We start from the raw sequence: 55668 nt of genomic DNA on the forward strand, positions 1-55668 counted from the left end.
CGCCATCGCCTTCATGTCGCAGTATGCGGCGGCCCTGGCGCACAACATCGCCAAATGCTCACCGGGCGATCTCGACATGGTGTTCCTGGGCTCGTCAGGCTCAGAGGCGATGGAAGCGGCGGTCAAGCTCGCCGAGCGCGCCGCAGGCCCGAAGCGGCCAAAAATCGCCTATGCCGAGAATTCCTTTCACGGCAAGACCAAGGGCGTGCTGGGCATCACCGACGGCCAGCTTTATCGCGCCGACTTCAAGATGGCGGAGAATACGGTCCGCATCCCCTTTGCCGACATTGAAGCGGTCGAGCGCCTGTTCCGCTCCGACCCGGAGGTCGGCGTCATCGTGCTCGAAACCATCCAGGGCGGCGGCGGCATCATCCAGGCTCCCGCCGAATACTGGCAGAAGCTGCGCGCGTTGTGCGACCAATATGGGGTGCTGTGGGTCGCCGACGAAGTGCAGTGCGGCTATGGCCGCTCGGGCCGCTTCTATGCCTTCGAGCATTACGGCGTGGTTCCTGACGTGACGGCGCTGGCCAAGTCGCTTGGTGCCGGCAAGGCGGCGGTTGGCGCGATGATTGCCCGGCGCGAGGTCTACATGAAGGCCTATGGCACGCCGAAGACGGCGATGATCCATGCTATGGCGACCTTCGGCGGCATGGGCGAGGCCTGCGTCACCTCGATCGAGGGGCTCAACGTGCTCTATGACGAGGGGCTGATCGACAACGCTGCGGTCACCGGCGATTACCTGCTGCAGCGGCTGCAGGCGCTTAAGGACAAATATCCCAAGATCATCAAGGACGTCCGCGGCAAGGGCTTCATGGTCGGCCTGGAGTTCCACGACTTCTCGCAGACCTTGCCGATGGTGCTGCGGCCGATCGTCAGCGTGCTCGACGACAAGCTGAAAGGCTCGCTGTCGGGCTTCATCGGCGCGCTCTTGCTGCGTGACTACGATGTGCTCGTCGCCTTCACCGAATACAATCGCAACGTCATCCGGCTCGAGCCGCCGCTGATCTGCCAGCGCGAGCATGTCGACCGTTTCGTCGATGCCTTCGACAGCCTGCTGTCGCGCGGCATCGTGTCGATCGTCAAGGATTTCGTCAAAAGCCAAGTCCGGTAAAGCGAAGGTCGCTGGGCAAAATCATGCTGACCAAGTCTCCCGCTGAGAAAAACCGACTCGACCGGCTCACCGAGGCCGGCCTGACGTGGGGCGAGGGGACCTATGCGCGGTTGGCCGCACCTATCGGCGCGGCGGCTTTCGCGCTCTACATCCTACTGACGGCGTTCACGGCATGGGTGATGCCGGACGCCAACTGGGACATGCTGCCCTATCTCGCCATCGCCGAGGAAGGCACCTATCCCGATGCGCAGGCGCTGCACGACTATGCCTACAGCACCATCAAGGCCGGCGTGTCGGCGGGCGACTACAAGACGCTGACCGACGATGGCGGCGGCTTCCGCAGCCATATGGCGGAGAATGCCGCCGACTTCCATTCGCTGCTCGGCATGTATCGGATCAAGTTCCTCTATGCCGAGATCCTGTCGACGATGAGTTCGGCGATGTCGCCGGTGGAGGCTATGCGGCTGGTCTCGGTGTTGTCCGTGCTGTTGTTCGGCGCGATCGCGCTGCTCTGGCTGCGCTCGGAGCATGCACTGGCGCTGGCGCCTGTGGTCGGCGCGGTGCTGATCATGGCCGACTTCGGCGGCGCGGCGCGTGCCTCGACGCCTGACCTGTTGTGCTCGGCGCTGTTCCTCGGCGGGCTTTACGCCTATGTCCGCGGCCGCGAGGCGGCAACGGCGATCCTGCTCTTCCTCGCCTTCATGGCGCGGCCGGACAATATTGTTTTCCTTGCCATTTTCGCTGTGTTGCTGGTCGTTTTCCGGCAGAAGGCATGGGGCGCGCTGGCCGGCTTCGCCGTGTCCTTCGTCGCCTATTTCGCCATTACGCACTGGGCCCATCACCCCGGCTGGTGGCCACATCTGTGGTTCTCCAGCATCCAGCAGCACTACAATATGGACGGGTTCGAGCCGCCATTTTCGATCGCGGCTTATCTGCGGGCGTTCGCCACGTCGCTGCTGCGTGCCGTCAGCCTCAACAGCTGGGTCGGCGTCTCGGTGCTGGCTTTGGCCGGCTGGTACACGGCCGGCCGCGCCGGCTTCCGCCTCGAGCGTCGCGCCGGCATACTGTTTGCGGCGCTGGTGCTCGGTGTGCTGGCGAAATTCGCCGTGTTCCCGATCCACGACACTCGCATCTATTTCCCCAATCTGATCCCGCCGTTCCTGCTGCTGGCGACGCCGCTGATGGCGCTGTGGGCAACAGTGGCCCGTGGCCAGCATCGCGCCGCCCTGCACGTCTTTCCCGGAGACAAGTCATGAGTTCCGTATCCAGCCTGGCGCGCGTCGCCCTGTCGCTCGGTCTTCCCAGTGGGCTTCTCGATCGCGGGCCGTCGCTGCGTGGCACAAAATTCCTGGCCAAGGCGGCGCTGAAGGCGCGCTTCGGCGGATCAGGGCGCCCGTTCCAGATGGTCAATGTCGGCGCCTGCGACGGCGCGTTGTTCGATGACGTCACGCCGTGGCTGCACCGCATAGCTGGTGCCCGCGCCATGCTGGTCGAGCCGATCCCGTACAATCAGAAGCGGTTGCGCGCCAACTATCCCGACACGAGCCGGTTCATCATCGAGCCGGTGGCTGTCACCAAGACGAAGGGCACGATCACCGTCCACACCTTCGATGCCGCCGCACTCGAGGCCGGCACGTTGCCGATCGAGTTCATCGGCTGCTCGTCGGTGACCGACACCAATCTGATGTCGGGCAAGAATGCCTGGGGCGAGGCCGATGCCAACTTCAACAAGTTTGCGCCGCATCTGAGAGATATCGAGGTGCCGTCGGAAACGCTGCAGACCCTGCTCGACCGCAACGGTATCAGCTATATCGATGCCTTCCTCGTCGATTGCGAGGGCGCCGACTGGGTCGTCTTCGAACAACTCGACCTCAAGCGCTATCGCCCAGGCATGATCAAGGTTGAGGTCGGCGCGCTGCCGGCCGCCGAGATCGGCCAGGTCGTGGTCAAGCTGAAGACGTCAGGCTATCAGGTCGGCTTCCAGGCCGAGGATGTGTGGGCCTTCGCCTAAGTTGGCCTCCTTCGGCTGAAAAAGAACCGGCCGATGCTTCCCACGTGGACCATTCGGTCGTCTGGTCGCTCGGCTTTTTGCCAATGTCGCAAACAGGCTTCATCAGTGCCACCGCTCCGCCCTATAGTCCGCCCGCTTTATCACTTTGGAGTCGCGGGCAATGGCAGAGTTTCCGAAAAAGGCGAAGGTCGTCATCGTTGGCCTGGGCGGCATTGTCGGTGCATCGATCGCCCATCACCTGATCGAACGCGGCTGGGACGATATTGTCGGCATCGACAAGTCCGGCATCCCGACCGACATCGGCTCGACCGCGCATGCCTCCGACTTCTGCTACACGACCAGCCATGATTTCCTGTCGTGCTGGACGACGCTGTACTCCATCGATTTCTACGAGAAGATGGGCCATTACGCGCGCATCGGCGGGCTCGAAGTGGCTCGCGTTGGCGACGACAGTCGCATGGACGAGATCAAGCGCAAGATCGCCTCGGCCAAGGCATTTGGCACGCGCGCGCGCCTGATCGAACCGGCCGAGATCAAGGAAAAATTTCCGCTGATCGAAGAAGGCATGGTGCAGGGCGGCCTGTGGGATCCCGATGCCGGCCTCGTCATCCCGCGCTCGCAGACCGTCGCCGGCAAGCTTGTCGACCAGGCGGAAGCCTCCGGCAAGCTCAAATCCTTCGCCAACACGCCGGCAAAGTCGCTCATCGTCAAGGACGGCCGCATCACCGGCGTGGTGACCGATCGCGGCACCATCGAGGCCGATTATGTCGTGGTCTGCGCCGGCATCTGGGGCCGGGTGATCGCGGAGATGGTCGGCGAGGATCTGCCGGTCATGCCGATCGACCATCCGTTGACCTTCTTCGGCCCGTACAACGAGTTCGCCGGCACCGGCAAGGAGATCGGCTGGCCGCTGCTGCGCGACCAGGGCAATTCGGCCTATATGCGTGACACAGGCGATCCCAAGACCGCCGAGGGCGGGCAGATCGAATGGGGCTATTACGAAGAGACCAATCCGCGCCTTTGCCATCCGCGCGACCTCTTGGAGAAGGACCAGGCCCGGCTTTCCCCGTCGCAGCGCGATCTCGACATGGAGCAAATCCTGGGGCCGCTCGAACGCGCCATGGAGTTGACGCCGATCCTGGGCGAACTCGGCTACAACGAGAGCCATTCCTTCAACGGTCTCTTGCAGGTGACGGCGGATGGCGGCCCGTCGATGGGCGAAAGCCAGAAGGTGAGGGGGCTGTGGTATGCCGTCGCCATCTGGGTCAAGGACGGCCCAGGCATGGGCAAGCTGATCGCCGACTGGATGACCGACGGCCGCACGGCGATCGACCATCACGCCATCGACTATGCGCGTTTCTATCCGCACCAGACGAAGGAGCAGTTCATCTGGGACCGCTGCACCGAGACGGCGATGAAGGTCTACAATCCGGCGGTGCATCCGCGCGAACCCTTCTCCAAGGCCCGCAACATCAGGCGCTCGCCGTTCTGGGAGCGCGAGAAAGAGCTCGGCGGCTATTTCATGGAACTGGGCGGCTGGGAGCGGGCGCATGGCTACGCCGCCAACGAGCATCTTCTGGAGAAATACGGGAACCGGGTGCCGGTGCGCGAGAACGAGTGGGACAACCGCCATTTCTGGCGCGTCTCCAATGCCGAACATCTCGCCATGAGCGAGGATTGCGGCATCGTCAACCTGTCGCACTTCTCGATGTATGACATCGAAGGGCCAGACCATGTCGCGTTGCTGGAATGGTTGTGCGCAGCCAAGATCGGCGGCGACAACAACATCGGCAAGGGCATCTACACCCACTTCCTCGACGAGGAAGGGATGGTGCGCGCCGACTTCACCGTCATCCGCATGGCCGACCGCTGTCGTTTGATCGACGGGGCGGACGCCGGCCCGCGCGACTTCCAGTACATGCGCCGCACCGCGCAGGACAAAGGTTTCGACGTCACCATCACCGACGTGACCGAGAAATACGTCACCATCGGCATCTGGGGTCCGAATGCCCGGGCGACCTTGCAGAAGGTGGTCGAGAATCCGGACGGGCTCTCGCTTGAAAACTTCCCGTTCGCGGCGATCAAGCCGGTCCGGATCGGCGGCAAGGACGTCACCGCCTTCCGCATCTCCTATGTCGGCGAGCAGGGCTGGGAATTGCATATGCGCTACGAGGATGGCCTCGCGGTCTGGGACGCGCTGCGTTCGACCGGTGTGATGCCCTTTGGCGTCGAAACCTATGCCAACACGCGCCGCATGGAAAAGAGCCTGCGCCTGCAGAATGCCGACCTACTGACCGAGTACAATCTGCTGGAAGCCGATCTAGCCCGTCCGAAGGTCAAGGAGAACGATTTCTGCGGCAAGGCCAGGCATGTCGAGTACCGCGCCCGCGAGCACCAGCCGGCCACGCTGTGCACGCTGGTGATGACCGAGAATGTCGATTCGAAAGGCGTTGCCCGCTATCCCGTCGGCACGATGCCGGTGATGGACCCGAAGACGGGCGAAACGCTGGTCGACGATCTCGGCCGCCGGTCGTTCACGACGTCGATGGCCTATGGTCCGACCATCGGCAAGAACATCGGCCTCGCCTATCTGCCGTGGGCGTTTGCCCAGGAAGGCCGCAAGCTCGCCATCGAGTATTTCGGTGAGACCTATCCGGTTGAAGTCGCGGCGGTCGGCTACAAGCCGCTCTATGACCCGGAAAACCTCAAGCCGCGCAGCTGAGCGCCGGCAAGCGCGAAACAGCGTGAACGCGAAGCCCGGCTCTTGGCCGGGCTTTTCACTTTTTAAACGGACGATTCTCGCTTACCCTTGCGGCATGTCTGCTTTTTCATGCGCGAGACATGTCTTGTCGGGCGGCGCCGCGATCGCAATGATGCTCTGGCTGACGCCGGTGTCCCTCGCGGATGAACCGGTCGACGTCGAGCTGGTGCTGGCCGTCGATGTTTCCCTGTCGATGTCGCCCGATGAACTTGAGATCCAGCGGCACGGCTACGCGGCGGCGCTGACGCACGACAACGTGCTGCAGGCGATCGCCGACGGCGCTCATGGCAAGATCGCCGTCACCTATTTCGAGTGGGCCGGCACCACCTGGCAGCGCGTCATCGTGCCGTGGACGGTGATCGCCAATCGCGCCGACGCGGATCGTGTGGTTGCGCAATTGTCGGCCCAGCCGCCCGGCAGCGCGCGGCGCACCTCGATCTCCGGCGCGCTGGAGTTCGGCAGCGATCTTTTTGCTGAAAGCGGCTACCAGGGAGACAAGCGGGTCATCGACATTTCGGGTGACGGCCCCAACAACCAGGGCGCGCCCGTCAACCTCACCCGCGACGGGCTGGTCAAGCAAGGCATCGTCATCAACGGACTGCCGCTGATGACCCGAGGCGGCTTTTCCGGCGCCTACGACGTCAACAATCTCGATCGCTACTACAGCGACTGTGTCATCGGCGGTCCTGGGGCCTTCATGATCCCGGTCAACGACTGGACGCAATTTCCCGAAGCCATACGCCGCAAGCTGGTGCTGGAACTTGCCGGCCCAGCCTCACCGCAATGGGCGGCGGAAGAAGCCGCGCATCCGCCTGTCGTATTGGCGCACGACGCGCCCGTCAGCGATTGTCTGGTCGGCGAGAAAATGTGGCGCAACCGCAGCTGGATGTTCGACAGCCGCTAGGCTTGCCTCTCCAACGGAAGCAATGGCAAACTGGCGAGGCCGCGCGATCGGGCGGCGGGGGCCGCGGTCAGAACTAGGAAAACACCAGATGAAACGTCTTGCCATCCTGACTGCTGTCGCATCCGTGCTGTTTGCTGACGGCGCCAGCGCCCAATACAATGATGAGCCCGCCTGCATCATGTTCGAGCACGCAAATTTTCGCGGGCGGTCTATCGGCATGGGGTCCGACGATTCCGTGAATTTTCGCGGCGGTCAGTTCTGGAACGACCGCGTGTCGTCGGTGATCGTCCGCCGTGGCTGCACGCTCGTTGCCTATGAGGACTCGCGGATGGGCGGCCGTTCGATCGAGATCAGGCGCAGGGTCCGTAATTTCGGCGGCAGCGAATGGAACGACCGCATCTCTTCGGCGGAGTGTTATTGCAACGACTACTGAAGGCATGCCGGATTTCTGGCGGCTGATGCCGTTTCGGCGGCGGGCGGGCGATCCAGTGGGGCTATCGGCGCCGGCCCGCGTTGCACCTCACCATCCTGTTCATTGACAAGCCGATTGGCCTCTGTGACACAATTTCCGCAGAGAAAACAAAAGGGGAACTGACATGACCAGGATCGCCGTTCTTGCCGCAACATTGACACTTGCCGCCGGCTTGTCCGCACCGGCGATGGCTGCCACATCTGTCACCATCGGCATCAGCGGCTGGACCGGCTTCGCGCCGCTGACGCTTGCCAAGCAGGCAGGCCTGTTCGAGAAGCATGGCCTCGACGTGACCTTGAAGAAGGTGCCGCAAGCGAGCCGGCCGCTCGCCATCGCCAGCGGCGACCTGCAATGCGCCGCCACCACGGTCGAGACCTGGCTGGTCTGGAATGCCAGCGGCGTCACCACCAAGCAGATCTTCCAGCTCGACAAGTCCTATGGCGCCGACGGCATCGTCGTCCGCAACGACATCAAGACCGTCGCCGATCTCAAGGGCAAGAATGTCGCGTCCTCGGCACCCGGCACGTCACCCTATTTCATGCTCGCCTGGGTGCTGAACAAGAACGGCATGTCGACCAAGGATGTGACCGTCGTCAATCTGGAGCCGGACGCGGCGGCGCAGGCCTTCCTCGCCGGCCAGAACGACGCCGCGGTCACCTATGAGCCGTTCATCTCGGCGGTGCGCGGCAAATCCGACCAGGGCCATATCCTGGCAACGACGCTCGACTACCCGATGGTGCTCGACACGGTCGGCTGCACGCCCGAATTCCTCAAGGCCAATCCCGATGCCGCCAAGGCACTTGCCGACAGCTATTTCGAAGCGCTCGACCTGATCAAGAGCGATCCGCAGAAATCCTACGAGATCATGGGCGCCGACGTGAAGCAGTCGGCCAAGGAGTTCGAGGATTCGGCGAAGTACCTGAAATGGGCCGACAAGGCCGAGAACAAGCAGTTCTTCACCAAGGAATTCCAGGACTTTTCCAAGACCGCCGGCGATCTTTTGCTGCAGATGGGGCTGATCAAGGAAGCGCCCGACGTCACCACGCTGGCCGACACCAGCGCGGTGTCGAACTGACAGTCCGGCCTTTAACCATTCTCGCGGCGGCGCTTGCGCCGCCGTTTTCTCCTGGACAAGTGACGATTTGAAGATGGGGACGATTTGAAGATGCGCCCCTTGCATCCAGTCTCGCCGGGCATCCGAACCGTGCTCGGCATTTCCTTCTTCGTGCTGTTCGTCGCCTTCTGGGCTTGGATCACGCTTGGCGGCCACGTCAATCGCATCTTCCTCGCCGATCCGCTGTCGATGCTGCGGGATGGCTGGCGGCTGCTGGTCGAGGATCGTTTCTGGCTCGACATATTGATCACCATCTGGCGGGTCTTCGGCGGCTTCCTGCTGGCCTCGGTCGTCGCGGTGCCGCTCGGTATTGCCATGGGCGCCTGGAAGCCGGTGGAGGCGTTTCTTGAGCCATTCGTCTCGTTTGCCCGTTACCTGCCGGCCTCGGCCTTCATTCCGCTGCTCATCCTGTGGGCCGGCATTGGCGAACTGGAAAAACTGCTCGTCATCTTCGTCGGCTCGGTGTTCCAGATCATCCTGATCATCGCGGTCAAGGTCGGCAGCACGCGGCGCGACCTGGTCGAGGCTGCCTATACGCTGGGCTCCACCAACAACGGCATCGTCAGCCGTGTAATCATGCCGGCCAATGCGCCGGAGATCGCCGAGACGTTGCGGCTGGTGCTCGGCTGGGCCTGGACCTATGTCATCGTCGCCGAGCTGATCGGCTCGTCCTCCGGCATCGGCTACATGATCATCAACAGCCAGTCGCGGCTGGCGACGGGGCAGATCATCTTCGGCATCATCGTCATCGGGCTGATCGGACTGTTGTCCGATTTCGCCTTCAAGGCCTTCAACCGCTGGCTCTTTCCGTGGAGCCTGGCGTGAGCAAGCTTCTCATCGAAGGCGTTTCGCGCACGTTCGCGGGCGTGCGCGGCGGGGAGCCGGTCAAGGCGCTGATGCCGGTCGACCTTGCGGTCGCCGCCAACGACTTCATCACCATCCTCGGTCCATCGGGCTGCGGAAAGTCGACATTGCTCAGAATTGTCGCCGGCCTGGAAGCGCCAAGCGAAGGCCGGGTGCTGCTCGACGGCAAGGCGGTGACCCGGCCTGGGCCGGATCGCGGCATGGTCTTCCAGTCCTACACGCTGTTTCCCTGGCTGACGGTGGCCGAGAACATCGCCTTCGGCCTGCGCGAACGCGGCATGCCCGAAAGGGAGCGTGACGGGATCGTTGCTTCCTATGTCGATCTCGTCGGTCTGAAAGGGTTCGAGAACCATTGGCCGAAGCAGCTTTCCGGCGGCATGCAGCAGCGCACGGCGATCGCCCGCGCTTTGGCCAACGATCCCGAGATCCTGTTGCTCGACGAGCCGTTCGGCGCGCTCGACAACCAGACGCGCGGGTTGATGCAGGAGTTGCTGCTCGGCATCTGGGAACGCCGCAAGAAAACGGTGCTGTTCGTCACCCACGACATCGAGGAGGCGATCTTCATGGCGTCGCGCGTGATCGTGATGACGGCGCGGCCCGGCCGCATCAAGTCGGATGTCGCCATCGACCTGCCGCATCCGCGCCACTACACGCTGAAGACCAGCCCGGAATTCTCGGCGCTGAAGGCACGGCTGACCGAGGATATCCGCGTCGAAGCGATGCGCACGGCGCAGACGCAGAGCGCCTAGGCAACCTTGATGTGCCGGCTCAAGCCGCCAGCAACTGCTTGCGGTCCACGCGCTCCTGCTGCGGTGATCGGGCATAGAGCTCGCGGTAGCATTTGGAGAAATGCGAGGCCGAGACGAAGCCGCAGGCGACCGCCACCTCGACCACCGGCATCGACGACTGGATCAGCAGATGCCTGGCGCGGTCGAGCCGGATTTCCAGATAGTAGCGGGCAGGGGACCGTCCCATCTCGGTGCGGAACAGCCGCTCGATCTGCCGGCGCGACAGGTCGACATGATCAGCGATCTCGATGAGCGACAACGGTTCGGACAGGTTCGCCTCCATCAGTTCGATGATGGTCAGCACCTTCGAGTTCTGCACGCCGAGCCGGGCGCGCAGCGGCAGGCGCTGGCGGTCGGTCGGGCTGCGCACGCGGTCGGTCAGCACCTGCTCGCAGACGCGGTTGACGAGGTTCTCGTCGAAATCGTCGCCGATCAGCTTCAGCATCATGTCGAGTGCCGCGGTACCGCCGGCGCAGGTGTAGATGTTCTGGTCGATCTCGAAGAGGTCGGCAAAGACATTGGCCTTCGGGAACGCCTCGGAAAAGCCCGGCAGGTTCTCCCAGTGGATGGCGCAGCGCTTGTTGGACAGCAGGCCCGCGGCGGCGAGGATATGCGCGCCCGTACAGAGGCCGCCGACGGCGACGCCGCGATTGTACTCCTCGCGCAGCCAGGCGAAGGCCGACTTGTTCTGATAGCGCTCGACATTGACGCCGCTGCAGACGATGGCCATGTTCGGCCGGTCAGGGCCCGCCATCTTCTTGCGCTCTTCCTCCAGCGACGTGTTGACCGCGCATTCGACCCCGTTCGAGGCGCGCACCGGCTTGCCGTCGATGCTGGCGAGGCGCCAGCGATAGGCCTCATAGCCAAGCATGCGGTTGGCCGAGCGCAACGGGTCGAGCGCGGTCGCAAACGCGATCATGGTGAAATCGGGAATAAGAAAGAATACAAACGATCGCTTGATCGGATGCTTTACGGCGTTCAAGGGAACCTCACGCAGCCATGACGCGAACAGGATGTCGCGATTAGCATAGCGACATCAGGAAAAACCATGTCTGTCAATCGGCTACGCGGCCAGGACACGATTAAATTTGCGACATGGGTCGCAAATGGGCAATCGGGTGTTCAGCGAGGCCTGCACGCGACGCCCAACTGTTCAGGAACAGGCAGATCACGCCTTGCGGGGGGAAACAAAAACGCCGCCTTGGGAGGAACCAGGCGGCGTTGCAGTTTTAAAGCAGCGGCAGGGAAGCGCTGCCTGCAAGAAAAGTTCAGGCGACGAAGCCGAGGCGCGCCGCAGCCATCGCGCCGGTCTGGCCGGGCATGGTGTTGGCAAGGCGCTGACGCTCGAGAGCGGTGGTCAGGTTCATTTCGCGGCGGGCGAAGAGGCGGGCAAAAAGCTTCATGATGATCTCCATTCTGTTGCTCAGACGGGTCGCCTTCGCTTGATGGAGTGGGGCAGCTCGTTTGCTGACGCTGATATAGGCTTGTGCTGCGTAAAACTAAATCGCAAAAGCGAAGCGCTTGTTATGAAATGCGACACCGATTGCGACAATTTTGGGCAGCATGCTCGAAATTTACGATTGTTTACAAGGGACTAATTGGGAAACCGGGTCGCTATGCGGCTTGCTCATATGCGTCATGCGCTGGCGACATGGCTCCAAAACTCATTTGAATACAAATAAAACAAAGAAGGCCTGCCGGGCGGCTTGCGCGGCAGGCCTTCAGCACATGGTACACACGATTTACTTTGCTCCAGCCCACGATCCGACGCCGTTGCGAACCCCGGTCTTGGTGTCGGCAGCTTCAGGCCAGCCGATGTCCTTCTGCAGTTCGATCGGCAGGGAGTGGATGGCACGTTCGGTCTGGTAGCGGGCGCGGGCTGCGCTAAATTCGGTCGCGATCCGACCGATGGACGACAGGATAGACATTTCTTTCTCCTTTGGTGCTGGCGGATGCCAGACGGTGAGTTGGTTACGTCGCTTTTGTTTCAACTGCATTTCATGTCGATTGCAGGTTTGTATCGTGGTCGTTTCGGGGCCACTTCCAATGCGTCCTGCCTCGATGATGTTGACTATCGTCCCAATCTGATGTTCAATCAAACGAAATGGAATGATGCTTTGTATCAGAAAAATTGAAGGTCGATTCCCATGAACGCCCCACTCAATCATCCACTGCCACTGCTCGATCTCGACGTTTTGCGCACTTTCGTGGCGATTGCAGAGACAGGCAGCTTCACCACCGCCGCCAATGCCGTCTTCCGCACGCCGTCGGCTGTCTCCATGCAGATCAAGAAGCTGGAGGACATTCTCGGCCGCTCGGTGTTCGCGCGCGACGCCCGCTCGGTGTCGCTGACCACGGATGGCGAAATGCTGCTCGGCTATGCCCGCAGGCTGCTGTCGATCAACCGCGAGGTGGTGTCGAAATTCATCATTCCCGAGATTGTCGGCGTTGTCCGGCTCGGCTCGCCGGATGACTATGGCGAGCGCGTGCTGCCGCATGTGCTGAAGCGTTTTGCGCAATCGCATCCGTCGATCGCCGTCGACGTCACCATCGACCAGAGCAGCAATCTGCGCCGGCGCATGGACGACCGCGCGCTCGACATCACGCTCTTGACCAACTCCTACAAGACCAGTGCGCTCGGCGCCGAGGTGCTGCTCACCGAGCCGATCGTCTGGGCCGGTGCCAAGGGCGGCTGCGCGCATCTGCGCGAACCCTTGCCGGTATCGCTCTGGGAAGAGGGCTGCGCCTGGCGGGCCGGCGCACTTGAGGCGCTTGGACGCGAAGGCCGCAACTATCGCATCGCCTATATGAGTGCGCACACGGCCGGCCAGCGCGCCGCGATCATGTCCGATCTCGCCGTGGCGCCGCTGCCGAAGTCATTCCTCGGCAACGACATGGTCGAACTCTGCCCGAAGGACGGGATGCCCGACATTGGCACTTACAATCTGGCGATGGTGGTGGCGCCGGACGCCAGCGCGCCGGTCAAGGCCGTTGCCGACCATATCCGCGCGACCTTCGAAGTGTTCCGGGAAACCGGCAAGTTCTGATACGCCGGCTGTGAACCGCGTTTCAGTGCTCAGCGATCTTATCACATGTGGGAAGCCGATTGATGTTCTGGCTGCAAACGTAAGCGACCTGGGTTGGTCCGAGACGCCCGTGGTCGTCCTGACCACTGATCATATTTTGAGTGTGCTCCGACGGTTCCAGGAAGGAGAGCTCACCGCTGCGGACGTGGAGGCCTGGGCAGATCTGATCGAATGCAGGGAAGATATCGACTACCAGCCAGAGCGAGATGAAGACATAGTGGAAGCAATTTTCGTGCTGGCCAATCCGGTGTTGAATGGTTCGTTAGATGAAGCCTTGACCGACCAGGTGATCGCCTCGATCTCGGCTTGACCAAAGGTTTTTTCCCCGGTCAGGAAGGTCACGATGCTGTCGCGCGCCCGCCGTGCTTCAGGCATGTCGATCAGTGGCCAAACGTGGAACATACCTTCCTCGTAGACGACCTCGACCTCGACGCCGACGGCGCGCGCCTTTTGCGCGAAGATCAGATTGTCAGGACTGAGGAGGTCGTGCGAGCCGGTTAGGAGCAGCGTTTTAGGCAGCACCGAGAGGTCGCCATAGAGCGGGCTGATGTGCCAGTCGCTGCGATCGAAGCCGGCGCTGTAGAGCCGGACAGCCTCCATCCCGCCCGAAATGCCCAGCCAGGGGTCGCGGCGTTCGGCCTCGAACACTTCGGGGTTGGAAAGCGACATGTCGAGGCCGGGCGAAATCAGCACATGGCGCGACGGCAGGGGCAGGGCCTGTTCCGCGGCCATCATGGTCAGCACGACGGCCATGTTGCCGCCGGCGGAATCGCCCATGAAGACGATATCCTCGGCCTCTGTCTCGTCGAGCATCCGGCGGTAGACGTCGCCGACCATGCCGAACATGGCGTGGAAATCGTGTTCGGGAGCGATGGGATAGATCGGCACGGTGATGCCGTAGCCCAGCCGGTTGGCCATGTCGGCGATCAAGTGCCAGTGATAGGGCGTGATTTCAAAGACATAGGCGCCGCCGTGCAGATAGAGCATCCGCTTCTGCTCGCCGGCCCTAGGTGCGATTTCATAGACGGGGAAGCCATCGACCGTATGCATCTGGATGTCGAGATGCTGATGCAGTGAGGCGGGCGGCTGGTGGGACTCGGTCTTGCGCGCGGCAGCGATCCACCGCTGCAGGTTTTCCGGGCTGGAAAACGCCTTCTTGCGGCTGTGCCGGAGCACGAAGGATACGACGTGGCTTTTCAAACTTGGCATGCGGGATACACGAACTTCGGCGGCAGCCGACTAAGAGAATTCCCCTCTCTGGCGAAGATCGTGCCGTGGCCGAAAATGTCAAGTTTTACGCTATGTCTACACGGTGGTGTGATCCGCGCCGTGGTGCTTGCGCCGGCGGTCAGCGCCGCAGCAGAAGCGCGGCGCGCAGCGGGGTATTGTCAGGCGCCGAGGCCTCATGGGGGCTCCGACGCCTGACGAGCAGTTTGCATTTGTCGGCGAATGTCATCAGCGCGCCGTGCCCAGAAGCAGCGAGATGAGCGCGGCCTGCGGGTCGTTCGGCGGCGATGCCGGCCAACCAATGTCCTTCTGGACATGCGGCGGCAGGCTGTTCATGGCCCGGATCGACTTCTTCCTGTCGTGGTCAAACTTGATGGCCGCACCATAACGGCCGAGGCTTTCGAACATCGACATTTTGGTTTCCTCCGGAAGGTCACTGCGGCAGGAAGACATTTCCGGCCGGCCTTCGACGCTGGCTTAAATGCGCCGCGCATGTTTCCAGCGGATTTCACGAAAACAACACTTCGGTTTCGGAATCAGCAGATCCGGAAACATTTGCATACAAATGAGTTGGAGAGGCTGGCGACCTGGGCGCGCCCGCTTATTCCCGGCCGCGCCGGGCGGCGTGGCCCTCGCGCGAACGCCGGCGCGGAGCGGCGTCGCCGGCGACACCGTCCTCGCTGACCGTCTTGCGCGGCGGCAGTTTCACCGCCGCCGACAGTTTCGGGAACGGATCGATCTTGTTGGGCAGCGCCATGGCGTAGACGAAATGCTCCTGGAATTTCGGTTCCAGCGCGGTCTCGATCTTCTCGATCTTGCTGACCGTGTCCTCGATCTCGCGGCGATAGCCGCGGTTGAGCAGCGCCATGCGCGCACCGGCACCGGCGGCGTTGCCGACAGCCGAGACCTTGTCGAGATCGCAATCCGGGATCAGGCCCAGCACCATGGCGTATTTCGGATCGATGAAGGAGCCGAAGGCGCCGGCGAAATGGATGCGGTCGACATGATCGGTGTTCTGCTTTTCCATCAACAGCTTGGTGCCGGCATAAAGCGCAGCCTTGGCGAGCTGGATGGCGCGCACGTCGGTCTGGGTGATGGTGATCTTCGGCTCGCCTTCCTTCAGCACGTAGGAGAAGGTGCGGCCATTGGCGGTGACACGCGGCGAGCGGGCGACAAGTCCGCCGTCGATGACGCCGTCCTCGGAGATGATGCCGGAGAGATACATCTCGGCGACGACCTCGATGATGCCGGAGCCGCAGATGCCGGTGACGCCGGTCGCCTGCACGCTGTCGAGGAAGCCAGCCTCGTCGGACCACAATTCCGAGCCGATGACGCGATATTTCGGCTCCAGCGTGTCGGGATCGATGCGCACGCGCTCGATGGCACCGGGCGCTGCGCGCTGGCCGCCGGAGATTTCCGCGCCCTCGAAGGCGGGGCCGGTGGGCGAGGAGGCGGCGACGACGCGCGTGCGGTTGCCAAGCACGATCTCGGCATTGGTGCCGACGTCGACGATCAGCATCATCTCGTCCTGGCGATGCGGGCCTTCCGACAGCGTCACCGCCGCCGCATCGGCGCCGACATGGCCGGCGATGCAAGGCAGCATGTAGAGCCGGGCGCCCTGGTTGAGCTTCAGGCCGATATCGGATGCCTTGACGTGCACCGCGCCTGAAACCGCTAGTGCGAAAGGCGCGCCGCCAAGCTCGGTCGGGTCGATGCCGAGGAACAGATGGTGCATGATCGGATTGCCGACGAAGACGGAATCCAGGATGTCGTTGCGGTGGACATTGCCTTCGGCGCAGACCTTGTCGACCAGGCCGGAGATCGCTTCGCGCACGGCGACCGTCATGCCTTCGCGACCGTCGGGGTTCATCATCACGTAGGAGACCCGGCTCATCAGGTCCTCGCCGAAGCGGATCTGCGGGTTCGACGTGCCCGACGAGGCGGCGACGCGGCCCGACAGCAGCGACACCAGATGCATGGCAATGGTGGTCGAGCCGATATCGCAGGCCAACCCATAGGCTTCGTTCTTAAGGCCCGGCCACAAAGCGATGACGCGTGCGGTCTCCGAGTCGGCATCCTTGTAGATGGCAGCGGTGGCGGTCCAGCTGCCCTTGCGCAGAATGCCTTGCACTTGCGGCAAGAGATAAAAATCGAAGTCCAGGCTCTTGAGGTTCCAGTCCTTCATCAGGGCGATCTTGAGGCGGTCGAGATCCCCGAGCGGCTTATGCATGTCGGGCTCTTCGATTTCGACATAGCACATGCGGATTGCCGCATCGCGGGCGATCACCCTAGTGTCGGCATCCTTGCGGATGGTCTGCGCGTTGATGACCGTGTCCTGAGGCACGTCGATGACGAGGTCGCCGAGGATCTGCGCCGAGCAAGAGAGGCGGCGCCGTTCGGGCAGGCCGCGCACGCGCTCGTAGCGCTCTTCCTTGGCGCCCTTGGGCGAGATGTGGTCGTTGGAGGAGACGATCTTGTGCTTGGCGAAATTGCCTTCCTGCACTTCGATCTGGCAGCGCCCACAGGTAGCGCGTCCGCCGCAGACGCTTTCGACATAGACGCCGAGCTGGCGCGCGGCATCGAGCACCGGCGTGCCGACAGGAAACCGCCCTCGCTTGCCCGACGGCATGAACAGCACGAGCGGATCGGTGATGTTGGCAGGTGAATTCATGCTTGCACGCGTCTCGATGACGATTGTCGATGCCGTTTAACGGATCGTTTCGCTATTGGGCGGAATGTTTGATGGTCCAGAGGCCAATCATGTCCGATCTCCTCCTGTCCGCCATAACAACCGCTTTTACCATGGTGCGCCTGCTGCGCGGCCCATGGCTGCGCAATCCGCAATATCTGGCGTCCGGTATTGTCGGCGCGATTGTCGGAGCCTTGCTGCTCCACGGGTTCTGGCCGGCCGCCGACGACGACTTGATTGTCGGCGGGCTGACCGGCATTTTCGGGTCGTGGTCGGGAATGGTGCTGTTCGACGCTATTTTGGGCATGGCCTGACCGAAACGCACACCGGTCCGACGGCATCATCTGCACGATCGGTTCGGTGAGGTTTGCAGGACAGTCCACGATTGCGCGCTTATCCCCGACCCATCCGGGCTTCACGGCCGCCACGGCGGCGGCCACCATTGCCGGCGCCTTCGCCTGGCGCGTTGACGGCCACGGGTGCGGCGACCGCCTGGCCGCCTTCGGCCGGCTTGTAGTCCTTGTAGGTCCTGATCCAGTTGGTGCAGTTCTCGTCGGTGCCGTTGAGCACATTGGCGCCGCGCACGGCTTCCATTTCCTGCGGGCGCACCGGGTTCATGATGGCGCTGGTCATGCCGGCGCCGATCACCATCGGGATGAAGGCGGCATTGATGCCGTGGCGATGCGGCAGGCCAAAGGAGATATTGGACAGGCCGCAAGTGGTGTTCACCTTGAGCTCTTCGCGCAGCCGACGCAGCAGCGCGAACACCTGGCGGCCGGCATCGCCGAGCGCGCCGATCGGCATCACCAGAGGGTCGACGACGACGTCGTGCGCGGGAATGCCGAAATCGGCGCAACGCTGCACGATCTTCTTGGCGACGGCAAAGCGCACATCCGGGTCCATCGAAATGCCGGTCTCGTCATTGGAGATGGCGACGACAGGCACGTTGTACTTCTTGACCAGCGGCAGGATGGCTTCGAGCTTTTCTTCCTCGCCGGTGACGGAGTTGACCAGCGGCCGGCCCTTGGCGACCTTCAGTGCGGCCTCGATGGCTGCGGTGACGGAACTGTCGATCGACAGCGGCAGGTCGACCAGGCCCTGGACGATCTCCAGCGTCTGCACCAGCAGGCCAGGCTCGGTTTCGTTCGGGTTGACCGAGGTGACGCCGGCATTGACGTCGAGCATGGTGGCGCCACAGGCTGCCTGCTCGAGCGCGTCCTTGATGACGGTCTCGAAATTGCCCACGATCATCTCCGCGGCCAGCTTCTTGCGGCCGGTCGGATTGATGCGCTCGCCAATCACGCAGAACGGCTGGTCGAAGCCGATGATGATTTCTCGTGTCGCCGAGGCGACGATGGTTCGGGTCATGAATTCTCTCTCCGCCGTGATATAAAGATTTCTTTATATCGTTGTCTGGTTTCGTTCAAGCGAACGGGTGCTCGTCCGCGCCGTCAGTGCGCGGTCTTCACCATGTCCACCTGGGTTTCGGTGATGTCGTCGTGCAGTATGTGCCCGAGCCGGTCGGCGACCATCTGGTCATCGCGACGGATTTCACGCTTCCATGGCTGGCGGCCCTTCAGCACGCCCGATTCATCGACGATCTCGGCGACATATTCCTCCTGGCGATAGGCCATCACATGGACGCCGGAGACGCCGGAGATTTCCTTCACCTCATTGATGATGTCGATGCAGAGCTGCTTGCCTTCCTTCTTCTGGTCCTGCGCGCCCTCCAGCCGCTTGATGACCGAATCGGGGATGTGAATGCCCGGCACGTTGGAGCGGATCCACTTGGCTGTCTTGGCCGAGGCCAGCGGGCCGACGCCAACCAGGACGAAGCACTGTTCGGTGTAGCCGAGGTCGCGCACCTTCTGCATGTAGGTGCGGAACATCGGCACGTCGAAACAATATTGGCTCTGCACGAATTGCGCCCCGGCGGCGATCTTCTTGCCCAGCCGATGCGGGCGGAAGTCGATCGGCGGTGCGAACGGGTTGATTGCAGCTCCGAGGAAAAGCTGCGGCGGCGTGGTCAGCTTGCGGCCGGACAGGAACTTGCCATTGTCGCGCATGATGCGGCAGGTTTCCAGGAGCGACATGCAATCGAGGTCGAACACGGGCTTGGCGCCGGGCTGGTCGCCAGCCTGCACGCCGTCGCCGGTGAGGCACAGCATGTTGGCGACGCCCATTGCCGCACCGCCCAGCACATCGCCTTGGATGGCGATGCGGTTCTTGTCGCGGCAGGCGATCTGCATGATCGGCGCATAGCCCATGCGGGTCAAAAGCGCACAGATGCCGACCGACGACATGTGGCAGTTGGCGCCCGAGGCGTCGACGGCGTTGATGGCATCGACCCAGCCGTCGAAGATCTTCGCCCGGTTGTAGACGTCTTCCGGATCGGCGCTGTCGGGCGGATTGAGCTCCGTCGTCACCGCGAATTCGCCGCGCCTCAGCACGCGCTCCAGCCGGCCACGTGAAGTATGGCCGGGCATGGGCTCGAGCGGCAGATGGATGCCGGCCGGGTTCTCGTCGCGCTGGCTTCCGATCATGCCGATGCCCCGGTGTTTGCCGCCCTATTCTTGGCGGCAGCGGCGGCTTCGCGCGCGGCGGCGGCCTGCGCGGTGACCCGCAGCCAGGCCGAGGTTTCACGCAGCGACTGGTCGACCGGCTTCTGCACGGTCAGGATCCTGTCGCCGTGGACCATGTTCTGGGAGCCTTCCCAGGCCTTGACCCAGACGCAGGGCATATCAGGCTCGACCTCGCAATTGCCGTTGGCGCGCACGCCGCCGCAAGGGCCGTTGCGCAATTGCTTGGGGCAGTTCATCGGGCACGACATGCCGGTCGAGGACAATATGCATTGGCCACACATGCGGCAGTCGAACATGAAGCCCTTGACGCGCTTCTCGACAAATTTGACCGGCCCTTCGACACGGCCGTAGCCGATGCCCTTCCACAAGGGGTGGAGGAGCAGGAACATGTCGGCGAATCTGGCATAGAACCATTCGAGCAATCGCGAGTGCCGCACCGACCAAAGTCTGACCGCGAACGAACGCTGCACGCGCCGCTGCGGCGACACGTCGGCCGGCTTGTAGTCGGATTTCGGCGCTGCCTTCTTGACCAGGGTGGCCTGGGTAACCGTTGGCTGGGTGTCAGACATTTTCTTTGCCGCCCGCCTTGACCAGAGCGACCAGCCGCTCACGGTCGTATGTCGTGTCGATATCCTGGAACGCCTTCTCGACCTCGGCTTCGAGGTCGTCGCCGACCGCAACAGGATCGGCCTTGCGCCATTCGGCCAGATAGTCGTCGGTGCCGCCGGCGCCGGTGCGCATGGCGCACATGTCGATCGCTTCGGTGAAGCGCAGCGGCAGTTCGCGCTTGGCGTTCTGCCGGCCCTTCTTGACGATGACCTGGGCAGGGATGTCGCGCCAGTAGACGACGATCAGATCGGCCATGAATTCTCACTCCTCGATGGAGCGAGCATTGCCGGAAGCGCAGTTGGGCCGCTTGTTATGGGACGACGCGCGCGCATTCAAAAGCGACGCATTCGGATGTCGTAAAATGAAAGGTGCGTTTATTCGTTTCCGGCGTGTGCCGGCGGCAGGTTCTATGCGTCGGAAAAGCCGGCGCGGTGCACCCGATCGCGGATCATGATTGCGCTACCAAATGCCGGTTCTCAGGCCTGTCCAGAGGTAGAACCAGATCGTGGGGTGATACCATTGTTTCGACGGCAGGCCCGGGTCGATGGTGGCAAGTTTTCCGGCCAGGACGTCGCTGACCGCTTCGACGCAGATGTCGCGCGAAAACGCCGCCTGGCGCAGCGCGTAGCTCGAAATGCTGTCGCCGCGTCTGGGCTGAGCGCGCACCTGTTTCAACACCGCGCCCGTATCGACGCCGGCATCGACCAGATGCACGGTGGTGCCGAAATTCTGCGCATCACCTGATGCCAGAGCCCAATAGCCGCCATTCATCCCGCGATATTTCGGCGTGATGCCCGCATGGTAGTTGAGCACCGGGCAGGGCATTTTGCGCAGCATCTCGGCCGAGATCAGTCGGCAACCGTTGAGCAGCACGACGCCTGGCTGGATCTTTTGGATCGCCTGCAGGCACTCAGGCCCATTGGCCGAGGCCACCTGGATAATCTCCTGGCCTGGTCGCGGCTCAACCTCCAGTCTCTCCTCGGCGATCAATCGCGCGCTATGGCGAGCCAGCAGCCGCTTGCCCACCCTGTTCAGCACCATCGTACCAAGCTGGCCCATGGCCGAAACCCAACCCTGGCGGCGAGCCCGGCCACGCAGCAATTGCTTTTTGGATTCAGGGGTTTCGAGGATGACGCTGACAGGACCGACGCGATCGGCGATTGCGTTGATCATGGCCCAGACATGCTGGCCGCCGCCGGTCACGACGACGATCGACGCGCTGGTTCCAACCCGTGAAGACATGGCCCGCTTTCCTGACTTGCAAGCGGCCGGCTGCCGCATGCTGGCCGGATTTGTTCCGGAATGGGGTTAAATCTTGATGACCACGCTCAGCGCTTGAACTCGATGATGTCGAGCTTCGATTCGTAATAGGGTGCTGGAAATTCAATGCGCCATTGGCTGGCGCTGTTGCGGAAGGCATAGCCGACCTGGTCGGACTGCGGGCCACTGCCATAGGGTTTTGCCGGATCGCTGTTGACGTAGGCCGAGCCAAGGTAAATCGCGCGCTTCTCGCCATCGTCGAAGAAACGGCCCTTGGTGCGTTGCGAGCCGCTGATCTTTTCCAGTCGCCAGCCGGAGCCGTCGTCGGTGACCTTGCACTTGAACCAGCCATAGATGACGAGCGGCAATGGTCCGCCGGCCTTGATGGTGCGGCACTGCCAGTTGCCGGTCAGGTCCTTTTCGGAAAACGCCACCAGCGGTTTTGCCAGCAAGGCGTCGAGCTGCTTGACCTCGGCCGGATCTCCCGCCTTCGCCTCGGCCAGCGCCTCCTTGCGGGTCTCGCCATATTTGTCGAGCCGTGTCTTGTCGGCGGCGGTGATCAGTTTCTGCACCTCACCATCGGCAAGGGCGGGAAGGGTGCAGCAGAGCAGACCGACAGCGGCGAGCAGTGGGCGAAGGATCATAGGAGGCCTCCCGGTTGATGTCTCGAGCAGCGCCGCTGCTGACCTGGTGCATAACTATCGGGTCGCTGGCGCCTGTCATCCGTGCTTAACAGCGTCACGGTCAAAAATCATGGTGTGACGAATGCGAATCTTGCTCACGGGATCGTCGGGTTGGCTGGGCAGCGCACTGGCGCCGCGCCTGCGGGCCCTCGGCCACGATGTCATCGGCCTCGATCCCGTTCCATCGAGGGAGACCCGGATTGTCGGCTCGATCGCCGATCGTAACCTGGTACTACGCACTGTCCGCGACAACCAGTTCGAGGCGATCATCCACAGCGGTGCGCTGCACAAGCCCAATATCGAGAACCGCGCCAACACTGATTTTGTTGCGACCAACGTGCAAGGCACGTTGAACCTGCTCGACGCGGCGGTGATGTCCGGCGTGGAGCGTTTCGTCTTCACGTCGACGACCTCGCTGATGATTTCGCAGGCGATACGCGACGGGTTCGAGGGTGGTGCGCGCAAGGCCGCCTGGCTGACCGAGGCGATGTCGCCCGAGCCGCGCAACATCTACGGCGTCACCAAGCTTTCGGCCGAACATCTTTACCGCCTCTATCATATCCAGCACGGCCTGCCGGTGGTGGTGTTGCGCACTGCCCGCTTCTTTCCCGAAGCCGACGACATGGCGCATGCGATCGAACAGTCGGATGCCAACACCAAGGCCAATGAACTGCTGTTTCGCCGGTTGACGGTGGATGACGCGGCCGCTGCCCACATCCTTGCCCTCGAAAAGGCGCCGCGGCTCGGTTTCGACATTTTCATCGTCTCGGCGCCGACGCCGTTCCGGCCCGATGATTGCGCGGCACTGATCGCCGATGCCCCGTCGGTCGTCGCGCGCTATTTTCCGGACTTTCCGGCGCTCTACGCGCGAAAAGGCTGGACGATGTTTGCCTCCATCGATCGCGTCTATGACGCCTCGCGGGCAAGCGACCGGCTGGGTTTCATCTGCCGGACGAGCTTTGCCGATGTGCTTGCGGAGTTGCGGACGGAAGTGGGCGCCGCCTAGCCAGCGTGTGCCGCGGCCTGCGCCATTCCGGCCGTCAGGTCGCCATAGCCGGTCGCCCGGCGCTCGTAGGCGAGGCCGAGCAATTTTGCGGCTTTTTCCGCGACCTTGTCCAACTCCGGATCGTCGGTCTGGGCGAGGTAGATCAGCTTCTCGTAGTTGCCGAAATAGTCCTTGATCAGCTCCGGGTGCTTGTCGAGGCCGAGCGGCTTCATGAAGAAGGCGTCGAACTGACGACACAGGAAATCGGTCATGTAGAAGGACATCATGTCGTCGTCGGCGACTTTCGCATAGGCCTCCATGCCTTGATAGAAGGCAAAGCAATGCGGGCCGGCCATGCGCTCGACGCCGTGCTTCTCGCAGATCCGGTCGAGCAGGCCACCGGTGCCACAATCGGCATAGCCGACGAAGATGTGTTCGTAGCCGTCCGCCTTGGCCTTCTCGATGGCCTTGTCCATGGCCGGCGCGATGCGATCCGGATAGAAATGAAATTCCGCCGGCAGGCAGGTCAGATCGAGGTGATCCAGTCCGAGCTGTTCCTTGACGGCCAGAACTTCGCGCGCAATCATCCCACAGGCGATGACGAGCAGCCTGTCGTCTTGATTCGGTTTCGTTTTTTGTATCTTGGCCATGGAACCAGTCGAGCCGGCCTTCGTTGCTGCGGGGCTAATTTATCTATTGAGGGAGACACCGTCCATGAAACTGTTACGCATCGCGCCGATAGCCATCCTTGCCTGCGCCCTGGCCCTTACGGCATGTGCGAACACCGTCCGCGGCGTCGGCAAAGATGTCAAATCGACGGCCAGGGCGGTCGAGGACACCGTCACCAAGCCCTGATCCGCACACAGCCTCACCCACCACTTGGGAACAAAAAAGCCGCGCTGCAAGGCGCGGCCTTTTTCCATTGTCCATGCCGGATTGGCCAATCACGCCGAAGCGCGGACGTTGTGCTTGCGCTTCATGAAGTCCTTGGCGGTCTCGACCGCCACCGCGGCGTCGCGGCAATAGGCGTCGGCGCCGACGGCCTTGCCGAATTCCTCGTTCAGCGGCGCACCGCCGACCAGCACGACATAATCGTCGCGGATGCCCTTTTCCTTCATCGTGTCGATGACGACCTTCATATAGGGCATGGTCGTGGTCAGCAGTGCCGACATGCCGATGATGTCGGGCTGGTGCTGCTCGATCGCATCGAGATATTTCTCGACCGCATTGTTGATGCCGAGGTCGATGACGTCGAAGCCGGCACCTTCCATCATCATGCCGACGAGGTTCTTGCCGATGTCGTGGATGTCGCCCTTGACGGTGCCGATGACCATCTTACCCTGCTTCGGCGCACCGGTGGCGGCAAGCAGCGGACGCAGGATGAACATGCCGGCCTTCATCGCATTGGCCGACAACAGCACTTCGGGAACGAACAGGATGCCGTCGCGAAAATCCTCGCCGACGATGCGCATGCCTTCGACCAGCGCCTCGGTCAGCACCTTGTAGGGCGCCCAGCCGCGCTCGAGCAGGATGTTGGTGCCTTCCTCGATCTCTTCCTTCAGCCCGTCATAGAGATCGTCGTGCATCTGCTGCACCAACTCGTCGTCGGAAAGTTCGGAAAGGATGATCTCGTCGTCGGACATTTGTATCGAGCTCCTGCCGGCATCGCGACTGCGTCGCAAGGCACACAATATTCGCGTTCATACCTAACCCGCTGAGGGCATGTATCCATAGCTGATTTGCGACTTCCCGCAAAAGGAAAGCGACCGTAACTCTCTTGGAATTCTTGTCGATTTTGCGACAGGCGTTGGCGCTGGCGGGCCGTTTCGAATAGGGTGCATGGCTACGATCCGGCAAGAAGCGGCGATACGCTGCCGCAATGGATTCCGGACAAGAACAAATTCAGGGAAGAGCGATCATGAGCGAACACGCGGCAGTCGATCAGGAAGCGTCAAACGCGCGACGCGGGCGGGGCGCCAGTGGCGGAGCGGCTGCCCGGCGTGCAGCACGGTCGGGCGGTGGCCCCGGCACCCAGCTCACCTATATCAAGCGCAAGATCAACGTCTATGAGGTGCTGGACGAGGAAGGCCTGGCGCTGATCGAGAAGAACACCGACACGGTGCTCGAGGAGATCGGCATCATCTTCCGCGACGACGCAGAAGCGTTGCAGCTGTGGAAAGAAGCCGGCGCCGACGTCAAGGGCGAGCGTGTGCACTTTCCCAAAGGGCTCTGCCGCTCGCTGCTGAAGACCGCGCCGTCCGTCTACACCCAGCACGCCCGCAATTCCGAGCGCTCGGTGCAGATCGGCGGCAACGCCACCGTCTTTGCGCCGGTCTATGGACCACCCTTCGTGCGCGATCTCGACGGCGTCAGGCGTTATGCGACGATCGAGGATTTCCAGAATTTCGTGAAGCTCGCCTACATGGCGCCGTCGATCCACCATTCGGGCGGCACCGTGTGCGAGCCGGTCGACGTGCCGGTCAACAAGCGCCATCTCGACATGATCTACAGCCACATCAAATATTCCGACAAGCCGTTCATGGGCTCGGTGACCGCGCCGGAACGCGCCGAAGACACCGTCGCCATGGCCAAGATCGTGTTCGGCGACGACTTCGTCGAAAACAACACGGTGCTGACCAGCCTGATCAACGCCAATTCGCCGATGGTGTTCGACGAGACCATGCTCGGCGCGCTGAAAGTCTATTCGCGCCACAACCAGGCCTGCATCGTCACGCCGTTCATCCTCGCCGGCGCGATGAGCCCGGTGACCGTTGCCGGCACGCTGACGCAGGTTTTGGCCGAGGTGCTGGCCGGCGCGTCGTTCACCCAGCTGATCCGGCCGGGCGCGCCGGTGCTGTTCGGAACTTTCGCCTCGTCGATCTCCATGCAATCGGGTGCGCCGACCTTCGGCACGCCGGAGCCGTCGTTGGTGTCCTATGGCGCTGCACAGCTCGCACGTCGCCTCGGCCTGCCGTTCCGCACCGGCGGCTCGCTCTGCGCATCCAAGGTGCCAGACGCTCAGGCGGCCTATGAAAGCGCCAACACGCTGAACTCGACCATCCTGGCCGGCACCAACTTCGTGCTGCATTCGGCCGGCTGGCTCGAGGGCGGCCTCGCCTCCTGCTACGAAAAATTCATGATGGACATCGACCAGCTCGGCATGACGCAGAAGTTCTCCGAGGGCGTCGATCTGTCGGAAAACGGTCAGGCGATGGATGCCATCCGCCAGGTCGGACCGGGCAGCCATTATCTCGGCTGTGACCACACCCAGGCCAATTTCCAGACCGCCTTCTATCGCTCCAACATCGCCGACAACAATTCCTACGAACAGTGGCTGGCGGAGGGCGAGAAGACCGCGCCGCAGCGCGCCAACGAGCTCGCCCGCCGTTGGCTGGAAAGCTATGAGGCACCACACCTCGATCCGAGCACCGACGAAGCCTTGAAGGACTTCATCGCCAAGAAGAAAGGGTCGATGCCCGACGCCTTCACTTGAAAGGAGCCCGAGTCAGGCGGGGCTAAAGTCGCCAACATCATTCACAAGGAAGTCTGGCGGAGCGCATTCTCCGATCCGGTCAAGAAGGAATGATTGCGCCTGCCGGCAGCGTTGACCGTATCGCTTCGGCGCTTCTCGCCAACGGCCTTGTTCTGCGTGGCGGCTTCAATTTTGTGCCGGGCGATGCACCGCCACCGGTCCAGTCAGGCGCTTCCGCCAAGTCCGTCCTGCTGGTGGGGCAGGCGGGTGCTGCGTCCTGGCCGCATTTCCTGCGCTGGCGGGAAAAGCAATCGCCGACCATCGCCAATCCGCTCGACACCTGGTCGCGTGAAGTGATCGGGGCGGTGGCGGAGGTATTCGGGGCGAGGGCCATTTCACCGTCCGACAAGCCCTATCTACCATTTCAGCAATGGGCGATGCGGGCGGAGGGGCTGAAGCCGTCACCGCTCGGCATCCTCATGCATCCGCACTATGGGCTGTGGCACGCCTACCGTGGTGCGTTGCTGTTCGAGCAAGAACTGCCGCTTCAAGCCGCTGAGACGCCGCTCCACCTTTGCGACGCGTGTGCCGAGAAGCCCTGCCTGAAATCCTGTCCGGTCGACGCCTATTCCGCGCAAGGTTTCGCCTACCAATCCTGTCTGGCGCATGTGCAGGGGGCGAAAGGCGGACCGTGCCGTAGTGGCGGCTGCCTCGATCGCAATGCCTGTCCCTATGGCATGGCCTATCGCTATCCACCGGAGGTCCAGGCCTTTCATATGGCGGCATTCGCCGGTCTGTAGTCGCCACGCCATCCTGCACGAAATGTTGACTGCCGGGTTCTGGGAACGCCTTGTTCTGGCGGCTCACGCGGATATGTATCGCGCATCTAATGAACGGAGCAGGCGATGACGAAACAAGACCTTCAGATCAAGACCAGGGATGGCGTTGCCAGGGCAGGACTTTTCCGCGCCGCGAACGCGTCCCCGGCCAAGGCCGGCATCATCCTGTATATGGATGCGTTCGGGCCGCGCGCTGCGCTCGATGGCATGGCGGAACGGTTGGGGGGCGAAGGCTATGCGGTGCTGGTGCCAGACCTGTTCTACCGCAATGCGCCCTACGGTCCGTTCGACGCCAAGACCGCCTTTGCCGAGGAAAAGACCAAGACAGTGCTGATGGCGCTGGTCACCGGCACCACGCAGGCGATGACCATCAGCGACAGTGGTGCATTCCTCGATGCGCTGGCTGCCGAGGGTGTTACCGGACCGATCGGGACGGTGGGCTATTGCATGGGCGGCGCACGGGCATTGAACGCCGCTGCAACCTATCCCGAGCAGATAAAGGCGGCGGCCAGTTTCCACGGCGGCAATCTGGCCAGCGATGCCGCCGACAGCCCGCATCGCAAGGCAGCCTCGATCAAGGCGCGCGTCTATGTCGGCACGTCCGGTGTCGACAGAAGTTTCCCGCCTGAGCAGTCGGCGCGGCTTGCCGAGGCGCTGCGAGTTGCGGAAGTCGACCATGTGATCGAGAACTATGTCGGCATGGCGCATGGCTGGTGCGTCCCGGATCACAGCGTTTTCAATGTCGCGGGTGCCGAGCGCCACTGGAAGCGGTTGACGACGCTTTTTGCCGAGACGCTGATCTAAAACTGATCGGGACGTTGCCTGCGGTCGCACCGAACGGGTAGAGACTGCACGATGGCGCGGCCTGCTACAACGGCGCCGCCAGCGGGAACGATTTGGCCTGATGCAATCCTATGATGTCGTGATCATCGGCGCGGGTGCCGCCGGAATGATGTGCGCCGTGGAGACGGCCAAGCGCGGCCGTTCGGTGCTGATCCTCGATCACGCGGCGATGCCTGGCGAAAAGATCCGCATCTCCGGCGGAGGCCGGTGCAATTTCACCAACATCCATGCCAGCCCGAGGAACTTTCTCTCGGGCAATCCGCATTTCTGCATCTCGGCGCTTAGCCGTTATACGCAGCGCGATTTCATCGCGCTCGTCGAACGCCACCGCATCGCCTATCACGAAAAGACGCTGGGGCAGTTGTTCTGCGACGGCTCCGCACGCTTGATCATCGACATGCTGGTCGCGGAAATGCGGAGCAGGGGCGTGGAACTGGCACTGTCTGCCAACGTCGGTGATGTCCGCAAAACCGTGGAAGGATTTGTGCTCACCCTCTCCACGGGTGCGGTCGCATGCCAGTCCCTGGTCGTGGCGTGCGGCGGCAAGTCGATCCCCAAGATGGGGGCGACCGGCTTCGGCTACGAGCTTGCCGAACGGTTTGGTCTTGCCATTGTCGAAACGCGGCCGGCGCTGGTGCCGCTGACCTTTGACGCAAAAACGCTCGAGCGGCTGGCGCCCCTGGCCGGCAATGCCGTCGAAGCTGAAGTCGCCTGTGGCAAGACACGGTTTTCCGAAGCGATGCTGTTCACGCATCGCGGCGTCAGCGGACCGTCCATCCTGCAGATATCGTCCTATTGGCGCGAGGGCGATGAAATCCGTATCGCCATGCTGCCGGGAGCCGACGTGGCAGACATCATTCGCACCGCCAAGCGCGGCAACGGACGGCAAGCGGTGCAGACGGTGCTGGCAAATCATCTGCCGAAACGGCTTGCACAGTCGATCGCCGAGCGCACCGGGATCGACGGCAACCTCGCCGATCTTTCGGACGTCCAGATCAAAATCATCGTCGCGGCGGTCAATGACTGGCACATCAAGCCGGCCGGTTCGGAGGGCTATCGTACCGCCGAAGTGACGTTGGGCGGGGTCGACACAAACGGACTCGACCAGAAGACGATGCAGGCGAAATCCGTGCCGGGCCTGTTTTTCATTGGCGAAGTCGTCGATGTCACGGGCTGGCTGGGCGGTTATAATTTCCAGTGGGCGTGGTCGTCCGGCTGGGTTGCGGGGCAAGCGGCCTAAAGCACCAAAAGTGGCGACGATGCTACTTCCGTGCCTTCGCCAGCGCTTTCTTCTTCTTTTTGGCCTGGTTGTAATCGATGGCGGCCCGGACGAGGTCTTTCAGCGCGCTCTCGTCGAGCTCATCGTCCTCGAAAAGATCGATCGCACGCCACACTTTGCCGTCCAAACCCGCGTTGAAGAGCTTGCCGGGATCCGGGAGGCTGGCGCTTGGGAAAAGGTCAGTTTCACCTTGTCCTTGTGGGCGTTGCCGACGGCGATCATTCCGTCGCGGGACCACACCGGGCTTCCCATCCACTTCCACTCCTCGATGATCTCGCCATCGACTTCAAGAATGGTCCTGCGGACGCCGGCGAGTGTCTTGCCACGCCAGTCCGCGAGGCCCGCGATCAACTGGTCGATCTGTTGCGATGGAGTCATCGGGTGCCTTCCTCTGCCACAATGCGTTCTATTTACCGCGCATTACCAACGCGCCAGCTGGGTGATCTGGACGAGGTTGCCGCAGGTGTCGTTCAGCTGGGCGATGGTCGAGCCGGTCACCTCAGTCGGCGGCATGGTGAACTCGCCACCGCTCGCCTTGATGCGCTCGTAGTCACCCTTCACGTTGTCGGTGAAGAACATGACGGCGGGCTGGCCCTGCTTGAAGATGGCTTGCTGATAGGCCTTGGCGGCCGGGTTGTCGTTGAGCGCGAGTTGCAGCTCGGTTCCATCGGGCTCTTCGGCCGAAGCCACGGTCAGCCAGCGATAGGGTCCATTGCTGAAGTCGGCCTTCTTGGTGAGGCCGAGCACTTCAGTATAGAAGCGCAGGGCGTTTTCCTGGTCGTCCACATAGACGCTGGTCAGCTTGATCTTCATCGCTATTTCTCCTCTGTCCGCCCTGTCGGAAGGGCGTGGTTTGAATTGTGCTGGCAGGCTTCAATCAATCCGCGCGGCTAAGGGATCCAGCCGGGGCTGGCGGCGGCCTGCTTCACCCAGTCCGCCATCTGCGCCTCGTCGAACTGGTCGCCTTCGCGGATGTCGATCCAGCGTGCGTCCTTGCTTTTCGCCGTGCCGCCGGGTGGGACCGGCCGCAACGACATGCCACTGAAGAAGGTCACCTTCACGTAGTGGGTCAGGACACGGTACACCAGCCTTGGCCCTCGATGCCGTAGAACGGTGAGTTCCATCTTACGGCCTTGCGTACATCAGGCACGTTGCGCACGATGAGTGCGTCGAGGCGCTCGCCGAGGCCGCGTTTCCAGCCCGGCATTGCAGCGATATAGGCCTGCACCGGCGCGTCGCCGTCCCCCTTCGCGATTTGCGGGTTGCCGCCCGACAGCAGGACTGGTGCAGCCTTGGACGCGACCTTGGTCGATTGCCCCTGCGTCTTGGCCATTCTGCCCATTCCTATGCGCCCGCGCGTTCCCTGCCGTTTCCCTTGGTGGCATACGGCAGCACGAACATGTACAAGCCACTGAACAGCAACAAGAAGAGCGGCAAGAGCGGCGAGTAGACGATCCAGGCAGGCGGCTGCCCCAATGCCATGGCAACGAAGTTGGCGATGACGGTCAGCGTAAAGATGATCGACAGCCAGCGATGAATTTGCCGAACCCACTTGTTCCAGTCCAATGAGACCTCCCGTTAAAAACGAGCCGAAGCGGAACCCAGTGATCCGCTCCGCGGGTTTCAATCCATTCGCGCCAGGACCTCAGCCAGGTTTGCAAAGTACTGCCGCCACCCGCTCGTCGCACCCCGGTATGCCTGCTCCTGATCAGGCCGGAAGCCGGACTGCTCCATGCGCAATCGAGTGCCCGTGCTGGTTGGCATGAGAGTCCATGTGACGACACTCTCGAGGCCATAGGCCTGCCAGGTGTAGGACAGTGTCTTGTTCGGCTCGATTGCGGTTACCTGACAGTCAACGACGATGCTCACGTCAGGCTGCGGGTCCTTTCGCAGATTGAAACGGTGACCCGCGACTGGCTTGAAATCATTCTTCATCAGCCACTCCTCGATCAAATGCGGTTGGGTGAGCGCGCGCCAGATCTTTTCCGGCGGATGAGGTATCTCTCGTTCGACAATGACGGAGCGCGTTTCGGTCGCAATGTTGGTCATTGGTCCATTCTATTGAGCAGATTTTCGAGGTCGTCGAACCGGCTCTGCCAGAAAGCCTTCATCTGGTTCGTCCAGTCAGTCAGCGGTGCAAGTGCGCCGAGTTGGGCGCTGTAATGGGTCTGCCGTCCCTCATGGCGGTCGCGCACCAGGCCGGCGTGCCTCAGCACGCCGAGGTGCTTTGACACGGCCGGTTGCGAGACCCCCGACTGAGCCGTCAGTGCGCCGACCGTCTGCTCGCCTTCCCGGCACAGGCGCTCGAAGATGGCCCGACGCGTCGGATCGGAGAGCGTTCTGAACAGGACATCGTGAGCATTCGTCATTGGGATCGATAACTCGGCGGCTATTGATTGACGTATAACCGCAGGGATATGTATCTGTCAAGCGGGGCAGCGACGGCCACGATCTGCCCGTTTCCAAAAAAATCTTTCCATTGCCCCAAGGAATCGCCATTAGCCTTCGTCCAACAGGCAAATGATGGCGATGATGCTGGATGAGAGCGAAGCCTCCGACGCCGAACTGATCGGGCGGGCGAAGGGCGGAGACAGGGGGGCCTTCAGCAAATTGCTGGAAAGGCACTATGACTTCGTCTATCGCGCCGCCTATCGCTGGTGCGGCAAGAAGGCCGATGCCGAAGACATCGCCCAGGAAGTCTGCGTCCGGCTCGGCCGGGCTATCCGCGACTATCGCGGCGGCGGCGCCTTCACGACATGGCTCTACTCCGTGACCCTGAACGCCGCGCGCGACATGATGCGCAAGTCCGCTCGCGATATGGCAAAGACGGAGGCCTACGGCGTTCACGCGCTGATCTCGGGCGAAGCTTCGGCAGAGCCGGAAGACCCGGCCGAGGCATTGTGGGCGGCGGTGCGGCAACTGCCGGACAAGCAGCGCGACGCCGTGCTGCTGGTTTACGGCGAGGGCTTGAGCCATGCGGCCGCCGCTGAGGCGATGGCGATCTCGGAGGCGACGGTTTCCTGGCACATCCATGAAGCGAAGAAACGGCTGAAGACGCTGATGCGCTCGGCCGGGGAAGTGTGACCATGGTCGACGACAACGAACTCAACAGACTGCGCGACATCGCCGCACCGGCGCCGGGCGAGAGCGCGAAGGCTCGCGCCTTCGAAGCCGCCATGCGCGCCTATGACCAGGAAAATATTTCGACCGTGACCCAAGGATCGGTTGGCGGGCTTCGTCTCACAGAGCGAGCACAAAAGCTCTGGAGCGAGATCATGCAAAAGAAACTCATTGCCGCGCCGGCTCTTGCCGGGCTCGTCGCCCTGCCGATCGCCGGATACGCCACCTTCCACATGCTGAGGGAACAGCCGCCGAAATTCGGCGGCGACGAGAAGATCACCGAAACGCTGGCCGACAAGCCTGCGACGGTGAAGCAGACGACCAACGAGCTCAAGCCGGCCCGGACCGAACTGGAGAAAGACAAGAAGGCCGACGCGGACGTGGAAAGCCGCGACGCCACAGATGCGCTTGTCGCGCCGGCCTCACCGCCGAAATCCGAATCGACCGTCGCTATCGGCGGCGCACAGAAGGAGGCGGCGACGGGCGCTCCCCGACAGGATGCTACTGGCGCCGGAAGTGTGGCAATGAATAGTGCACCCCCGGCACCGGCCCCGACAGGTGAATTTGCGCTGGACGGCACTGTAAGCGCCCCCAGCAAGTCGCGGAGTCTCGCGCCGGCCGAGTCCAAGCTGATGGCGCAGCAGCCAGCCATGGCTCCGGCCGACCAGGTTCAGCCGCAAGAGGAAAACCGCGACCGCATCGAGGATTTCAAGACCAATCCGGTGCATGCCGCGCTTGAGGATCCGGTCTCGACCTTCTCGATCGATGTCGACACGGCTTCCTATTCCTTCGTGCGGCGTTCGCTGAAGGAAGGGTTCGTGCCGCAGGCCGATACGGTGCGCGTCGAGGAGATGATCAACTACTTCCCTTATGACTGGAAGGGCCCGGACTCCGCCACGACGCCGTTCAACTCGACGGTCAGCGTCATGCCGACACCGTGGAACACGCACACCAAGCTGATGCATGTCGCCATCAAGGGTTTTGACGTCAAGCCGACCGAGCAGCCGAAAGCCAATCTGGTCTTCCTGATCGACGTCTCGGGCTCGATGGACGAGCCGGACAAGCTGCCGCTGCTCAAGTCGGCTTTCCGGCTTCTGGTCGGCAAATTGAAGGCAGACGACACGATCTCGATCGTGACCTATGCCGGTGAGGCCGGCACCGTGCTGATGCCGACAAAAGTTGCCGAGAAGGACAAGATCCTCAATGCCATCGACAATCTGCAGCCCGGCGGCTCGACGGCCGGCGAGGCAGGCATCAAGGAAGCCTACAGGCTTGCCCAGCAATCCTTCGTCAAGGACGGCGTCAACCGGGTGATGCTCGCCACCGATGGCGACTTCAACGTTGGCCAGACTGATGACGACGACCTGAAGCGGTTGATCGAGAGCGAGCGCAAGACCGGTGTCTTCCTGTCGGTGTTCGGCTTTGGCCGCGGCAATCTGAACGACCAGATGATGCAGACCATCGCCCAGAACGGCAACGGTACGGCCGCCTATATCGACACGCTCGCCGAGGCCGAGAAGGTGCTGGTCGAGGACGCCTCCTCGACGCTGTTCACCATCGCCAAGGACGTGAAGATCCAGGTCGAGTTCAACCCGGACAAGGTCTCGGAATACCGGCTGATCGGCTACGAGACCCGGGCGCTCAACCGCGAGGATTTCAACAATGACCGCGTCGATGCCGGCGATATCGGTTCGGGTCATTCGGTCACCGCGATCTACGAGATCACGCCGAAGGGCAGCGGTGGCGAGCAGATCGATCCGCTGCGCTATGGCCAGGCATCGGTGGACAATGGGGGCGTCGCCAATGCCGGCGAATATGCCTTCGTCAAGATCCGCTACAAGCTGCCCAACGAGGACGTCTCGAAGCTGATCACCACGCCGGTGACTTCGGCCAACGAGGTGGCGTCGTTCGACGAGGCCGGCACCGACCAGCGCTTCTCCGTGGCCGTCGCGGCCTTCGGCCAGAAGCTGCGCGACGAGGATGCAACCGCGAAGTTCGGTTACGACAAGATCATGGAGATTGCCACTGCCGCTCGAGGATCCGACCCGTTTGGGTACAGGTCCGAGTTCCTCTCGCTTGTGCGCCTTGCCTCGGCGCTGGGCGGAAATCGGTAGTGGTGATGACGGCCGGTTTCTTTCAGATGGGATCGTTCTGATACTGGAAACCGACCCACGGGCGGGTGAGGCAGGCCGGCGAGGGATTCATTCCTTGCCGGCCTTTTTTTGTGGATTGTTAAATTGCGTTGGATTTCCGGTAGATGATCGCAATTTCCTCTTGTTACGCAGAGGCTAATGTTTGGGCTTGAGGGGGCCGGAATTGCTGATCAGGACTGTTGCGAACTCGATAACCCGAGATATGCCGGCACTTGGATCGGCAGCGTCCACGCCATCGGCGGAATCCAGGCGCATCAGCGATGATGTCGCTCAAGCGCGTAACACCGCCATATCGGCGCTGAACAATGATCGTTTTCGCGTCATGCTGGAGCAGATCTCCGACCCCACTGCATCGGGCGCACTGATGACGATGCGCGGCGATACGGCCGCCGGCGCCGGTACCGATTTCAAGTCGGCGCAATCGAGCTACGCCGACAACAGCGAATAATCGGAAACGATAAGGTCAGGCCCGGCTGCGGCGACGCTCGCGGCGGGCTTCGCTGGTTTCGACGGTGTTTTCCGTCGCCACCTTGTTGCGCATCGGACCGATGCGCTCGACAATCGCGCCAACGGTCGGACGATCCGCCTTGGTGTGCGCGTCGAGTGCCTTGCGCATGGCGGCAAGGTGCTGAAACGAGGTGCCGCAGCAGCCGCCGACGATTTTCGCACCGGCATCGACGGCAAGCCTGACATAGTCGGCCATCAGTTCCGGCGTGCCGGAATAATGAATCTCGGTGCCGCGGAATTCGGGAATGCCGCAATTGCCCTTGACGATCACAGTCGCCTCCGGCTTCGCCTCGGTCATGTCGAGCAGCGATGCCAGGATGTCGGAGGCGCCAACGCCGCAATTGGCACCGACGCCGAGCGGCGCTTGCGACAAGCCGTCGACGACGCCGTGGATGTCCTTCGGCAGCAGGCCCATCATGGTGCGGCCGGCGGTGTCGAAGGACCCGGTATAGGTATAGGGCAGGCCGACGCGGATGGCGGCTTGGGCAGCGGCGCGGATCTCGTCGGGAGCCGACATGGTCTCGATCCAGGCGACTTCGGCGCCACCGGCCTTGAGACCCTCGATCTGTTCGGCAAAGGCGTCGACGGCCTCGTCATAGGTCATGGCGCCAAGCGGCACCAGCAATTCACCGGTCGGGCCGACCGAGCCGGCGACGATCACCTTGCGGCCGGCCTTGTCGGCGACGGCACGCGCAATCTCGGCGGCGCGCTTGTTCAGCGCGTGCACGCGGTCCTGCGCATGATGCAGCTTCAGCCGGTGACGGGTGCCGCCGAAGGAATTGGTGAGAATGATGTCGGCGCCCGCATCGACGAAATTCTGGTGCAGGCTGGTGATGGTGTCGGGCGCCGTCTCGTTCAGCAGTTCCGGTGCTTCGCCAGCCTCCAGCCCCATGGCGAACAGGTTGGTGCCGGTGGCGCCATCGGCCAACAGCACGCCCTTTTCAGCCAGCAGCGCATCGATCGGGTTGGTCGTCGTCATCGGATTGGCTTTCATGTTTCGAACTTCGGATAAGGATATAAAGAAGTCTTTATGTGTAGTCAATGATATTGCGGCGATTGACTGGCGATGTCGACGGCCGGGCGTTGGGTTGAATGGCCCACGATTGCCGTCGATCAGGCAGAGCTTGATGCGAAGGACATGTCAGCCAGATTGCGCGCGAAGGCGGCGGCTTCGTGCGGGTTGACGTCGGCGGCACGGATCAGATTGTCGAAATGCTGGGTCAAGGCCTGGACCGGCTGGGTGGCGTTCAGCACCACATACATGTCGCCGACATAGATAGCCGCCCGATAGGGGCCGAAGATGGTGAGGGGAATGGAATAGCGCATGCGGCCGTCATACAGAAACAAGCGGAAGGTTGGGTAGAGATCGTCAAGCAGCGTTGCCATATGGGCGAGTTGTTGTCGGCGGTCGGCCTCCGGAAAACGGTCCCACACGCCTAGGCCGCGGGCAAAGATCTCCAGCGTATGGCGCGGCATGCAGACTTCCATGTCGGTTTCCGGCCGCCGGTTGTAATCGATGCGGTATTGGGTTTCGTTGGCTTGCGTCAGACGGCTCCTGTTGGTGATGTTGGCTTCGTAGTCGACGAGGGCGTGTGTTCGCAGAAGATCGGGGATGCCGGCCGGCACATAGCGGATCTTGGTACCGGCAGCCTCGGCGAACCACTTTGCCAGCAGCGTGCGGTCGAAGCCGTCGCGCGCTTCCTCGATCTCCAGGCTTTCGCGGATCTCGCCGGTGACACCCTCGTCCTGGCTGAGGCCAAGCAGCCAGTCCAGCGACACTTTGAACTCGGCAGCGATATTGAGCAGGGTTTCCGCCCGGGGCAGGCGTGTCGAGGCGCCGGACAGCAGTTGCGACAGGGCCGACCGATCGATGCCGACCGCGGTCGCGAAAGATGACTGGTTGAGATCGGACCTTGTCAGGAGCAGCTTCAGACGCTCCCGAAAGATTGCTGACAGATCTCGTTTGTCCATCACTTGGCTCCGCGAATCAGGAGGAAAAATTTGCGCCAAAGCTGCCGGAATGGACGCCTCAGGCGTAAATGAATCCCCAATATTGTTTACAATGTGTAACATGTGCTGTCAAAAATGCGCAATCGCAACATTTTGTACACTTTGTCTCGTTGAGTGGAATCGCTTCTCCTGACACAATGATGTCAGGAACCAGTTGGGGTTCCGGCGACTGAGGGACAGTGGTCGATAGCATGACTAGCATGAGCATCAGACAGCGTAGCGTACCGGCCATCGAATGGCCGACCGTGGTTCTCGCATTCTTCTGCTACGCAACATGGTTCGCGACCGGCTTCTTGCTCTGGCCATCCTACCCGATCTCCGCGCTCGCCGTCCTGGCCTTCACCGCCGCATTGCAGTCGTCGATCATGCACGAAGTGCTGCACGGTCATCCAACGCGCAATGCGCGGATCAATGAGGCCTTCGTCTTCCTGCCGATCGGTCTCGTCTGGCCGTTCCGCCGCTTCAAGACGATTCATCTGCGCCATCATGCCGACGAGCGGCTGACCGATCCGCTGGACGATCCCGAGAGCTACTACCAGGCGCTCTGGCAGCATGATGACTTGCCGCCGACGATGAAATTCCTGCTCAAGATCAACAACACCATGGCTGGCCGCTTCGTGCTCGGCCCCTGGCTGTCCTGCGTTGGCTTCTTCATCGACGACGCCAGGCAAATGATCGCCGGCGACAAGACGATCCGCAAGGCGTGGCTGCTGCATGCGATCGGCCTCGCCATCGTGATGCCCATCGTCCAGTTCGGCTTCGGCATCCCCCTGTGGCTCTACGTCCTGGTACCGGTCTGGCTCGGCCAATCGATGATCTCGATCCGCACCTTCGCCGAGCATCAATGGTCCGAACACCCGGAGGGCCGCACGGTGATCGTCGAGCGCTCGCCGCTGTCGTTCCTGTTCCTCAACAACAATTTGCATTTCGTCCACCACAAGAGCCCGACCGTGGCCTGGTACCGGCTGCCGAAACTGTTTCGCGACCGTCGCGACGAATGGCTGCGGATGAACAATGGCTACGCCTATCCGAACTATTTCGCGCTGATCAAAGCCTATGCCTTCAAGGCGAAGGAGCCAATCGTGCACCCGGTGCTGCGGCGCGCGCCGGAGCCGGGCAGGGCGTTCAAACCTCGCATCAGGGCGCGCAACATAAATGGGCTCGGCTCCGCGCCGGTTCCCGCCGAGCCGCCCAAGGAATGAGTTTTGCGGCCAGTGGGTAATGCCTGCTAGACTGGCTGCGGTCGGTCCCCTTCAATCCCAGATACAACGGTCAGATTCCGGCATGAGCGAATTGGTTGCGGCGTTGCCGATGTATGACTGGCCCGAAGCGCGCGACGAGGTCGACGCCCAATGGGCGCGCTTGCGCGACGCCTTCCGGCGGAGGGGTATCGACGCGCCGCAAACGATCGTGCGCCGCAATGGCGACCTGCCGCCGGTGCCGGGTGGCATTCATGATGCCCAGGGAAAACTGATCGCGCCAGACCCTGCGACATTGCCGCCGGACGAGCTTGATTTTCACAAGCTTTGGCTGCATCCAGCGCTACTGTTTGCGCAGACCTGCTGGGGACCGATGGAACTCGGCCTGTCCAAACACGTTCAGGTGGTCGGCCAGCCGAGCTACGACGCCTGTGAGGGCGGGCAGGGTGAGCTCTATTCGAGCGCGATCGTGATGCGGACGGGCGAGGGGCCGGAGGTTCGATCGCCTGCGGATGGCCGCGCACTCATCCCGCGCGATCTGATCCGTGGCAAGCGCTTCACCTTCAACAGCCTTGATTCCATGTCAGGCATCATTGCGCTGACGCGCGACCTGCAAGCGGCCGGCGAAGACCTGGAGATATTCTCGACGCGCAGCGAAAGCGGCGGCCACCGCGACTCGATCGTCGCTGTGGCCGAAGGCAAGGCGGATGTCGCGGCCATCGACTGCGGAAGCTGGGCGCTGGCGCAGCGTTTCGAGCCGGCGGCGCAAGCGGTGAAGGTTGTCGGCTGGACGGGGCGGCGCAAGGGCCTGCCGTTCATCACCGCCGCAACGACACCGGAAAAGACGGTCAGGGCGATGCGCGAGGCACTTGCCGGACTAACCGAGCAGCCTCGCATCCAACGGGTAGGTTGAAAGTTTTTCGTTGCCGGTTTCGGTGATGAGGATCTGCTCCTCGATCTTGACGCCCTCGCGTCCGCCCAACCGGCCGATATAGCTTTCCACGCACAGCACCATGCCTGGCTCGAGCACGCCGTCCGGGGTGTCCGCGGTCCAGTCGCTGGCATGCGGCAGGGTCGGGTATTCGTCGGCCAAGCCGACGCCGTGATAGAGCACGCCGTAGCGCGTCGGAAAACAGTCTCCGGGCGGCACCGCCGATCGTTCGACAAGGTCGCGGAACGAGGTGCCCGGCTGCATCAATTTGGTATTGTAGGTGATTTGATCTGCGGCGATGCGGAACAGGTCGCGCTGTTCGTTGGTCGGCTTTGCATCACCGCACAGCCAGGTGCGCGACAGGTCGGCGCAGAAGCCGTAGGGGCCGATCAGGTCAGTGTCGAAGGCGACGAGGTCGCCAGCTTCGATCTTGTGCGACGAGCATTCCTGGAACCACGGGTTGGTGCGCGGGCCTGACGTCAGCAGCCGCGTCTCGATCCATTCGCCACCACGCGCAATGTTGCCGCGATGCAATTCGGCCCACAGCTCGTTCTCGTTAATGCCAGGCTGCAGAGCCTGCTCCATCTCGCCCATCGCCGCCTCGCAAGCGACGATGGCGCGGCGCATGGCGAGAATCTCGTCCGATGATTTGATCAGCCGCGCATTTTCCATCACCGCTTCGCCATTGCCGATCGTCACACCCAGACGCGCGAGTTCCTCGACGCCTTCCGGGTTGATGTGATCGACCGCGATGCGGCTGTTGCCGCCGCCATGTTCCCTGACCAGATCGGCAATGCCGGCGGCCCAGCGGCGGACTTTTTGCTCGGTCAGTTCGCCGCCATAGAGATACATCCATGAGACAGCCGGCCGCACCTCGTCGACGACGCCGGAATGGTCGGACAGGTGCTCGCAGGAAAAATAATCGAACAGCACCACCGGCCCGTCGGTGGCGACGAAACAATGCCGTGTCGGATTGTGCGCCACCCACAGCTGCATGTTGGTGGAATCGGTGGCGTAGCGGATGTTGACCGGGTCGTAGAGCAGGGCGCCGGCATAGTCGCGGCGCTTCAACTCGGCGCGGATGCGGTCCAGTCGGTATTGGCGCATCGCCGGCAGATCGGGAGCGGCAGTACCTGCCGCTGCCCATTCAGCTTCCGCCTGGGCGCCATAGCCCAGCACATGCTGGTTGAGCGACGCCGCCTTCTGGCGGGAAGCGTCGCGCAGCGCCTCGATCGAGCCCGGCTCGAACGGCATGATCTTGCGATGACGGCCAAAGCTGCCCTTCGGCCCCGCGCTGTCCATGACCGAACCTCAGGTCCGCATCTTCTCGCCACTCGGATCGAAAGGCGCTTCGACGTTGATGCGGGCCGGGCGTCGATGTCCGAGGATCTCGATCTCGAACAGCCCGGCACTTTCGTCCTCGGCAAGTGCTGCCGGGACGTAACCCTGCGCCATCGACTTCTGCACATAGTGAGCATAGCCGCCTGATGTCACCCAGCCGACCACGCGCCAGTCGCCGTCGACGATGCCGCGCACGGCCGAAGCGCCTTCAGCTGCCTTGGACCCGCGTATTTCCTCACCGCCATCGTCGAAGCGCGGCGCGCCGTAGCCATGCGCCTTTTCCACCGTGCCGTAGTCCTTGGAGACCTTGGCCCAGATCGGCTCGTCGCCCATCACATCGGCGTCGGCGGCATCGACGATGAAGGAGACACGGCGCAGTTTTGGCCCCTCGGCCTGTTCCTTGGCGGCAGCCTCGCGGCCGATGAAATCGTTCTTCTCGAGCTTGATGAAGCGGTCCATCGCGCCTTCGAAGGGTCCGTAGATCGGCCGCAACTCGCGGAACCAGGTCGGGAAGTTCTTTTCCAGGCGCATCGACAGCAAAGCGCGCATGCCGAAATCGACGAGGCCGAATTCCTCGCCGGCATCCTTGATCGCCTTATAGACAAGGCGCTGGTAGGCCGGCGCCATCCAGATCTCGTAGCCGAGATCACCGGTGTAGGTGATGCGATTGACCAAACAGGGCGCACCGCCGACCGCCATCTCGCGGAAATCCATGAAGCGGAAAGCTTTTGTCGAGATGTCGACATCGACGAGCTTCTGCAAGAGGTCGCGGGACTTAGGCCCTGCGATCGACAAACCGACCAGCGTCTGGTCGAAGCGGTGGATGCGCACAGAACCATCCTTCGGCAGGTGCTTCTCGAACCAGCGCATGTGATATTTTTGCGCCGCCGACGAGCCCCAGATCATGAAGCGTTCTTCGCCGGCCTTGGCGATGGTGAAGTCGCCGATCAGCTTGCCGAATTCGTTGATCATCGGCGTCAGCACGATGCGGCCGGTCTTCGGCATACGGTTGGTCATCAGCCGGTTGAGGAATTCCTCCGCCCCTGGTCCGGACACTTCGTATTTGGCGAAGTTGGCGATCTCGGTCACGCCGACGCGCTCGCGGGTCGCGCGCACTTCCTCGCCGATCGGCCCAAAATCATTGGAGCGATGGAAGGAGACGATGTCCTTCGGCTCCTTGCCCTTCGGGGCGAACCAGAGCGGGGTTTCGAGACCCCAGGAGTCGCCCATAACGGCGTTGTTTGCGAGCATCGTATCGTAGAGCGGCGTCGTCTGCGCCGGGCGTGCGGCCGGCAGTTCCTCATTGGGGAAGCGGATGGAGAAGCGGCGCGAATAATTTTCGCGCACCTTGGCGTTGGTGTAGCGCAGGCCGGCCCATTCGCCGAAGCGGGCGACGTCCATGCCCCAGACGTCGAAGCCGGGATCGCCATGGACCATCCAGTTCGACAGCGCCAGACCGACGCCGCCACCCTGGCTGAAGCCGGCCATGACGGCGCAGGCGCACCAGAAATTGGTCAGGCCCTGCACCGGGCCGACCAGCGGGTTGCCGTCGAGCGCGAAGGTGAACGGGCCGTTGATGATCTGCTTGATGCCGGCCTTCTCGATGCCGGGGAAATGCTTGAAGCCGATCTCCAGCGACGGCGCAATGCGGTCGAGGTCGGGGGCGAGCAATTCATGGCCGAAATCCCACGGCGTGTTGACGGGCGACCACGGCTTGCATGCCTTTTCATAGGTGCCGAGCAGAATACCGTTGCGCTCCTGGCGGGTGTAGATCTCGCCCTTGAAGTCAAGCACGCCGATCATCTCGCGGCCGGTCGACTTGTTGAATTCCTCGACCTCCGGCATTGGCTCGGTGAGCAGGTACATGTGCTCCATGGCCAGCACCGGCAATTCGACGCCGACCATGCGGCCGATCTCACGTGCCCACAGGCCGCCGCAGTTGACGACGTGCTCGGCGTGAACCGTGCCCTGTTCAGTGACGACGTTCCAGGTGCCGTCGACCTCTTGCGTCAGTTCGACGACGCGGTTGCGCAGCACGATCTCGGCACCGAGCTTCTTGGCCGCCTTGGAATAAGCGATCGTCGTGCCGGACGGATCAAGATGGCCCTCGACCGGATCCCACATGGCGCCGACGAAATTGGTCTCGTCCATCAGTGGGAACATCGCCTTGGCTTCGGACGGCGTGATCAACTCGGTGTCCATGCCGAGATAGCGGCCCTTGGCATGGGCGAGCCGCAAGAAGTCCATGCGCTCCGGCGTATCCGCCATCATCACGCCGCCGGTCAGGTGCAGCGAGCAGGACTGGCCGGAAATCTCCTCGATCTCCTTATAGAGTTGCACCGTATAGGCCTGCAGCTTGGCAACGTTGGGGTCGCCGTTCAGCGTGTGGAAGCCGCCGGCCGCGTGCCAGGACGAGCCGGAGGTAAGCTCCGAGCGCTCGATCAGCATGATGTCGGTCCAGCCGGCCTTGGCCAGATGGTAGAGAACCGAGCAGCCGACGACGCCGCCGCCGATGACAACCGCTTTTACATGAGATTTCATCAAGATAGGTCCGTTTTTGCGTAAACTGAATCAGGTTTTTGGGTCGGCGGTGGAACGCCTCGACGCCGAGGTCAGCGGTCGCCGCGTGCCATTCAAAAGTCGGTCGGTGCACCGCCCTCGGACCGGCGCTTTTCGACGAAGGCGTTGAGTTCCTCGCGAATGGCCGGGTCCATAAAGGGCTCTTCGTAGGAGGCCAGGCGCTCCTTCCACACCTTGTTGGCCTTTTCCAGCGCCGTCGGCGAGCCGGCTTCCGCCCAGGTCTCGAAATTGCGCCAGTCGGAGAGGATCGGCGAGTAGAAAGCGGTCTTGTAGCGGTCCTGCGTGTGCTGGGTGCCGAAGAAATGGCCGCCGGGACCGACCGACTGGATGGCATCGAAGCCGAGCGCTTCTTCGGACAGGTCGAGCGGGGTCAGGAACTCCGCCACCATCTGCAGCAGGTCGATGTCCAATATGGTCTTCTCATAGGAGCAGCGCAGGCCGCCCTCGAGCCAGCCGGCCGCATGCATCATCAAATTGCCGCCGCCCTGGATGGCGCCCCACAGCGAGAACACGCTCTCGTAAGCCGCCTGCGCATCGACCGTGTTGGCGGCGCAGGTGTTGGAGGTGCGGTAGGGTATGTTGTAGCGGCGGGCAAGCTGGCCGCCGACCAGCTGTGCCTTCATGTATTCGGGCGTACCGAAGGCCGGTGAACCGGACTTCATGTCGACATTGGAGGTGAAGCCGCCATAGCCGACTGGTGCGCCCTTGCGCACCATCTGGGCAAAGGCGATGCCGGACAGCGCCTCGGCGTTCTGCTGCACCAGGGCGCCGGCGATCGTGACCGGCGCCATGGCCCCCGACAGGGTGAACGGCGTGACGACGACGACCTGGCCCTTGCTCGACATCTGGATGATGCCTTCCATCATCGGCACATCGAGCTTGAGCGGCGAATTGGTGTTGATGATGGTGAAGACCGACGGCTCCTCGAGCAACTGCTCGTGGCTGATGCCGCGCGCGATCCTGGCGATCTCGATGCCGTCGACATTGCGCTCCTTGCCGAGCGAATAGATGTGAAACACCTTGTCGGTCAGCGTGGCGAGGTCGCGGACGCACTCCAGATGCCGGACCGACGGATGGATGTCGGTTGGCTCGACCGGATAGCCGCCGGTGCAGTTCAGGATGTTGTGCATCTGAGCGAGCTTGAGGAAGTTGCGGTAATCCTGCTGGTTGCCGGGCCGGCGGCCGCGGTCAATGTCGGAGCAGTTGGGCGCCGATGCCATCATCGAGATGATCAGATTGTTGCCGCCGAAGCGCACATTGTGCGCCGGGTTGCGCGAGTGGATGGTGAACTCCGAAGGGCAGTTCGACACCAGCTCGAGGATCATGTCGCTGTCGAAGCGCACCCGCTCGCTGCCGTCGCGCACGTCGGCGCCATGTGCCTTCATGATGCGGCGGGCTTCGTCATGCAGAACGTCGACGCCGATTTCCCTCAGCACGCGCAAGGAAGCGAGATGGATCGATTCCAGCTCGTCGTCCGAAACCAGCCTGGTCGGTGCGAGCGGGTTCTTCAGCTGGCGGAAAGCCGGCTGCTCGAACGCGGCCGAACCGCCGGCGCGCTTTCCAGCGCGGCCGCCACGACGGGCGCGGTCGGTGGCCAATGCCGGTTCTGCAGGTTGTAGGGCGGCGGTCATGATGGTCCTCGTACGATGCGGTAGCGGGCGGCATAATGGACCGGCGACCCGCCGGTCGTTGCGGAGGCGGCGACCACTAGGGCGAGGGAAGCGACATGCCGGAACGGCAGTTGCACGGCAAGAATATCGCCCCGATCGCGGCGATGCGCTGGCCTGGGACGAGCAGCCGGATCGACGCTAAGTGAAACGCGTTACACATCCGTCTTTTACTTCTGCTATATTGGCGCGCCGAACGTCTCTGGAGGGAAAGCCATGCCTGACGTCGTCAAAGTGCGCGCCGCGACAAACAACGAAGTCGCGTTCCTTTCCTGGGATATAGACGGCATGATCCCTGGCTGCCTCGGGTTCGAGATCGTGCGCATCTATCCCGACACTGGCGAGGAACGCTGCCTGGCCTCCTGGGTGCCTTTCAAGGGCCAACGCAATCCACGATGGATTCCCCAGGATACCGGCGTCTGGCCGGTGCAGAAGACATTCTGGCGCGATCTCACCGTACGGCGGCGGCGCGACAGCATCGACGTCAGGCCGGAGGGTGAAATGATAGCCTACCGGGTGCGGCCGGTCGGCGACATGAAGCCGGGTCTCGACCCGGTGCCGGTGCGACCCGATCAGATCGTCGATAGCAAACCCGCCTATACCGGGCCGGCGCGTCCGCTCGGTTATCTCGGCCAGGGTGCGGTCAGCCCACCGATCTTTCTCGGGCAGATGTTCGGCAAGGCGCGGGTTGCCTTCACCAATGGAGTGCTGTCGACGCAATGGATGTCGCATGCGCTGCAAGAGGCCGGCATCAAGGTCGGGCAGCGCGACAAGATCAGGGCGGTGCTGCAGGATCCGACCAGCAAGATACGCGCCTATCTGCATGGCGATGTGCCTGACGTGCTGACCAGCCTGCTGAAACGGGCCAAGACCGAAGGCGGCACCGTCAGGCTGGCGCTCTACGAGCTTGGCGACGACGAGCTTTGCGACGCGATCGTCGCCGCCAAGGATGTCGTCGAGGTCATTCTTGCCAATTCGGGCAGGGACGACCAGACCAAGGCCTGGGACGCAGGCAACGCGCCGTACAGGAAGCGCTTGCACGACGCGGGCGTCGTGGTGAGTGACCGCCTGTTCAACAACAACCATATCGGCCACAACAAGTTCGCCGTCTACCGCGATGGCCAGGGCAAGCCGCAAGCGGTGATGACCGGCAGCACCAACTGGACGTCGACGGGCATTTGCGGACAGTCCAACAACGCCTTCATCCGCGACGATCCGGCAATGGCCGAGGTATTCGACGCGTATTGGCAGCGCATGAAGGCCGATGTGTTCCCGCCGCCAGCCTCGGAAAGCGCCGCCGGCCACGTCGTGCAGACGCAAGGCGTGCCGTTTCGTAAGGAAAACCACCTGCCCAATCCGCTGAACGGCGCCACGGCAACGCTGGACGGCATGACGGTCTGGTTCTCGCCCAACGATCCCGACCGCAACAAGAAGGACATCTCGGTGCGGCCGGTCGACCTCGAGGATGTCTTCGCCCGCATCAAGGCGGCGAAACGCGCGGTGCTGTTCCTGGTGTTCAATCCGTCGCTGCTCGGCGAAAACTCGATCGTCGACCAGGCGGTCGCGGCAGCCAAGGCCGATCCGAATCTGATCGTGCAAGGCGCGATCAGCGACGAAACCGCGATGCCCAACTATGTCGCGCCGACCAAGGATCCGGTCACCCACAAGTCCAACAAGGACGGCAAGTCGCCCTTCGTCTTTCCGGAGAAGGTCTGGGAGATGCCAAACGTTTCCATCGTGCGGGCGGCAAACCTGACCGGCGCCACGATCGCCCGCGACTTCCAGGCAGAAGTACTGACCGTTGGCCATGCGATCGTGCACGACAAGATCGTCATCATCGACCCGATGGAGGACAACGCCACCGTCATCACCGGTAGCCATAATCTCGGTTACAAGGCTTCCTACGAGAATGATGAGAACATGGTGATCGTGGAGGGCGACAAGACCTTCGCCGCCGCCTATGCGGTGCATATGCTCGACGTGTTCGACCACTACAAGTTCCGCGCCTGGCGCAGAACGATCGGCAAGGGACCTTCCGACGATGACGGGATTTCCATCGACGACAAGTGGCTGAAGCCTTACGCCGACGGCAAGAAGGGGGCGATCGCCCGGTATTTTCCGTAGCCTCCACCAGGTTCAGCACCTGCCTCCATTCGATGAGCGACCGATCGGCTTCAGCCGACAGGACGGGTCCGGTGGCGCAAGCGGATTTCGTCGTCCGGCCCTTCCTTTCCCTAAATCGAACCAGTAGCTAGTCGGGCTTGCCGGCGGGATGGCCTGCACTTTCAAATGGATGACAGTATCAGTATGGTCGCGACCGGCTCGAGCGAAGGCGAAGCGGGAACGCAGTGGGCAGCGCTTGCCGGCGTCACCGCAGCACTTGCCATGTTCGGCGCCGCGCAAGGGCTGAGCTCGCCGCTGTTCACGCTGCTGATGCAGAAGCAGGGAATGTCGCCCGTGCTGATCGGCTTGTCGGCGGCGATGATGCCGCTCGGCCTGATCCTTTCGGCTTCCTTCGTGCCGGCCGCGGTGCGGCTGGTCGGCGCACGCACGCTGGCGGTCGGCTGCTCGCTGATCGGCGCGCTCTGCTTCCTGGGCATCGGCTATCTGCAGGACTGGGTGGCCTGGTTCGTCATCCGCTTCATCATCGGCGTGGTCATCAATCCGCTCTACATACTTGGCGAGGTCTGGGCGCTGTCGCTGGCGCCGCCATCGCGACGGGGCCGGGTCATGGGCGTGTTCAACACGCTGCTGGGCGCCGGCTATGCGGCCGGGCCGTTCGCACTGACCCTGCTGGGCACGTCGGGCTGGGCTCCCTTCCTGGTCGGTGTCGCCGGCTTCACGCTCTGCGCGGTGATCCTGCACGCCGTCTCTTCCAGGCTCACCGGCTTCGAGGATGACGGCCAACCTGCCAGTGGCCTAGTCGGCTTTGCCAAGGTGGCGCCGGCACTGCTGCTTGCCGTCCTGGTTTCGGCCGCGGTCCAGCAAAGCACCTATGCGCTGCTGCCGGTGTTCGGCGCCAGCTACGGCCTGGCGGAGGCCGTGCTTGCCTCGCTGGTGATGGCGCTTTCGCTGGGCAACATCCTGCTGCAGATCCCACTCGGCCTGCTGGCGGAGCATTTTGGCGGTCGTGCCATGATCATCGTCTGTGCGCTGGCAACCGCGACTTGCGCGCTTTTGCTGCCGCTGCTGGTCATGACGCCGCTGATCTGGGTCGTGCTGCTGGTGATGGGCGCCGTCGGCTACGGCGTCTACACGATGGCGCTGGTCGAACTGGGCAGCCGCTTCAAGGGCTCCGTGCTGGTCGCCGGCAACGCCGCCTTCGCGCTGATGTGGGGCGTCGGCGGTATTGTCGGCCCGCCGGGTGCCGGGCTGCTCATGCAAGGCATCGGCCCGCTCGGCCTGCCGGTCGTGATCGCCGGTCTCGACGCGTTGCTGGTGATGTTCGCGCTGTATCGCTCGTCCGTGCGCCGGAGCGGCAAGGCATGATCGCGAACGGTTCGAGCGACAGTGAGACCGCGATGCAGTGGGCGGCGATCACCGGCGTGATCGCGACCGTCTCGGTGTTCGCCATCGCGCAAGGCCTGTCCTATCCGCTGCTGAGCTTCATCCTGCAGCGCCAGGGCGTCTCACCGGCGATGATCGGCCTGTCGGCGGCAATGACACCGATAGGTTTCATCGTCTCGTCACCACTGATCCCGGCGCTGGCGCGCCGGTTCGGGGCAGGGCGCACGGCACTCTCCTGCGCGGCGCTTTCGGCGATCGTGCTGGTGCTGATCGGCTGGACGCAGGATGTCTATCTCTGGTTTCCGCTGCGCTTCCTGATTGGCGTGGTGACCAACCCGCTTTACGTGCTGAGCGAGATCTGGGTGATCGCGCTGGCGCCGCCGGCCCGGCGCGGCCGCGTCATGGGCGTCTATTCGACGATCATCTCGGCCGGCTTCGCAGCCGGGCCGCTTTGCCTGCTTGCCGTCGGCACGGAGGGCTGGCCGCCCTTCCTCGTCGGCATTTTCGCCTTCGTGCTGTGCGGCATCTGCCTGGCCTCGGTGCTGCCGCGTCTGCCCAAGGTCGACGAGGCCGGGCATCGCGTTTCCGTCCTGGGCTTCGTGCCGTTGGCGTGGCTGCTTTTGTTTGCCGTTATCGTTGCCGCCGGCTTCGAGCATGGCGCGCTGGCCTTGCTACCCGTCTATGGCACCCATCACGGCATCACTGAGACCCGCATGTCGGCGCTGCTTTCGGTGATGATCGCCGGCAACATCGCCATGCAGGTGCCACTTGGCCTGCTGGCCGAAAGGCGCTCCGCGCGTCTGGTGCGGCTTGCTTGTGTCGCGATCACGGTGCTCGGCTGCCTGCTCCTGCCGTTTCTCATCGAGACGCCACTGATCTGGCCGATGATCTTTGTCTGGGGTGCGGTTTCCTACGGAATCTACACGATGTCGATCATCGAGCTCGGTGAGCGCTTCACCGGCTCGACACTGGTTGCCGGCAACGCCGCCTTCTCCCTGATGTGGGGTGTCGGCGGCATCGCCGTGCCGCCGCTGGCTGGTACAGCGATGGATATTCTGGGTGCAAGAGGCCTGCCGATTATTCTTGGCCTGATGTGTCTGACGCTGGCGGTTGCGAGCATCGTAGGTCGAAGGTCAGCCTGACGCTATTGTGGGATGCCGCAGCTCGTCATCGCCCTGCATCTCGAAATTGCCCATATGTTACAATGGGCGTGACGTTCCTCAGGGTGCATCCGGCGCAGCATATCCTGAATTTCAACGGCACGATCAAAGTCGGGTATCAGGCCAAACTGAGACAACTCCGAATTCGCAAACACGTCGGGAAATCCACCGCAGTTGGTCAACGCGCTTATGGAACCTTCTTGATCCAACAAATCGTAGCCCAGGAAGATGAAACCGCCCCAATCAATCGAATGCACGTCCGTCGACGGCTTTCGAATTACGCTTAAAATATTCAGTTCGTTCGTATCTGCCAGTTGCGAAAGCAGAAACTCCAGGTCCACAAAGAAATCGAGCATCCAGTCCTCGTTGACAATGTGGGGCCAGTAGCTGTCCTTTGTCTCGCCAAGCGCGACCGGGCCAAGCATTCCATCGAGGGTGACGACTTCGGTCAGTTGGGTGAGGCCCGACCACTCGATGTATTTCGTCCATTCTGTGCCCCTGGACGGATCAAATCTCTCTTTCGCAATGTAGAGAAATTGCATGAGGCTTCCTCGTAGCGACACATGGCCGGATAAGGTTTCGCACTTGATGCGGTATGGCGGGTCGCTTCTTTCGCGCGTTCCAATTGAATTTCGGTAGTGGCATGACGATGTGTGCGACACCGAGCCTTGATGAGTTTACCGGAGACCCTATGACCAAGTCGACCACACAGACCCTGCCAAATTCCACCCCTTCGACCGAAGATCCCTTTCTCTGGCTGGAGGACAGGACAGCCAAGCAGTCGCTCGACTGGGTGCATGGTCAGAACGAGGTAACGGTCGGTGAATTGCAGGGCGATCCGTCCTATCAGGCGTCGTTCCAGACCGCGCTCGACCTGATGACGGCCGAGGACAATATCGCGGTCGGTGCCGCGATTGCCGGCCATGTCTACAATTTCTGGCAGGACAAGACCAATGTGCTCGGGCTGTGGCGCCGCACGACGGTCGCTTCCTACAAGACCGAGAAGCCCGACTGGGAAACGATCGTCGACTTCGACCAGCTAGCGGCCAAGGACGGAATCAAGTGGGTGTTCAGCGGTGCCAGCCGGCTCTTTCCGGACTTCAACCTCTGCCTTGTCTCGATGTCGCCGGATGGCGGTGACGCCAGCGAGATGCGCGAATTCGACATCGCGACCAAATCCTTTGTCGAGGACGGATTTCGCGCACCCGCTTCCAAGTCGGGCTTCGGCTGGCTGGACAAGGACACCGTCATCGTCTCGGCGGCTTTCGAGGAGGAGGACAAGACGCAATCCGGTTATCCGCGCGTGGTCAAGCTGTGGAAGCGCGGCACCAAACTGGAAGACGCGACACCGATCTTCGAGGGGCGGAAGGAGGATCTCGCGGTTGGCGCTGGCGTCGAGTTCGACGGCGACAGACGTTATCTGATCCTGGCCCAGACACTCGATTTCTTCGCCTCGCATATCTTCCTGCGGTTGGCTTCCGGCGAGAACAAACGTCTGCCGCTGCCTGACGACGTGACCGATACGGCGATCTTCAGGGACCAGCTCGTCTTCGGCGTGCGCAGCCCGTGGACGGCGCCGGATGGCACCTCGTGCAAGCCTGACGGCCTCTATTCGCTGGATCTGGCACACTGGGTAGAAACCGGCACGCTCGGCCCGGTGGAGACCTTGCTGGAGCCGGCGTATCGCGTGTCGATCGCCGGCATTGCCCGCACGCAGGACCGCCTGTTCATCAATCTGATGGACAATGTGCGCGGCAAGGTCGTCGTCTGCGAGCGCAAGGAGGGCGGCTGGTCGCAGAAACCCGTGGCACTGCCCGAGAACGGCAATGTCGGCATCAGCCACGCCGAGCATTTCGGCTCCAGCGTTTCCTTCTCCTTCACCGACTTCCTGACGCCGAGTTCGATCATCTGGTCGGACGACGATGGCGAGACGCTCGCCACCGTGAAGTCGCAGCCGGCCCGCTTCGATGCGGCGCCGCTGATCTCGGAGCAGTTCGAGGCGCGCTCGAAGGACGGCACAATGATCCCGTACTTCGTCGTCCGGCGGCGCAACCACAAGGGTCCGGTGCCGACGCTGCTTTATGGCTATGGTGGTTTCGAAGTCCCGCTTCTGCCAAGTTATGCCGGCGTGCGCGGCAGGCTGTGGCTGGAGAGGGGCAATGCCTATGTCCAAGCCTGCATTCGCGGCGGCGGCGAGTTCGGCCCGGCCTGGCATCAGGCGGCGCTCAAGGGCAACCGCCAGAACGCCTTCGACGATTTCGCCGCGGTCGCGCAGGACGTCGTCAAGCGCGGCATTGCGACGGCCGCTTCGCTCGGCATCCAGGGCGGCTCGAACGGCGGCTTGCTGACCGGCGTTTCCATGACGCAGCATCCCGAGTTTTTCGGTGCCGTGATCATCGAGGTGCCGCTGCTCGACATGCTGCGCTACACCGAATTGCCGCCAGGTGCCTCCTGGATGGCCGAATATGGCGATCCGTCGAAACCGGAAGATGCGAAGTGGCTTTCGGCCTATTCGCCCTACCAGCATGTTGCGGCCGATGCCGCCTATCCTCCGGTGCTACTGACCACCTCGACCGCTGACGACCGCGTCCATCCCGGTCATGCGCGCAAGATGGCGGCCCGCCTGCAGGAAGCCGGCCACACCCGGACGCTGTTCTTCGAGGAGACCGAGGGCGGACATGGTGGACGCGGCGACCGCCGGCCGCAGGCGGCGCAGACGGCGATGAAATATGTGTTCCTACAAAGGGCGCTGAGCGGCAAGGCATGAGCCGAAGTCTCGGCGCTGCAAACGCAAAGGGTGGTTCACTTCGACCGCCCTTTGCTCGCTCTTTGTTTTGATGCAATTCCCTGAGGGAGAGCGCTACGAGCTTTTCCCGGGAAAACCGCTTCACTCTTTTCCCGGAATTGCTCTAAGGTGCCGTCCATGGCTTTCGTCAGGACTTTGGCTCCCGTATTTGGGGCTCGCGCATTCCGGGTCGCGGTGACACCGTCACCGCGCACGCTGCGCGCCGAGCTTCTGCGCCTGTGCGCCCGCATCGGTTATTCACCACCTGCTTGCCTCTGACGCATTCGCTCCCGGCACGGCCGGATAGAATCCAGAGGAAAGATCAGATCAATGACCTATCAGAATTATTCGCTGAAGCAGCTTCAGCAGATCGACGCCGCGCACCATCTCCACCCGTTCACCGACCATAAGGAATTGCGCGAAGCCGGCTCGCGCATCATCACCCATGCCAACGGGCCGTTCATCTACGATTCCGAGGGGACAGAGATCCTCGACGGCATGGCCGGGCTGTGGTGCGTCAACATCGGCTATGGCCGCGACGAGCTGGCCGAGGCCGCCTATGCGCAGATGAAGGAGCTGCCCTACTACAACTCCTTCTTCAAATGCTCGACGCCGACGCCGGTGCTGTTGTCCAAGAAGCTGGCGGAAATCGCGCCGAAGCACGTCAACCAGGTGTTCTACGGCTCGTCCGGTTCGGAAGCCAACGACACGGCTCTGCGCCTTGTCCGCCACTACTGGGTGCTGGAAGGCAAGCCGGAGAAGAACCGCATCATCTCGCGCAAGATGGCTTATCACGGCTCGACCGTTGCGGGCACATCACTCGGCGGCATGGACGCCATGCACAAGCAGCTCGGCGGCGCGGTGCCCAACATCGTCCATGTGATGATGCCTTATGCCTATGAACTGGCACTGCCGGGCGAGAGCGATCATGATTTCGGCCTGCGGGCGGCCAAGGCCGTCGAGGATGCGATCCTCGAAGCCGGTGCCGACAAGGTTGCGGCCTTCATCGGCGAGCCGGTGATGGGGGCAGGTGGCGTGAAGATACCGCCGGTCAGCTATTGGCCGGAAGTGCAGCGCATCTGCCGCAAATACGATGTCCTGCTGATGCTGGACGAGGTCATCACCGGCTATGGCCGCACCGGTGAATGGTTCGCATCACAAACGCTCGGCATCGAGCCGGACACCATCACCACGGCCAAGGCACTGACCTCGGGCTACCAGCCGCTGTCGGCATTGCTGGTCGGCGACCGCATCGCCGCGACCCTGGTCGGGAAGGGCGGCGAGTTCAATCACGGCTATACCTATTCCGGTCATCCGGTGGCCTGTGCCGTGGCGCTGAAGAACCTTGAGATCATCGAGCGGGAAGGGCTGGTCGATCGCGTCAGGAACGATACCGGGCCGTATTTCGCCAAGGCGTTGCAGGAGCGCATTGCCGGGCATGATCTGGTCGGCGAGGTGCGCTCGATCGGGCTGATGGGCGCGATCGAAATCGTCAAGGACAAGGCCACCAAGGAGCGGTTCCTGCCGTCGGGAAGTGCGGCGGTGACCGTGCGCGACCATGCGATCGCGCAAGGCATGATGCTGCGCGCCACCGGCGACACGATGATCCTGTCGCCGCCGCTGATCTGGACCCGTGACACGATCGACATGGCTTGCGAGCGCATCTCCAAGGCGCTGGACCTGGCGCAGGCGGATCTGCGCAAGCGATAGGGATCGGTACCTCGACCGGGCGTTCTCGATGGGAATGCCCGGCTTCGAGAAACATTTCGTTGGGGAACGAATTTCACCCTCAGCGCTTAGTGTGCGGGTCAGCAGCCGACGTGGCTGCGACAAGGGGACTGTTTCCATGAAAAAGACCGGCAAGAGCCGACGGCTGCAAGACGCAGCCAGCATCGGCGGTGACCTGATGCTGGCGCCGATGGTGGCGCTGATGCGGCTGCCGTTGATGGCGCTGGATGCCGGGAGCGGGAAGCCATGGGGCACGGAGACGGCGCGCGCGGTGAACGAGAAGACCGTGGCGATGGCCGAAGGGGCGTTTGCGGCGCAAATGTCCTTCCTGCAGTCGGCATCGCGGTTCTGGCCGGAAATCCTTGCCGGCCGCACGCCGTCGTTGTTCAACGGCGTCGCCGCGGAACGGTCGATCAGCGCCGCGCTGAAGCCGGCAAGCCGTACGGTGAAGGCGAATTTTCGCCGGCTTTCCAACAAGGCCTGACAAAGAAAGGCCGCTCGGGAAAAACCGATTCCCGTTTTTCGAGGTCATACGCTAGAACCCATCAAGCACATCTGCCGATGGGGGAACATCATGGCCGGACAGCCGCTCAACCAGCCCGCCGAAATTCCGGCCGAACTTGACCGCTGGAACTGGGGCGCCTTCTTCCTCAACTGGATCTGGGGTATCGGCAACAGCACCTTCATCGCGCTGCTGGCACTGATCCCTGTCGTCAACATCGTCATGATCATCGTACTGGGTGCGCGCGGCAGCCGCTGGGCCTGGCAGAACCGCGCCTGGCGCGACGCGGAACAGTTCCGCAAGACGCAACGCAACTGGGCGATCGCCGGCCTTGTCATCTGGGTGGTCAGCATCGGCGGCTGTGCGGCGATGGTCGGCGGCATTCCTTTCGTGCTGAAAGGCAGCGATGCCTATCACATGACCATGGACAAGCTTCGCGCCGACGACCGCGTCAAGGCCGCCCTCGGTGATGACCTGACCGAGAGTTTCTGGGTCGGTGGCCATCTCAATGTCAATGCGAATGGGGCGGGCGATGCCCAGTTCAGCATTCCGGTCCATGGCGCCAAGGGCAAGGGCACCGCCTTCTCGACCGCTGTCCGGACAGCAGGCACGTGGAGCCTGCGCCTGCTGGTCGTCCGGGTCGAGGGAGCCGATGCACCGATCGTGCTGATCAATGAAGATCATGTCGCGATCCCGAATGCGGCAATCGGTATATAAAACAGGCTGCACTGATGAAACCGGGCGGAAATGCAAAAACCGCGCTCCATCGGGAACGCGGCTTTGCCAGATACGCATGGCGTTTCGCTACGCAAACACTTGGCGAAACTTACGGGCTCCGGTACGCGAGACCTGATCCGGAGCGCCGGGCGGATGCGATATGTCCGCCTCGCATTCCGTTT

Annotated in this window: 53 protein-coding genes and 2 pseudogenes (1 of these 55 running past the window's edge); 29 read left to right on the forward strand and 26 right to left on the reverse strand. The window is 62.5% G+C overall.

The genetic code is table 11. The annotated features are described in order from the left end of the window. The 9 genes from CGZ66_RS20585 to CGZ66_RS20625 all read left to right on the forward strand — a co-directional run. On the forward strand, nt 1-1111 hold the 3' portion of the coding sequence (locus CGZ66_RS20585) for an aspartate aminotransferase family protein (RefSeq protein WP_206073741.1). The gene continues 320 nt to the left of window position 1, outside the view; the window shows 1111 of its 1431 coding nt (coding positions 321-1431); the start codon falls outside the window, past its left edge; its stop codon occupies nt 1109-1111. A gap of 23 nt (nt 1112-1134) precedes the next feature. Further along, nucleotides 1135-2367, forward strand: coding sequence for a hypothetical protein (locus tag CGZ66_RS20590; protein WP_095087325.1), 1233 nt, complete (start codon nt 1135-1137; stop codon nt 2365-2367). Then, a complete protein-coding gene (locus CGZ66_RS20595; RefSeq protein WP_095087326.1) occupies nt 2364-3122 on the forward strand; it encodes an FkbM family methyltransferase in 759 nt (252 codons plus the stop codon). The genes CGZ66_RS20590 and CGZ66_RS20595 overlap by 4 nt, the downstream gene beginning before the upstream one ends. 160 nt (nt 3123-3282) lie before the next feature. Then, complete coding sequence (locus tag CGZ66_RS20600; RefSeq protein WP_095087328.1) at nt 3283-5844, forward strand: GcvT family protein; 2562 nt, start codon at nt 3283-3285, stop codon at nt 5842-5844. Between the two features lie 94 nt (nt 5845-5938). Then, entirely contained in the window at nt 5939-6787 is an 849-nt protein-coding gene (locus CGZ66_RS20605; protein WP_167392188.1) for a DUF1194 domain-containing protein, read from the forward strand. A gap of 88 nt (nt 6788-6875) precedes the next feature. Continuing rightward, nucleotides 6876-7220 carry a peptidase inhibitor family I36 protein gene (locus CGZ66_RS20610; protein WP_095087330.1) on the forward strand — a complete coding sequence of 115 codons (345 nt, stop codon included), beginning with the start codon at nt 6876-6878 and terminating at the stop codon, nt 7218-7220. Between the two features lie 163 nt (nt 7221-7383). Then, nucleotides 7384-8334 (forward strand): ABC transporter substrate-binding protein, encoded by a 951-nt coding sequence (locus CGZ66_RS20615; RefSeq protein ID WP_095087331.1) that lies wholly within the window; start codon nt 7384-7386, stop codon nt 8332-8334. Between the two features lie 90 nt (nt 8335-8424). Further along, complete coding sequence (locus CGZ66_RS20620) at nt 8425-9198, forward strand: ABC transporter permease (protein WP_095087985.1); 774 nt, start codon at nt 8425-8427, stop codon at nt 9196-9198. Continuing rightward, nucleotides 9195-9986 carry an ABC transporter ATP-binding protein gene (locus CGZ66_RS20625; RefSeq protein WP_095087987.1) on the forward strand — a complete coding sequence of 264 codons (792 nt, stop codon included), beginning with the start codon at nt 9195-9197 and terminating at the stop codon, nt 9984-9986. The genes CGZ66_RS20620 and CGZ66_RS20625 overlap by 4 nt, the downstream gene beginning before the upstream one ends. 19 nt (nt 9987-10005) lie before the next feature. On the opposite strand, the gene CGZ66_RS20630 is transcribed toward CGZ66_RS20625, so the two are convergent. The 3 genes from CGZ66_RS20630 to CGZ66_RS20640 all read right to left on the reverse strand — a co-directional run bounded on the left by CGZ66_RS20630 (nt 10006) and on the right by CGZ66_RS20640 (nt 11953). Beyond that, complete coding sequence (locus tag CGZ66_RS20630; RefSeq protein ID WP_425352300.1) at nt 10006-10944, reverse strand: GlxA family transcriptional regulator; 939 nt, start codon at nt 10942-10944, stop codon at nt 10006-10008. Between the two features lie 349 nt (nt 10945-11293). Next, a complete protein-coding gene (locus CGZ66_RS20635) occupies nt 11294-11440 on the reverse strand; it encodes a hypothetical protein (protein ID WP_167392179.1) in 147 nt (48 codons plus the stop codon). A 327-nt stretch (nt 11441-11767) separates the two neighbouring features. Beyond that, entirely contained in the window at nt 11768-11953 is a 186-nt protein-coding gene (locus CGZ66_RS20640; RefSeq protein ID WP_095087335.1) for a hypothetical protein, read from the reverse strand. A 219-nt stretch (nt 11954-12172) separates the two neighbouring features. Between CGZ66_RS20640 and CGZ66_RS20650 the strand changes: the two genes are divergently transcribed. Continuing rightward, nucleotides 12173-13072 (forward strand): LysR substrate-binding domain-containing protein, encoded by a 900-nt coding sequence (locus tag CGZ66_RS20650; RefSeq protein WP_095087339.1) that lies wholly within the window; start codon nt 12173-12175, stop codon nt 13070-13072. Nucleotides 13073-13300: 228 nt separating this feature from the next. Here CGZ66_RS20650 and CGZ66_RS20655 read toward each other — a convergent pair whose 3' ends face one another. From CGZ66_RS20655 to CGZ66_RS20665, 3 genes are all read right to left on the reverse strand, one after another. Continuing rightward, the gene (locus CGZ66_RS20655; protein WP_095087341.1) at nt 13301-14320 is read right to left on the reverse strand and encodes an alpha/beta hydrolase fold domain-containing protein; all 1020 of its coding nucleotides are present in this window, start codon (nt 14318-14320) and stop codon (nt 13301-13303) included. Between the two features lie 246 nt (nt 14321-14566). Continuing rightward, a complete protein-coding gene (locus tag CGZ66_RS20660) occupies nt 14567-14752 on the reverse strand; it encodes a hypothetical protein (protein WP_095087989.1) in 186 nt (61 codons plus the stop codon). A gap of 187 nt (nt 14753-14939) precedes the next feature. After that, complete coding sequence (locus CGZ66_RS20665; RefSeq protein ID WP_095087343.1) at nt 14940-17009, reverse strand: ASKHA domain-containing protein; 2070 nt, start codon at nt 17007-17009, stop codon at nt 14940-14942. An 89-nt stretch (nt 17010-17098) separates the two neighbouring features. Between CGZ66_RS20665 and CGZ66_RS20670 the strand changes: the two genes are divergently transcribed. Then, complete coding sequence (locus CGZ66_RS20670; RefSeq protein ID WP_245331150.1) at nt 17099-17341, forward strand: hypothetical protein; 243 nt, start codon at nt 17099-17101, stop codon at nt 17339-17341. Nucleotides 17342-17420: 79 nt separating this feature from the next. On the opposite strand, the gene CGZ66_RS20675 is transcribed toward CGZ66_RS20670, so the two are convergent. From CGZ66_RS20675 to CGZ66_RS20700, 6 genes are all read right to left on the reverse strand, one after another. Continuing rightward, nucleotides 17421-18395, reverse strand: coding sequence for a methyltetrahydrofolate cobalamin methyltransferase (locus CGZ66_RS20675; RefSeq protein ID WP_095087357.1), 975 nt, complete (start codon nt 18393-18395; stop codon nt 17421-17423). An 83-nt stretch (nt 18396-18478) separates the two neighbouring features. Beyond that, nucleotides 18479-19570 carry a methylenetetrahydrofolate reductase gene (locus CGZ66_RS20680; protein ID WP_095087367.1) on the reverse strand — a complete coding sequence of 364 codons (1092 nt, stop codon included), beginning with the start codon at nt 19568-19570 and terminating at the stop codon, nt 18479-18481. After that, on the reverse strand, nt 19567-20178 hold the full coding sequence (locus CGZ66_RS20685) for a methylenetetrahydrofolate reductase C-terminal domain-containing protein (RefSeq protein ID WP_095087374.1): 612 nt from the start codon (nt 20176-20178) through the stop codon (nt 19567-19569). The genes CGZ66_RS20680 and CGZ66_RS20685 overlap by 4 nt, the downstream gene beginning before the upstream one ends. After that, nucleotides 20171-20473 (reverse strand): virulence factor, encoded by a 303-nt coding sequence (locus tag CGZ66_RS20690; protein WP_095087376.1) that lies wholly within the window; start codon nt 20471-20473, stop codon nt 20171-20173. Before CGZ66_RS20690 ends, CGZ66_RS20685 begins: the two co-directional genes overlap by 8 nt. A 204-nt stretch (nt 20474-20677) precedes the next feature. Then, nucleotides 20678-21460, reverse strand: a complete 783-nt coding sequence (locus tag CGZ66_RS20695; RefSeq protein ID WP_095087992.1) for a formyl transferase — start codon at nt 21458-21460, stop codon at nt 20678-20680. Nucleotides 21461-21546: 86 nt separating this feature from the next. Then, nucleotides 21547-22122 (reverse strand): DUF4893 domain-containing protein, encoded by a 576-nt coding sequence (locus CGZ66_RS20700; protein WP_095087377.1) that lies wholly within the window; start codon nt 22120-22122, stop codon nt 21547-21549. Between the two features lie 121 nt (nt 22123-22243). Here CGZ66_RS20700 and CGZ66_RS20705 point away from each other — a divergent pair, with 121 nt between their 5' ends. Continuing rightward, nucleotides 22244-23167 carry an NAD-dependent epimerase/dehydratase family protein gene (locus CGZ66_RS20705; RefSeq protein WP_095087378.1) on the forward strand — a complete coding sequence of 308 codons (924 nt, stop codon included), beginning with the start codon at nt 22244-22246 and terminating at the stop codon, nt 23165-23167. Here CGZ66_RS20705 and CGZ66_RS20710 read toward each other — a convergent pair. Next, the gene (locus CGZ66_RS20710) at nt 23164-23796 is read right to left on the reverse strand and encodes a DUF1638 domain-containing protein (RefSeq protein ID WP_095087380.1); all 633 of its coding nucleotides are present in this window, start codon (nt 23794-23796) and stop codon (nt 23164-23166) included. The two genes, CGZ66_RS20705 and CGZ66_RS20710, sit on opposite strands and share 4 nt — an antisense overlap. A gap of 64 nt (nt 23797-23860) precedes the next feature. On the opposite strand from CGZ66_RS20710, the gene CGZ66_RS20715 reads away from it, so the two are divergent. Further along, a complete protein-coding gene (locus CGZ66_RS20715) occupies nt 23861-24001 on the forward strand; it encodes an entericidin A/B family lipoprotein (RefSeq protein WP_095087994.1) in 141 nt (46 codons plus the stop codon). A gap of 89 nt (nt 24002-24090) precedes the next feature. Here the strand turns inward: CGZ66_RS20715 and CGZ66_RS20720 are convergent, their stop codons facing one another. Then, complete coding sequence (locus tag CGZ66_RS20720) at nt 24091-24789, reverse strand: corrinoid protein (RefSeq protein ID WP_013531175.1); 699 nt, start codon at nt 24787-24789, stop codon at nt 24091-24093. 275 nt (nt 24790-25064) lie between these two features. Here CGZ66_RS20720 and CGZ66_RS20725 point away from each other — a divergent pair, with 275 nt between their 5' ends. The 4 genes from CGZ66_RS20725 (at nt 25065) to CGZ66_RS20740 (ending at nt 29540) form a co-directional block, all read left to right on the forward strand. After that, nucleotides 25065-26639, forward strand: coding sequence for a trimethylamine methyltransferase family protein (locus CGZ66_RS20725; protein ID WP_095087381.1), 1575 nt, complete (start codon nt 25065-25067; stop codon nt 26637-26639). Nucleotides 26640-26728: 89 nt separating this feature from the next. Then, nucleotides 26729-27418 (forward strand): 4Fe-4S dicluster domain-containing protein, encoded by a 690-nt coding sequence (locus CGZ66_RS20730; RefSeq protein ID WP_095087382.1) that lies wholly within the window; start codon nt 26729-26731, stop codon nt 27416-27418. A 105-nt stretch (nt 27419-27523) separates the two neighbouring features. After that, the gene (locus CGZ66_RS20735; RefSeq protein WP_095087383.1) at nt 27524-28261 is read left to right on the forward strand and encodes a dienelactone hydrolase family protein; all 738 of its coding nucleotides are present in this window, start codon (nt 27524-27526) and stop codon (nt 28259-28261) included. A gap of 100 nt (nt 28262-28361) precedes the next feature. Continuing rightward, complete coding sequence (locus CGZ66_RS20740; protein ID WP_095087384.1) at nt 28362-29540, forward strand: BaiN/RdsA family NAD(P)/FAD-dependent oxidoreductase; 1179 nt, start codon at nt 28362-28364, stop codon at nt 29538-29540. A gap of 22 nt (nt 29541-29562) precedes the next feature. On the opposite strand, the pseudogene CGZ66_RS20745 reads toward CGZ66_RS20740, so the two are convergent. The 6 genes and pseudogenes from CGZ66_RS20745 to CGZ66_RS20770 form a co-directional block, all read right to left on the reverse strand. Continuing rightward, a pseudogene (locus tag CGZ66_RS20745) lies at nt 29563-29957 on the reverse strand (DUF1801 domain-containing protein). Nucleotides 29958-29999: 42 nt separating this feature from the next. Continuing rightward, nucleotides 30000-30392, reverse strand: a complete 393-nt coding sequence (locus CGZ66_RS20750) for a VOC family protein (RefSeq protein WP_095087385.1) — start codon at nt 30390-30392, stop codon at nt 30000-30002. 77 nt (nt 30393-30469) lie between these two features. Continuing rightward, nucleotides 30470-30912: pseudogene (locus CGZ66_RS20755) on the reverse strand (DUF1801 domain-containing protein). 11 nt (nt 30913-30923) lie between these two features. Further along, nucleotides 30924-31145 (reverse strand): hypothetical protein, encoded by a 222-nt coding sequence (locus tag CGZ66_RS20760; protein WP_095087387.1) that lies wholly within the window; start codon nt 31143-31145, stop codon nt 30924-30926. 57 nt (nt 31146-31202) lie between these two features. After that, nucleotides 31203-31628: an SRPBCC family protein gene (locus tag CGZ66_RS20765; protein WP_095087388.1), complete on the reverse strand. Its 426-nt coding sequence runs from the start codon at nt 31626-31628 to the stop codon at nt 31203-31205. Further along, the gene (locus CGZ66_RS20770) at nt 31625-31948 is read right to left on the reverse strand and encodes an ArsR/SmtB family transcription factor (protein ID WP_095087389.1); all 324 of its coding nucleotides are present in this window, start codon (nt 31946-31948) and stop codon (nt 31625-31627) included. Before CGZ66_RS20770 ends, CGZ66_RS20765 begins: the two co-directional genes overlap by 4 nt. Nucleotides 31949-32102: 154 nt before the next feature. Here CGZ66_RS20770 and CGZ66_RS20775 point away from each other — a divergent pair, with 154 nt between their 5' ends. From CGZ66_RS20775 to CGZ66_RS39935, 3 genes are all read left to right on the forward strand, one after another. Continuing rightward, nucleotides 32103-32663 carry an RNA polymerase sigma factor gene (locus CGZ66_RS20775; RefSeq protein WP_095087997.1) on the forward strand — a complete coding sequence of 187 codons (561 nt, stop codon included), beginning with the start codon at nt 32103-32105 and terminating at the stop codon, nt 32661-32663. Nucleotides 32664-32665: 2 nt separating this feature from the next. After that, nucleotides 32666-34813: a VWA domain-containing protein gene (locus CGZ66_RS20780; RefSeq protein WP_095087390.1), complete on the forward strand. Its 2148-nt coding sequence runs from the start codon at nt 32666-32668 to the stop codon at nt 34811-34813. Between the two features lie 241 nt (nt 34814-35054). Next, entirely contained in the window at nt 35055-35300 is a 246-nt protein-coding gene (locus CGZ66_RS39935; protein WP_095087391.1) for a hypothetical protein, read from the forward strand. Nucleotides 35301-35315: 15 nt separating this feature from the next. Here CGZ66_RS39935 and bmt read toward each other — a convergent pair whose 3' ends face one another. Further along, nucleotides 35316-36338 (reverse strand): betaine--homocysteine S-methyltransferase, encoded by a 1023-nt coding sequence (gene bmt, locus CGZ66_RS20790; protein WP_167392215.1) that lies wholly within the window; start codon nt 36336-36338, stop codon nt 35316-35318. A 134-nt stretch (nt 36339-36472) separates the two neighbouring features. After that, entirely contained in the window at nt 36473-37330 is an 858-nt protein-coding gene (locus CGZ66_RS20795; protein WP_095087394.1) for a helix-turn-helix domain-containing protein, read from the reverse strand. A 230-nt stretch (nt 37331-37560) separates the two neighbouring features. Here CGZ66_RS20795 and CGZ66_RS20800 point away from each other — a divergent pair, with 230 nt between their 5' ends. After that, nucleotides 37561-38571 carry a fatty acid desaturase gene (locus CGZ66_RS20800; protein ID WP_167392189.1) on the forward strand — a complete coding sequence of 337 codons (1011 nt, stop codon included), beginning with the start codon at nt 37561-37563 and terminating at the stop codon, nt 38569-38571. An 82-nt stretch (nt 38572-38653) separates the two neighbouring features. Next, nucleotides 38654-39481, forward strand: a complete 828-nt coding sequence (locus tag CGZ66_RS20805; RefSeq protein WP_095087395.1) for a phosphate/phosphite/phosphonate ABC transporter substrate-binding protein — start codon at nt 38654-38656, stop codon at nt 39479-39481. Here CGZ66_RS20805 and CGZ66_RS20810 read toward each other — a convergent pair. The 3 genes from CGZ66_RS20810 to CGZ66_RS20820 form a co-directional block, all read right to left on the reverse strand. Then, entirely contained in the window at nt 39446-40801 is a 1356-nt protein-coding gene (locus CGZ66_RS20810) for a M24 family metallopeptidase (RefSeq protein ID WP_095087396.1), read from the reverse strand. The genes CGZ66_RS20805 and CGZ66_RS20810 overlap by 36 nt on opposite strands. Nucleotides 40802-40810: 9 nt before the next feature. Then, nucleotides 40811-43381, reverse strand: a complete 2571-nt coding sequence (locus CGZ66_RS20815; protein ID WP_095087397.1) for a GcvT family protein — start codon at nt 43379-43381, stop codon at nt 40811-40813. A gap of 92 nt (nt 43382-43473) precedes the next feature. Then, a complete protein-coding gene (locus CGZ66_RS20820; RefSeq protein ID WP_095087399.1) occupies nt 43474-45051 on the reverse strand; it encodes a trimethylamine methyltransferase family protein in 1578 nt (525 codons plus the stop codon). Nucleotides 45052-45303: 252 nt separating this feature from the next. Between CGZ66_RS20820 and CGZ66_RS20825 the strand changes: the two genes are divergently transcribed. From CGZ66_RS20825 to CGZ66_RS20835, 3 genes are all read left to right on the forward strand, one after another. Continuing rightward, nucleotides 45304-47211 (forward strand): phospholipase D-like domain-containing protein, encoded by a 1908-nt coding sequence (locus tag CGZ66_RS20825; protein WP_095087408.1) that lies wholly within the window; start codon nt 45304-45306, stop codon nt 47209-47211. A 183-nt stretch (nt 47212-47394) separates the two neighbouring features. Further along, a complete protein-coding gene (locus tag CGZ66_RS20830) occupies nt 47395-48576 on the forward strand; it encodes an MFS transporter (RefSeq protein ID WP_095088002.1) in 1182 nt (393 codons plus the stop codon). After that, the gene (locus tag CGZ66_RS20835) at nt 48573-49736 is read left to right on the forward strand and encodes an MFS transporter (protein WP_245331151.1); all 1164 of its coding nucleotides are present in this window, start codon (nt 48573-48575) and stop codon (nt 49734-49736) included. Before CGZ66_RS20830 ends, CGZ66_RS20835 begins: the two co-directional genes overlap by 4 nt. A gap of 2 nt (nt 49737-49738) precedes the next feature. On the opposite strand, the gene CGZ66_RS20840 is transcribed toward CGZ66_RS20835, so the two are convergent. Next, nucleotides 49739-50296: a hypothetical protein gene (locus CGZ66_RS20840; RefSeq protein ID WP_095087410.1), complete on the reverse strand. Its 558-nt coding sequence runs from the start codon at nt 50294-50296 to the stop codon at nt 49739-49741. 149 nt (nt 50297-50445) lie between these two features. Between CGZ66_RS20840 and CGZ66_RS20845 the strand changes: the two genes are divergently transcribed. The 4 genes from CGZ66_RS20845 to CGZ66_RS20865 all read left to right on the forward strand — a co-directional run bounded on the left by CGZ66_RS20845 (nt 50446) and on the right by CGZ66_RS20865 (nt 55486). Continuing rightward, nucleotides 50446-52521 carry a prolyl oligopeptidase family serine peptidase gene (locus tag CGZ66_RS20845; RefSeq protein ID WP_095087412.1) on the forward strand — a complete coding sequence of 692 codons (2076 nt, stop codon included), beginning with the start codon at nt 50446-50448 and terminating at the stop codon, nt 52519-52521. 348 nt (nt 52522-52869) lie between these two features. Next, a complete protein-coding gene (locus CGZ66_RS20855) occupies nt 52870-54249 on the forward strand; it encodes an aspartate aminotransferase family protein (protein WP_095087416.1) in 1380 nt (459 codons plus the stop codon). 136 nt (nt 54250-54385) lie between these two features. Beyond that, on the forward strand, nt 54386-54751 hold the full coding sequence (locus CGZ66_RS20860; protein ID WP_095087418.1) for a hypothetical protein: 366 nt from the start codon (nt 54386-54388) through the stop codon (nt 54749-54751). 90 nt (nt 54752-54841) lie between these two features. Then, complete coding sequence (locus tag CGZ66_RS20865) at nt 54842-55486, forward strand: cytochrome c oxidase assembly factor Coa1 family protein (protein ID WP_095087420.1); 645 nt, start codon at nt 54842-54844, stop codon at nt 55484-55486. The last annotated feature ends 182 nt before the right edge of the window (nt 55487-55668 follow it).

It is taken from the genome of Mesorhizobium sophorae (assembly GCF_002270415.1).
Taxonomy (GTDB): Bacteria; Pseudomonadota; Alphaproteobacteria; order Rhizobiales; family Rhizobiaceae; genus Mesorhizobium; species Mesorhizobium sophorae.

Coding starts and splice junctions, on each gene's coding strand:
- CGZ66_RS20590 (WP_095087325.1), top strand. CDS start 1,135: ATGCTGACCAAGTCTCCCGCTGAGAAAAACCGACTCGACCGGCTCACC.
- CGZ66_RS20595 (WP_095087326.1), top strand. CDS start 2,364: ATGAGTTCCGTATCCAGCCTGGCGCGCGTCGCCCTGTCGCTCGGTCTT.
- CGZ66_RS20600 (WP_095087328.1), top strand. CDS start 3,283: ATGGCAGAGTTTCCGAAAAAGGCGAAGGTCGTCATCGTTGGCCTGGGC.
- CGZ66_RS20605 (WP_167392188.1), top strand. CDS start 5,939: ATGTCTGCTTTTTCATGCGCGAGACATGTCTTGTCGGGCGGCGCCGCG.
- CGZ66_RS20610 (WP_095087330.1), top strand. CDS start 6,876: ATGAAACGTCTTGCCATCCTGACTGCTGTCGCATCCGTGCTGTTTGCT.
- CGZ66_RS20615 (WP_095087331.1), top strand. CDS start 7,384: ATGACCAGGATCGCCGTTCTTGCCGCAACATTGACACTTGCCGCCGGC.
- CGZ66_RS20620 (WP_095087985.1), top strand. CDS start 8,425: ATGCGCCCCTTGCATCCAGTCTCGCCGGGCATCCGAACCGTGCTCGGC.
- CGZ66_RS20630 (WP_425352300.1), bottom strand. CDS start 10,944: ATGATCGCGTTTGCGACCGCGCTCGACCCGTTGCGCTCGGCCAACCGC.
- CGZ66_RS20635 (WP_167392179.1), bottom strand. CDS start 11,440: ATGGAGATCATCATGAAGCTTTTTGCCCGCCTCTTCGCCCGCCGCGAA.
- CGZ66_RS20640 (WP_095087335.1), bottom strand. CDS start 11,953: ATGTCTATCCTGTCGTCCATCGGTCGGATCGCGACCGAATTTAGCGCA.
- CGZ66_RS20650 (WP_095087339.1), top strand. CDS start 12,173: ATGAACGCCCCACTCAATCATCCACTGCCACTGCTCGATCTCGACGTT.
- CGZ66_RS20655 (WP_095087341.1), bottom strand. CDS start 14,320: ATGCCAAGTTTGAAAAGCCACGTCGTATCCTTCGTGCTCCGGCACAGC.
- CGZ66_RS20660 (WP_095087989.1), bottom strand. CDS start 14,752: ATGTCGATGTTCGAAAGCCTCGGCCGTTATGGTGCGGCCATCAAGTTT.
- CGZ66_RS20665 (WP_095087343.1), bottom strand. CDS start 17,009: ATGAATTCACCTGCCAACATCACCGATCCGCTCGTGCTGTTCATGCCG.
- CGZ66_RS20670 (WP_245331150.1), top strand. CDS start 17,099: ATGTCCGATCTCCTCCTGTCCGCCATAACAACCGCTTTTACCATGGTG.
- CGZ66_RS20675 (WP_095087357.1), bottom strand. CDS start 18,395: ATGACCCGAACCATCGTCGCCTCGGCGACACGAGAAATCATCATCGGC.
- CGZ66_RS20680 (WP_095087367.1), bottom strand. CDS start 19,570: ATGATCGGAAGCCAGCGCGACGAGAACCCGGCCGGCATCCATCTGCCG.
- CGZ66_RS20685 (WP_095087374.1), bottom strand. CDS start 20,178: ATGTCTGACACCCAGCCAACGGTTACCCAGGCCACCCTGGTCAAGAAG.
- CGZ66_RS20690 (WP_095087376.1), bottom strand. CDS start 20,473: ATGGCCGATCTGATCGTCGTCTACTGGCGCGACATCCCTGCCCAGGTC.
- CGZ66_RS20695 (WP_095087992.1), bottom strand. CDS start 21,460: ATGTCTTCACGGGTTGGAACCAGCGCGTCGATCGTCGTCGTGACCGGC.
- CGZ66_RS20700 (WP_095087377.1), bottom strand. CDS start 22,122: ATGATCCTTCGCCCACTGCTCGCCGCTGTCGGTCTGCTCTGCTGCACC.
- CGZ66_RS20705 (WP_095087378.1), top strand. CDS start 22,244: ATGCGAATCTTGCTCACGGGATCGTCGGGTTGGCTGGGCAGCGCACTG.
- CGZ66_RS20710 (WP_095087380.1), bottom strand. CDS start 23,796: ATGGCCAAGATACAAAAAACGAAACCGAATCAAGACGACAGGCTGCTC.
- CGZ66_RS20715 (WP_095087994.1), top strand. CDS start 23,861: ATGAAACTGTTACGCATCGCGCCGATAGCCATCCTTGCCTGCGCCCTG.
- CGZ66_RS20720 (WP_013531175.1), bottom strand. CDS start 24,789: ATGTCCGACGACGAGATCATCCTTTCCGAACTTTCCGACGACGAGTTG.
- CGZ66_RS20725 (WP_095087381.1), top strand. CDS start 25,065: ATGAGCGAACACGCGGCAGTCGATCAGGAAGCGTCAAACGCGCGACGC.
- CGZ66_RS20730 (WP_095087382.1), top strand. CDS start 26,729: ATGATTGCGCCTGCCGGCAGCGTTGACCGTATCGCTTCGGCGCTTCTC.
- CGZ66_RS20735 (WP_095087383.1), top strand. CDS start 27,524: ATGACGAAACAAGACCTTCAGATCAAGACCAGGGATGGCGTTGCCAGG.
- CGZ66_RS20740 (WP_095087384.1), top strand. CDS start 28,362: ATGCAATCCTATGATGTCGTGATCATCGGCGCGGGTGCCGCCGGAATG.
- CGZ66_RS20750 (WP_095087385.1), bottom strand. CDS start 30,392: ATGAAGATCAAGCTGACCAGCGTCTATGTGGACGACCAGGAAAACGCC.
- CGZ66_RS20765 (WP_095087388.1), bottom strand. CDS start 31,628: ATGACCAACATTGCGACCGAAACGCGCTCCGTCATTGTCGAACGAGAG.
- CGZ66_RS20770 (WP_095087389.1), bottom strand. CDS start 31,948: ATGACGAATGCTCACGATGTCCTGTTCAGAACGCTCTCCGATCCGACG.
- CGZ66_RS20775 (WP_095087997.1), top strand. CDS start 32,103: ATGGCGATGATGCTGGATGAGAGCGAAGCCTCCGACGCCGAACTGATC.
- CGZ66_RS20780 (WP_095087390.1), top strand. CDS start 32,666: ATGGTCGACGACAACGAACTCAACAGACTGCGCGACATCGCCGCACCG.
- CGZ66_RS39935 (WP_095087391.1), top strand. CDS start 35,055: ATGCCGGCACTTGGATCGGCAGCGTCCACGCCATCGGCGGAATCCAGG.
- bmt (WP_167392215.1), bottom strand. CDS start 36,338: ATGACGACGACCAACCCGATCGATGCGCTGCTGGCTGAAAAGGGCGTG.
- CGZ66_RS20795 (WP_095087394.1), bottom strand. CDS start 37,330: ATGGACAAACGAGATCTGTCAGCAATCTTTCGGGAGCGTCTGAAGCTG.
- CGZ66_RS20800 (WP_167392189.1), top strand. CDS start 37,561: ATGACTAGCATGAGCATCAGACAGCGTAGCGTACCGGCCATCGAATGG.
- CGZ66_RS20805 (WP_095087395.1), top strand. CDS start 38,654: ATGAGCGAATTGGTTGCGGCGTTGCCGATGTATGACTGGCCCGAAGCG.
- CGZ66_RS20810 (WP_095087396.1), bottom strand. CDS start 40,801: ATGGACAGCGCGGGGCCGAAGGGCAGCTTTGGCCGTCATCGCAAGATC.
- CGZ66_RS20815 (WP_095087397.1), bottom strand. CDS start 43,381: ATGAAATCTCATGTAAAAGCGGTTGTCATCGGCGGCGGCGTCGTCGGC.
- CGZ66_RS20820 (WP_095087399.1), bottom strand. CDS start 45,051: ATGACCGCCGCCCTACAACCTGCAGAACCGGCATTGGCCACCGACCGC.
- CGZ66_RS20825 (WP_095087408.1), top strand. CDS start 45,304: ATGCCTGACGTCGTCAAAGTGCGCGCCGCGACAAACAACGAAGTCGCG.
- CGZ66_RS20830 (WP_095088002.1), top strand. CDS start 47,395: ATGGTCGCGACCGGCTCGAGCGAAGGCGAAGCGGGAACGCAGTGGGCA.
- CGZ66_RS20835 (WP_245331151.1), top strand. CDS start 48,573: ATGATCGCGAACGGTTCGAGCGACAGTGAGACCGCGATGCAGTGGGCG.
- CGZ66_RS20840 (WP_095087410.1), bottom strand. CDS start 50,296: ATGCAATTTCTCTACATTGCGAAAGAGAGATTTGATCCGTCCAGGGGC.
- CGZ66_RS20845 (WP_095087412.1), top strand. CDS start 50,446: ATGACCAAGTCGACCACACAGACCCTGCCAAATTCCACCCCTTCGACC.
- CGZ66_RS20855 (WP_095087416.1), top strand. CDS start 52,870: ATGACCTATCAGAATTATTCGCTGAAGCAGCTTCAGCAGATCGACGCC.
- CGZ66_RS20860 (WP_095087418.1), top strand. CDS start 54,386: ATGAAAAAGACCGGCAAGAGCCGACGGCTGCAAGACGCAGCCAGCATC.
- CGZ66_RS20865 (WP_095087420.1), top strand. CDS start 54,842: ATGGCCGGACAGCCGCTCAACCAGCCCGCCGAAATTCCGGCCGAACTT.